Annotated in this window: 53 protein-coding genes, 1 pseudogene and 1 riboswitch (1 of these 55 only partly in view); of the genes and pseudogenes, 31 read left to right on the top strand and 23 right to left on the bottom strand. The window is 69.7% G+C overall.

Features of this window, described 5'->3' with window-relative positions; translation table 11 throughout:
• A protein-coding gene (ptsP, locus tag BQ8420_RS07165; RefSeq protein WP_087097028.1) for a phosphoenolpyruvate--protein phosphotransferase crosses the window boundary here: on the top strand, positions 1-1,468 show its 3' portion. It extends 263 nt beyond the left edge of the window; only the last 1,468 of its 1,731 coding nucleotides appear in the window; its start codon lies beyond the left edge, outside the window; it ends in the stop codon at positions 1,466-1,468.
• Between the two features lie 129 nt (positions 1,469-1,597).
• Here ptsP and BQ8420_RS07160 read toward each other — a convergent pair whose 3' ends face one another.
• On the bottom strand, positions 1,598-2,236 hold the full coding sequence (locus BQ8420_RS07160) for a TetR/AcrR family transcriptional regulator (protein WP_087097027.1): 639 nt from the start codon (positions 2,234-2,236) through the stop codon (positions 1,598-1,600).
• 159 nt (positions 2,237-2,395) lie between these two features.
• On the opposite strand from BQ8420_RS07160, the gene BQ8420_RS07155 reads away from it, so the two are divergent.
• Complete coding sequence (locus BQ8420_RS07155; protein WP_087097026.1) at positions 2,396-3,970, top strand: MFS transporter; 1,575 nt, start codon at positions 2,396-2,398, stop codon at positions 3,968-3,970.
• A 79-nt stretch (positions 3,971-4,049) separates the two neighbouring features.
• On the opposite strand, the gene argJ is transcribed toward BQ8420_RS07155, so the two are convergent.
• Positions 4,050-5,210: a bifunctional glutamate N-acetyltransferase/amino-acid acetyltransferase ArgJ gene (gene argJ / locus BQ8420_RS07150; RefSeq protein WP_087097025.1), complete on the bottom strand. Its 1,161-nt coding sequence runs from the start codon at positions 5,208-5,210 to the stop codon at positions 4,050-4,052.
• Between the two features lie 175 nt (positions 5,211-5,385).
• Here argJ and BQ8420_RS07145 point away from each other — a divergent pair, with 175 nt between their 5' ends.
• The gene (locus tag BQ8420_RS07145; protein WP_087097082.1) at positions 5,386-6,420 is read left to right on the top strand and encodes a serine hydrolase; all 1,035 of its coding nucleotides are present in this window, start codon (positions 5,386-5,388) and stop codon (positions 6,418-6,420) included.
• Here the strand turns inward: BQ8420_RS07145 and otsB are convergent.
• Positions 6,389-7,234, bottom strand: a complete 846-nt coding sequence (gene otsB, locus BQ8420_RS07140) for a trehalose-phosphatase (RefSeq protein WP_087097024.1) — start codon at positions 7,232-7,234, stop codon at positions 6,389-6,391. The genes BQ8420_RS07145 and otsB overlap by 32 nt on opposite strands.
• A gap of 171 nt (positions 7,235-7,405) precedes the next feature.
• Positions 7,406-7,690 (bottom strand): DUF3263 domain-containing protein, encoded by a 285-nt coding sequence (locus tag BQ8420_RS07135; protein WP_087097023.1) that lies wholly within the window; start codon positions 7,688-7,690, stop codon positions 7,406-7,408.
• A gap of 230 nt (positions 7,691-7,920) precedes the next feature.
• On the opposite strand from BQ8420_RS07135, the gene BQ8420_RS07130 reads away from it, so the two are divergent.
• The 3 genes from BQ8420_RS07130 to BQ8420_RS07120 all read left to right on the top strand — a co-directional run bounded on the left by BQ8420_RS07130 (position 7,921) and on the right by BQ8420_RS07120 (position 11,011).
• Positions 7,921-9,087, top strand: coding sequence for a S8 family serine peptidase (locus BQ8420_RS07130; protein ID WP_087097022.1), 1,167 nt, complete (start codon positions 7,921-7,923; stop codon positions 9,085-9,087).
• Between the two features lie 313 nt (positions 9,088-9,400).
• Positions 9,401-10,177, top strand: a complete 777-nt coding sequence (locus tag BQ8420_RS07125; protein WP_087097021.1) for a class I SAM-dependent methyltransferase — start codon at positions 9,401-9,403, stop codon at positions 10,175-10,177.
• Positions 10,178-10,414: 237 nt separating this feature from the next.
• On the top strand, positions 10,415-11,011 hold the full coding sequence (locus BQ8420_RS07120; protein WP_087097020.1) for a GrpB family protein: 597 nt from the start codon (positions 10,415-10,417) through the stop codon (positions 11,009-11,011).
• 12 nt (positions 11,012-11,023) lie between these two features.
• Here BQ8420_RS07120 and BQ8420_RS07115 read toward each other — a convergent pair whose 3' ends face one another.
• Complete coding sequence (locus BQ8420_RS07115) at positions 11,024-12,460, bottom strand: trehalose-6-phosphate synthase (protein WP_087097019.1); 1,437 nt, start codon at positions 12,458-12,460, stop codon at positions 11,024-11,026.
• Positions 12,461-12,780: 320 nt separating this feature from the next.
• A riboswitch (SAM riboswitch) is annotated at positions 12,781-12,919 on the top strand.
• Between the two features lie 13 nt (positions 12,920-12,932).
• Here BQ8420_RS07115 and thrC point away from each other — a divergent pair.
• The 6 genes from thrC (at position 12,933) to groL (ending at position 19,124) form a co-directional block, all read left to right on the top strand.
• Positions 12,933-14,192, top strand: a complete 1,260-nt coding sequence (thrC, locus tag BQ8420_RS07110; RefSeq protein WP_087097018.1) for a threonine synthase — start codon at positions 12,933-12,935, stop codon at positions 14,190-14,192.
• Positions 14,193-14,260: 68 nt separating this feature from the next.
• The gene (locus BQ8420_RS07105) at positions 14,261-14,539 is read left to right on the top strand and encodes a ubiquitin-like small modifier protein 1 (protein ID WP_087097017.1); all 279 of its coding nucleotides are present in this window, start codon (positions 14,261-14,263) and stop codon (positions 14,537-14,539) included.
• A 104-nt stretch (positions 14,540-14,643) separates the two neighbouring features.
• On the top strand, positions 14,644-15,240 hold the full coding sequence (locus tag BQ8420_RS07100; protein WP_087097016.1) for a PadR family transcriptional regulator: 597 nt from the start codon (positions 14,644-14,646) through the stop codon (positions 15,238-15,240).
• Between the two features lie 117 nt (positions 15,241-15,357).
• A complete protein-coding gene (locus BQ8420_RS07095) occupies positions 15,358-16,326 on the top strand; it encodes an ATP-binding cassette domain-containing protein (RefSeq protein ID WP_087097015.1) in 969 nt (322 codons plus the stop codon).
• The gene (locus BQ8420_RS07090) at positions 16,326-17,123 is read left to right on the top strand and encodes an ABC transporter permease (protein WP_087097014.1); all 798 of its coding nucleotides are present in this window, start codon (positions 16,326-16,328) and stop codon (positions 17,121-17,123) included. The genes BQ8420_RS07095 and BQ8420_RS07090 overlap by 1 nt, the downstream gene beginning before the upstream one ends.
• A gap of 369 nt (positions 17,124-17,492) precedes the next feature.
• Positions 17,493-19,124, top strand: a complete 1,632-nt coding sequence (groL, locus tag BQ8420_RS07085) for a chaperonin GroEL (RefSeq protein ID WP_087097013.1) — start codon at positions 17,493-17,495, stop codon at positions 19,122-19,124.
• Between the two features lie 95 nt (positions 19,125-19,219).
• On the opposite strand, the gene BQ8420_RS07080 is transcribed toward groL, so the two are convergent.
• Together BQ8420_RS07080 and BQ8420_RS07075 are read right to left on the bottom strand one after the other, a co-directional pair.
• Positions 19,220-19,687: an NUDIX hydrolase gene (locus tag BQ8420_RS07080; protein WP_087097012.1), complete on the bottom strand. Its 468-nt coding sequence runs from the start codon at positions 19,685-19,687 to the stop codon at positions 19,220-19,222.
• Positions 19,688-19,788: 101 nt separating this feature from the next.
• On the bottom strand, positions 19,789-20,541 hold the full coding sequence (locus tag BQ8420_RS07075) for a cyclopropane-fatty-acyl-phospholipid synthase family protein (protein ID WP_087097011.1): 753 nt from the start codon (positions 20,539-20,541) through the stop codon (positions 19,789-19,791).
• A 173-nt stretch (positions 20,542-20,714) separates the two neighbouring features.
• On the opposite strand from BQ8420_RS07075, the pseudogene BQ8420_RS07070 reads away from it, so the two are divergent.
• A pseudogene (locus BQ8420_RS07070) lies at positions 20,715-20,927 on the top strand (Uma2 family endonuclease); the annotation flags it as partial.
• A 10-nt stretch (positions 20,928-20,937) separates the two neighbouring features.
• Here BQ8420_RS07070 and BQ8420_RS07065 read toward each other — a convergent pair.
• Both BQ8420_RS07065 and BQ8420_RS07060 read right to left on the bottom strand, forming a co-directional pair.
• A complete protein-coding gene (locus BQ8420_RS07065) occupies positions 20,938-22,767 on the bottom strand; it encodes an ABC transporter ATP-binding protein (protein ID WP_087097010.1) in 1,830 nt (609 codons plus the stop codon).
• Entirely contained in the window at positions 22,764-24,497 is a 1,734-nt protein-coding gene (locus BQ8420_RS07060) for an ABC transporter ATP-binding protein (RefSeq protein ID WP_087097009.1), read from the bottom strand. The genes BQ8420_RS07065 and BQ8420_RS07060 overlap by 4 nt, the downstream gene beginning before the upstream one ends.
• A gap of 167 nt (positions 24,498-24,664) precedes the next feature.
• Here BQ8420_RS07060 and BQ8420_RS07055 point away from each other — a divergent pair, with 167 nt between their 5' ends.
• Entirely contained in the window at positions 24,665-25,540 is an 876-nt protein-coding gene (locus BQ8420_RS07055) for a CPBP family intramembrane glutamic endopeptidase (protein ID WP_087097008.1), read from the top strand.
• Here the strand turns inward: BQ8420_RS07055 and BQ8420_RS07050 are convergent.
• Complete coding sequence (locus BQ8420_RS07050) at positions 25,533-25,961, bottom strand: NUDIX domain-containing protein (protein WP_200815840.1); 429 nt, start codon at positions 25,959-25,961, stop codon at positions 25,533-25,535. The genes BQ8420_RS07055 and BQ8420_RS07050 overlap by 8 nt on opposite strands.
• 133 nt (positions 25,962-26,094) lie before the next feature.
• On the opposite strand from BQ8420_RS07050, the gene BQ8420_RS07045 reads away from it, so the two are divergent.
• Complete coding sequence (locus tag BQ8420_RS07045) at positions 26,095-27,192, top strand: zeta toxin family protein (protein WP_087097007.1); 1,098 nt, start codon at positions 26,095-26,097, stop codon at positions 27,190-27,192.
• Between the two features lie 11 nt (positions 27,193-27,203).
• Positions 27,204-27,791 carry an LURP-one-related/scramblase family protein gene (locus tag BQ8420_RS07040; protein ID WP_087097006.1) on the top strand — a complete coding sequence of 196 codons (588 nt, stop codon included), beginning with the start codon at positions 27,204-27,206 and terminating at the stop codon, positions 27,789-27,791.
• A 36-nt stretch (positions 27,792-27,827) separates the two neighbouring features.
• On the opposite strand, the gene BQ8420_RS07035 is transcribed toward BQ8420_RS07040, so the two are convergent.
• Entirely contained in the window at positions 27,828-28,802 is a 975-nt protein-coding gene (locus BQ8420_RS07035) for a R2-like ligand-binding oxidase (RefSeq protein WP_087097005.1), read from the bottom strand.
• A gap of 217 nt (positions 28,803-29,019) precedes the next feature.
• Here BQ8420_RS07035 and BQ8420_RS07030 point away from each other — a divergent pair, with 217 nt between their 5' ends.
• Positions 29,020-29,256, top strand: coding sequence for a hypothetical protein (locus BQ8420_RS07030; protein WP_087097004.1), 237 nt, complete (start codon positions 29,020-29,022; stop codon positions 29,254-29,256).
• A 40-nt stretch (positions 29,257-29,296) separates the two neighbouring features.
• On the opposite strand, the gene BQ8420_RS07025 is transcribed toward BQ8420_RS07030, so the two are convergent.
• The 5 genes from BQ8420_RS07025 to BQ8420_RS07005 all read right to left on the bottom strand — a co-directional run bounded on the left by BQ8420_RS07025 (position 29,297) and on the right by BQ8420_RS07005 (position 35,098).
• The gene (locus tag BQ8420_RS07025; protein WP_087097003.1) at positions 29,297-30,943 is read right to left on the bottom strand and encodes a DNA repair helicase XPB; all 1,647 of its coding nucleotides are present in this window, start codon (positions 30,941-30,943) and stop codon (positions 29,297-29,299) included.
• A 73-nt stretch (positions 30,944-31,016) separates the two neighbouring features.
• Complete coding sequence (locus BQ8420_RS07020; RefSeq protein ID WP_235005974.1) at positions 31,017-31,484, bottom strand: hypothetical protein; 468 nt, start codon at positions 31,482-31,484, stop codon at positions 31,017-31,019.
• Between the two features lie 50 nt (positions 31,485-31,534).
• Positions 31,535-32,026, bottom strand: a complete 492-nt coding sequence (locus tag BQ8420_RS33200; RefSeq protein ID WP_369825478.1) for a hypothetical protein — start codon at positions 32,024-32,026, stop codon at positions 31,535-31,537.
• 117 nt (positions 32,027-32,143) lie between these two features.
• The gene (locus BQ8420_RS07010) at positions 32,144-32,575 is read right to left on the bottom strand and encodes a hypothetical protein (RefSeq protein WP_087097002.1); all 432 of its coding nucleotides are present in this window, start codon (positions 32,573-32,575) and stop codon (positions 32,144-32,146) included.
• Positions 32,576-32,656: 81 nt separating this feature from the next.
• Positions 32,657-35,098: a helicase-associated domain-containing protein gene (locus BQ8420_RS07005; protein ID WP_087097001.1), complete on the bottom strand. Its 2,442-nt coding sequence runs from the start codon at positions 35,096-35,098 to the stop codon at positions 32,657-32,659.
• A gap of 165 nt (positions 35,099-35,263) precedes the next feature.
• Here BQ8420_RS07005 and BQ8420_RS07000 point away from each other — a divergent pair, with 165 nt between their 5' ends.
• The 4 genes from BQ8420_RS07000 (at position 35,264) to BQ8420_RS06985 (ending at position 41,412) form a co-directional block, all read left to right on the top strand.
• Complete coding sequence (locus BQ8420_RS07000; RefSeq protein WP_087097000.1) at positions 35,264-36,022, top strand: HAAS signaling domain-containing protein; 759 nt, start codon at positions 35,264-35,266, stop codon at positions 36,020-36,022.
• A 520-nt stretch (positions 36,023-36,542) separates the two neighbouring features.
• On the top strand, positions 36,543-36,926 hold the full coding sequence (locus BQ8420_RS06995) for a cold-shock protein (protein WP_087096999.1): 384 nt from the start codon (positions 36,543-36,545) through the stop codon (positions 36,924-36,926).
• A 320-nt stretch (positions 36,927-37,246) separates the two neighbouring features.
• On the top strand, positions 37,247-38,002 hold the full coding sequence (locus BQ8420_RS06990; RefSeq protein ID WP_087096998.1) for a DUF3027 domain-containing protein: 756 nt from the start codon (positions 37,247-37,249) through the stop codon (positions 38,000-38,002).
• Positions 38,003-38,271: 269 nt separating this feature from the next.
• Positions 38,272-41,412, top strand: coding sequence for a sacsin N-terminal ATP-binding-like domain-containing protein (locus BQ8420_RS06985; protein WP_087096997.1), 3,141 nt, complete (start codon positions 38,272-38,274; stop codon positions 41,410-41,412).
• Between the two features lie 49 nt (positions 41,413-41,461).
• On the opposite strand, the gene BQ8420_RS06980 is transcribed toward BQ8420_RS06985, so the two are convergent.
• Positions 41,462-42,325 carry an MOSC domain-containing protein gene (locus BQ8420_RS06980; protein ID WP_200815839.1) on the bottom strand — a complete coding sequence of 288 codons (864 nt, stop codon included), beginning with the start codon at positions 42,323-42,325 and terminating at the stop codon, positions 41,462-41,464.
• Positions 42,326-42,417: 92 nt separating this feature from the next.
• On the opposite strand from BQ8420_RS06980, the gene BQ8420_RS06975 reads away from it, so the two are divergent.
• Together BQ8420_RS06975 and BQ8420_RS06970 are read left to right on the top strand one after the other, a co-directional pair.
• Complete coding sequence (locus BQ8420_RS06975) at positions 42,418-42,894, top strand: hypothetical protein (protein WP_087096996.1); 477 nt, start codon at positions 42,418-42,420, stop codon at positions 42,892-42,894.
• A gap of 81 nt (positions 42,895-42,975) precedes the next feature.
• A complete protein-coding gene (locus tag BQ8420_RS06970) occupies positions 42,976-44,508 on the top strand; it encodes an MFS transporter (RefSeq protein WP_200815838.1) in 1,533 nt (510 codons plus the stop codon).
• 15 nt (positions 44,509-44,523) lie between these two features.
• On the opposite strand, the gene BQ8420_RS06965 is transcribed toward BQ8420_RS06970, so the two are convergent.
• Complete coding sequence (locus tag BQ8420_RS06965; protein ID WP_087096995.1) at positions 44,524-46,020, bottom strand: class I SAM-dependent methyltransferase; 1,497 nt, start codon at positions 46,018-46,020, stop codon at positions 44,524-44,526.
• A 41-nt stretch (positions 46,021-46,061) separates the two neighbouring features.
• Positions 46,062-46,337: a DUF2530 domain-containing protein gene (locus tag BQ8420_RS06960; RefSeq protein ID WP_087096994.1), complete on the bottom strand. Its 276-nt coding sequence runs from the start codon at positions 46,335-46,337 to the stop codon at positions 46,062-46,064.
• Between the two features lie 218 nt (positions 46,338-46,555).
• Here BQ8420_RS06960 and BQ8420_RS06955 point away from each other — a divergent pair, with 218 nt between their 5' ends.
• Positions 46,556-48,013, top strand: a complete 1,458-nt coding sequence (locus tag BQ8420_RS06955; protein ID WP_087096993.1) for an NCS2 family permease — start codon at positions 46,556-46,558, stop codon at positions 48,011-48,013.
• Positions 48,014-48,205: 192 nt separating this feature from the next.
• Entirely contained in the window at positions 48,206-49,606 is a 1,401-nt protein-coding gene (locus tag BQ8420_RS06950) for an MFS transporter (protein ID WP_235005982.1), read from the top strand.
• Here the strand turns inward: BQ8420_RS06950 and BQ8420_RS06945 are convergent.
• Positions 49,596-50,327, bottom strand: coding sequence for a sulfite exporter TauE/SafE family protein (locus BQ8420_RS06945; protein WP_087096992.1), 732 nt, complete (start codon positions 50,325-50,327; stop codon positions 49,596-49,598). The genes BQ8420_RS06950 and BQ8420_RS06945 overlap by 11 nt on opposite strands.
• A 77-nt stretch (positions 50,328-50,404) precedes the next feature.
• On the opposite strand from BQ8420_RS06945, the gene thpR reads away from it, so the two are divergent.
• The 3 genes from thpR to BQ8420_RS06930 all read left to right on the top strand — a co-directional run bounded on the left by thpR (position 50,405) and on the right by BQ8420_RS06930 (position 52,761).
• Complete coding sequence (gene thpR, locus BQ8420_RS06940) at positions 50,405-50,986, top strand: RNA 2',3'-cyclic phosphodiesterase (RefSeq protein ID WP_087096991.1); 582 nt, start codon at positions 50,405-50,407, stop codon at positions 50,984-50,986.
• A 164-nt stretch (positions 50,987-51,150) separates the two neighbouring features.
• Complete coding sequence (locus BQ8420_RS06935) at positions 51,151-52,368, top strand: MFS transporter (RefSeq protein WP_087096990.1); 1,218 nt, start codon at positions 51,151-51,153, stop codon at positions 52,366-52,368.
• Between the two features lie 39 nt (positions 52,369-52,407).
• A complete protein-coding gene (locus BQ8420_RS06930) occupies positions 52,408-52,761 on the top strand; it encodes a MerR family transcriptional regulator (RefSeq protein ID WP_087096989.1) in 354 nt (117 codons plus the stop codon).
• 47 nt (positions 52,762-52,808) lie between these two features.
• Here the strand turns inward: BQ8420_RS06930 and BQ8420_RS06925 are convergent, their stop codons facing one another.
• Positions 52,809-53,534, bottom strand: coding sequence for a 3-keto-5-aminohexanoate cleavage protein (locus tag BQ8420_RS06925; RefSeq protein WP_087096988.1), 726 nt, complete (start codon positions 53,532-53,534; stop codon positions 52,809-52,811).
• Between the two features lie 91 nt (positions 53,535-53,625).
• Here BQ8420_RS06925 and BQ8420_RS06920 point away from each other — a divergent pair, with 91 nt between their 5' ends.
• Entirely contained in the window at positions 53,626-54,699 is a 1,074-nt protein-coding gene (locus BQ8420_RS06920) for a hypothetical protein (RefSeq protein ID WP_087096987.1), read from the top strand.
• Between the two features lie 7 nt (positions 54,700-54,706).
• On the opposite strand, the gene BQ8420_RS06915 is transcribed toward BQ8420_RS06920, so the two are convergent.
• Positions 54,707-55,303 (bottom strand): ABATE domain-containing protein, encoded by a 597-nt coding sequence (locus BQ8420_RS06915; RefSeq protein WP_235005973.1) that lies wholly within the window; start codon positions 55,301-55,303, stop codon positions 54,707-54,709.
• A gap of 64 nt (positions 55,304-55,367) precedes the next feature.
• Here BQ8420_RS06915 and BQ8420_RS06910 point away from each other — a divergent pair, with 64 nt between their 5' ends.
• Entirely contained in the window at positions 55,368-55,817 is a 450-nt protein-coding gene (locus BQ8420_RS06910; protein WP_087096985.1) for a VOC family protein, read from the top strand.
• A 134-nt stretch (positions 55,818-55,951) separates the two neighbouring features.
• Entirely contained in the window at positions 55,952-56,401 is a 450-nt protein-coding gene (locus tag BQ8420_RS06905) for a helix-turn-helix domain-containing protein (RefSeq protein ID WP_087096984.1), read from the top strand.
• A gap of 197 nt (positions 56,402-56,598) precedes the next feature.
• Here the strand turns inward: BQ8420_RS06905 and BQ8420_RS06895 are convergent.
• Positions 56,599-56,784, bottom strand: a 186-nt coding sequence (locus BQ8420_RS06895; protein ID WP_087096983.1) for a hypothetical protein, incomplete at its 5' end; no start/stop codon positions are given.

Raw genomic sequence — 56,784 nt, 5'->3', positions numbered from 1 at the left:
CCTGGCGTTGATGGCCCGTGACCCCGACCTGCGTCGGCAGGTCGGCGAACTCGCCCGGGAAGGTCGGCCGGCGGCCTGGGCGGTCCACACCGCCTGTGGCCACTACCAGGAACTCCTCCTGGCCGCAGGTGGATACCTGGCCGAGCGCGCCGCGGATCTGGCCGACATCCGGGACAGGGCGGTGGCGGTGCTGCTCGGGCTCCCGATGCCGGGACTGCCCGACCCGGGGCATCCGTTCGTGCTGGTCGCCCGGGACCTGGCCCCGGCCGACACGGTGCGGCTCGACCCGGCGCGGGTGAAGGCCATCGTCACCCGTCTCGGTGGTCCCACCAGCCACACCGTGATCCTGGCCCGCTCCCTCGGTCTGCCCGCGGTGGTGGGTTGCTCGGGCGCGGATCACCTGCGGGAAGGGGCGACGGTGGCGGTGGACGGCGACGCGGGCACCGTCGAGGTGGATCCGGTCCCCGAGGTCGTCGAGCGTATCCAGGGGCGGGTCGAACGGCGCCGGACCCTGTTGGCGGAATCCGGTGGGCCCGGTCGTACCGCCGACGGGGTACCGGTCGCGCTGCTGCTCAACGCCGGTGAGGGTGACCCGGAGGAGGCGGGCGCGCACGACAGCGAGGGGATCGGGTTGTTGCGCACCGAGTTCCTCTTCCTCGACCGGGCGGAGCCACCCACGGTCGCCGAGCAGACCGAGGCCTACACCCGGTTGTTCCGGGCGTTCGCCGGTCGGGTGGTGACGGTGCGGACCCTGGACGCGGGTTCGGACAAACCCCTGGAGTTCGCGCCCACCGGCGAGGAGGCCAACCCGGCCCTGGGCGTACGGGGTTTCCGCACCTGGAAGCTCCACCCACGGTTGCTCACCGACCAGCTCACAGCGATCTCCGCGGCCGTGCACGCGGCCGACACCGATGGCGCCTCCGCCCGGGTCCGGGTGATGGCGCCGATGGTGTCCACCCCGGCGGAGGCGGGCGAGTTCGCCGCGCTGGCGAGGTCGGCGGGGGTCAACGAGGTCGGTGTGATGGTGGAGGTGCCCTCCGCCGCGCTGTTGGCCGATCGGGTGCTGCGCAGAGTCGACTTCGTGTCGATCGGTACCAACGACCTGGCGCAGTACACCCTGGGGGCCGACCGGACACTGGACAGCCTGCCGGAGTTGTTGGACCCATGGCAGCCATCGCTGCTGCATCTGCTGGCCAAGGTGGGGCGGGCGGGGGAGGCGCTCGGCCAACCCGTGGGGGTGTGCGGTGAGGCCGCCGCCGACCCGCTGCTCGCCGTGGTGCTGGTGGGGCTCGGGGCGACCAGCTTGTCCATGGCGCCACCGGCACTGCCCGCGGTGCGCTACGTCCTGGCCCGGCACACGCATGCCGAGTGCCGACGCCTCGCCGAGCTCGCCTTGGCCGCGGAGGACCCGGAGCAGGCCAGGAAGGTGGTGCGCGAGGCGGCGCACCCGGAGGCCCTTCGGCTCTGACCGGGACGGGGCCCGCCCCCGACGACCATCACCGGAACGCTCCGGGGAACCCACCGTCCGGGTCTTCCCCGGAGCGTCGCTTTCAGGGTGCCGGCCCCCGTGGGTGGGTCTGCGGTGGTGACGGGCGCGTCAGGCGTCGGGGGTGCCCCAACCGTCGCCGACGGCTTGGGGGACCAGATCCAACTGCTCCAGGATGTGGACGAGCAGGAGGCCGAGGTCCTCGCACCCGGAGGCGCACCAGATCTGGTGGCCGTTGCTCAGGGCCGCGAAGAACACCGAGGCGACCAGCGACGGGCGGTGGTCGGTGGTCGGGTCCACCCCCGCGCGTTCCGCCAGGGCATCCGCGAGGCGTGCCTGGCGCCGATGGTAGTAGCGCATGTTCGTGTCGATCAGTTCCGGGCTGCGGGCGATGAGATTGACCGCGCTGCCCTGGAGGTGCAGGTCCTCGCGCTCCAGATACTCCCAGTGGTCGCGCATCGCGTTGCGCAGGGCGCGGAACGGCGCCTCGTCGGCGGGGCGTTCGCGCAGGGAGTCGAACAGACTCTGGTCCACGCCCTCCGCGGCCTCCAGGACCACGTCCTCCTTGGAGGCGAAGTACCGGAAGAACGTGCGCTGGGATACGTCGACGGCGGCGGCGATCTCCTCCGTGGTGGTCCCCTCGAACCCGCGCTCGTGGAACAGGCGGATCGCCGCGTCGATGAGGTCCCTGCGCATGCGCGCCTTCTTGCGCTCACGTAGACCGGTCGGTTCGGAGCTCGTCACGGTCATGGACGGCCTCCTTCCCCTGCGGCCTCGGATCTCGCACCTACTGCGAGGATACATGCGGGCCAGTATGACGTCAGTCACTGACTTCTTGCATGAATTGCGAAGTGTCAGCGGCTGACATAATCTCTCTCGGTAGCCAACGGGGAACCATCGGGGGAAGTCATGACCGCACAGACCGCCGCACCACCGACACGGGCCGTCGAACGCCTTACTCGAAGCCCGTGGGCGACGCTGGTCGCCATCGCCTTCGGTGTGATGATGGTGGCCCTGGACGGGACCATCGTGGCCGTCGCGAACCCGGCGATCGGGGCGAGCCTGGGGGCCTCCCTCGCCGAGTTGCAGTGGGTCACCCACGGCTACCTGCTGGGCCTCGCCGTCTTCCTCATCACCGCGGGCAAACTCGGCGACCGCTTCGGTCACCGGAACACCTACCTGGTGGGCGTGGTCGGCTTCGTCATCGCCTCGGTGGCCATCGCCCTGTCCTCCGGCGTCATCATGCTGGTCGCCTTCCGGATCGTCCAAGGGATCTTCGGAGCGCTCCTGCTGCCCTCCGCCATGGGCCTGATGCGCGCGAGCTTCCCGCCCAGCAAGCTCGGCCGGGCCTTCGGGGTGTTCGGCAGCCTGATCGGCGCGGCGACCGCCGGGGGACCCATCCTGGGCGGCATCCTCGTCGACGCGCTCAGCTGGGAAGCGGTCTTCTACATCAACGTCCCGGTGGGCGCGATCGCCCTGGGTCTGGGCCTGTGGCTGCTGGCCGCGAACCGGCCCACCGACCCGGGAAGCCGCATGGACCTGCCCGGCATCGTCCTCATCAGCGTCGCCGTCTTCGCCCTGGTGTGGGCGCTGGTGGAGGCGCCGAGCATCGGCTGGGGCCATCCCGTCACCCTGGGCTCCCTGGGTGGGGCGCTCCTGTTCGCTCTCGCCTTCGTGCTCTGGGAGCGCAAGCCCGAGCAGCCGCTCATCCCGCTCGCGCTGTTCGCCAACCCGTCCCTGGCCATCGGTGTGGTGCTGATGGTGTTCATGGCCGTGAGCCTGATGGGGTCGCTGTTCTTCATCACCTTCTACCTACAGGGTGTGCGGGGGATGAGCCCCGCCCAGACCGGAATGCAGCTCATCTCGATGACCGCGACCATGGCCATCGTCTCGCCGATCGCGGGACGGATCCTCGACCGGGTCGGCGCACGGTTGCCCACCACCATCGGCCTGCTGTCGGCGGGGGCGGGCATGTTCCTGCTCTCCCGTCTGACGGTGGACACCTCGGTGGTGTACCTGTCGGTGGGGTTCGTCCTGCTGGGTGTGGGTCTGAGCCTGGTGATGACCGGGTCCACCGCCGCGATCATCGGGAACGCGCCGGTGCGTTTCGCCGGTGTCGCCTCCGCCGTGCAGCAGGCGGCGATGCAGCTCGGTGGTTCGCTGGGCACGGCGGTCCTGGGCGCGGTCATGTCCGCGACCATCGTCACGAAGCTGCCGGACCACTACACCGCGTTCGGTCAGGACGCGCCCTCCGGTGGTGAACTGAACGGCATGCAGAGCGTCATCGCCCAGGGCGGCGCCGTCCTGCCCGAAGGGGCCGACCCCGACACCGTCTCCGCGATCACCACGGCGAGCAACCTGGCCTTCCTGGACGGCCTGCACCTGGCCTTCCTCATCGCGGCGGGGCTGCTGTTGGCGGGCGCGATCCTGTCGCTGTTCATGCGCGGGGGGAAGATGACCGACGGGCCCGTCGTGCACATCTGATCGAGGTGCGGCCCTCACCACACGTGGCCCCGGAGGACTTCGTTCCTCCGGGGCCACGACGTCGTCCGTGAGGTGCGACTCAGGTCGTGTAGTCGGCGTTGATCCGGATGTAGCCCTCGGTCAGGTCACAGCCGTAGACGGTGAAGTCCCCGTCGGCGATGCCCAGGTCGACACCGATCAGCACCTCCCGGCCCTTCATGTGCCGAGCGGCGCGCTCCAGGGTCTCCTCGGTGGCCTCGCTGGGGAAGGTCTCCACGTCACCGAAGACGATGCGCACGTTCTCCGGCAGCACGTCGGTCTCGTCCGAGCACTTGCCCACCGCCATCGCGACCCGGCCCCAGTTGGGGTCGGCCCCGTGCACGGCGGTCTTGACCAGCGGAGAATTCACCACGGCCTTGCCGACGCGCTTGGCCTGCGCGTCGTCGCGAGCTCCCGTGACCCGCACCTCGATGAGCTTGCCCGCGCCCTCGCCGTCGGAGGCGATCATCCGGACCAGCTTCAGCGCCACCCCGTACAGCGCCTCCTCGAACTCGGCGACGTCCACCGGGCCGGCCAGGCCGTTGGCGAGGATCGCCGCGGAGTCACTGGTGGAGGTGTCGGTGTCGATGCTCAACGCGTTGAAGGTGCGGTCCACGACCCGGCGGAACACCTCGTCCAGAACAGGCTGCTCCAGGTCGGCGTCGGTGAAGAACCAGGCCAGCATGGTCGCCATGTTCGGCTCGATCATGCCCACACCCTTGGCCATGCCGGTGAGGGTCGCCTCGCCCACCTTCACACTGACGATCTTGGGGTGGGTGTCGGTGGTCATCATCGCCGACGCGGCGCGGTCCAGGTCGGCCGGCGGGAACTCGGCGGGCAGGTCGTCCAGGTACGCGCGGATCCGCTCCATCGGATAGGGGCGACCGATGACCCCGGTGGAGGCGAGCAGGAGGTCCTCGGGGTCGATGCCGGCGGCCCGGGCCACCCGTTCGCGCACCTCGCGTGCGTCCCTGGTCCCGATCTGCCCGGTGGCCACGTTGGCGTTGCGGGCCAGCACGGTGACTCCTCGGGCCCGACCGTCGGCGGCCGCGTCCCGACTCAGGCGCACGCTGGGCCCGGCGAACGTGGACCTGGTGAACACGGCGGACACCGCCGCCGGGGTCTGGGAGACGACGGCGAAGAAGTCGTCGTCGGGGTCCTTGATCCCCATGTTTCCGGCCACGCCGACGAAACCGGCGGGAACGGGGGTGTGGTCGCTCATCGTCCTCCTCGGAAAACTCCTGACGGCAAGCCTACTGCGCCACGCCCGACCACCTCGATTACGGCCTCCACCTGCGGGGGTTTCGTACTGTGCGGTGACGACACGGGTGTGACAAGCCGGATCGAACGGGGTATCCGCCGAGAGTGGGGGAAGACCGCTCGGGGGGAGGCGTGTGGTGCACGATGGTGACTGGCTCACGGAGACGGGGGCGCGGATCCGTGGGGTCCTGAAGGTGATGGTGGACGCCGATTGGCTTCCTGGTGGGGCCGCGGTGATCGGAACCGGCGGTATGTGGGAGTTCGTCGCGGTCGGTCGGGTCGACGCGGAGCACGACACCGCTCCGGATGTTTCCTACGACGTCGCGAGCCTGACGAAGGTGATGGCGACCTGGCCGCTGGTGGGTAGAGCGGTCGCCGAGGGGGTGTTGGACCTCAACGCTCCGATGTCCGAATACTTCGAGGGGGAGGACCTTCCCGGGGCCTGGGTGACGGCACGGCAGATCCTCACGCATACCAGTCGACTCAACCAGGTGACCTGGTTGGAGCGGTACGTGGGCACCGACCAGGATCTGGCCGAGGCCATCCTGGCGGACCCGCTGGAGGAACCCGGATACCTCTACATCGACCGCGGATTCATCCTGCTGGGGCTGCTGCTGGAGCGTCTGTACGGCAAGGGACTGGACCGGTTGGCCGCCGACTTCTGGGCCGAACTGGGGATGCGCTCCACCACGTTCGGGCCGCTGCCGCGTTCACCCGCCGTGGCTCCCACCGAACGTCGTCTCGTCGGCACCGCGCCCAACTGGGGTGTGGTGCACGACGAGGCGGCGGCGCTGATGGGCGGTGTGGCCGGGCACGCCGGAGCGTTCACCACCGCCATCGACCTGGGTGCCTTCGCTCGGGAGATGCTGCGTCTGCACGAGGTCGGGGCGGAGGGGGCGATCCCCGGTTCGTACGTGCGAGAGAGCTGGACCGCGCAGGTGGACGCCGGAGGGCGCCTCTCCCGCGGTCTGGGTTGGCTCGTCACCCCGGAAGGGGTGGTCTACCACAATGGGTTCACCGGGACGAGTCTGTTCATGCACCCCGAGAGCGGACGGTACGTGGGTGTCCTCACCAACGCCGTTCACTACGGGCGGGACCGCACCGGTCTGGTGGACCTGCGCAGCGCCGCCCGGTCGGCGCTCACTCCACAGGCCCACGAATCCTCGCCGTGAGTCCCTGGAGGAACGTGGCGAGTCCGGCCGGGCCGGGAACGGTCAGGTCGGCGGCCTCGGCCACCGCCGTGACCTCGTCGGAGGACGAACACACGGTGAGCCCGGGTGTTCCGCGTTCGCGCAGGGCGGTGACGGCCGCGAAGGCCGGCAGGTCGCCGAGGTCGTCACCGGCGTAGAGGATCGAGCGCGCGGCCTTCTCCTCCACCAGGGAGGTGAGGGCCGCACCCTTGTCCACGCCCCGGGGGCGGAGTTCGATCACCATCCTTCCGGGTTCCAACCGCAGGTCGGCGCGTTCGGCCAGGTCGGCCAGTGGGCCGGACAGCAGTTCCAACGCCCGGTCGGGGTCGTCGGCGCGGCGGGTGTGCACGGCCAGCGAACGGCCCTTGTCCTCGATCCAGGTGCCCGCGGGCGCCCCGGAGGCGTCGACCAGAGCGGGGAGTTCGGCGCGGACCAAGGCCACTCCCGGCGGTGGGTCCGCGGCGATGACGCTGCCGTCCACCCAGCGTTCGGCCCCGTAGTGCCCCAGGACGACGATGCCGGGTATCCGATCCAGCCCGCCCAGGTCCACCGCGGTGGCGGCGGGTCGACCGGTGATCACCGCGACGGTTCCGACCAACGAGGACAGGGTGGCCAGCGCCTCCACGACCCCGGGTTGGGGGGCGGAGGCGCGGGGGTCGGCGACGATGGGGGCGAGGGTGCCGTCGAAGTCGAAGGCGGTCAGCGCCGTGGAAGGTGCACCGACCAGCGCCCTCATGGCGGCGCGTCCGGCTTCGGTGCCGGGTTCGAGCGGGCTGCCGGGCTCGGCTGGGGACATGCGAAGACCTCGTCGTAGTCGTCAATGGGCCGCGCGGCGCGGGCCCTGGCGTGGACGTGTGGTCTTCGCCGGGGGAGTGCGCGGAAATCGGGGTCGTGCGGACGCGGGGATCGTCCCTGTCGCACGTGCCGGACCGGTACGGATGAATCGGTGGAGCCGGAACCGGTGGGACTAGATCTGGATGCCGAGGCGGCGGGCGTTGCGTTGTCGTCGGCGGTCGGCGCGTAGACGGCGCAGACGTTTGACGGTCATGGGGTCGAAGGCGAGCGCCTCGGGGCGCTCGACCAGACCGTTGAGCAGTTGGTAGTACCGGGTCGCGGAGAACCCGAACTCGTCGCGGATCGCCTGTTCCTTGGAGCCCTCGAACTTCCACCACTGGCGTTCGAAGGCGAGGATGCGCTGTTCGCGTTCGGCGAGGGCCGACTGACCGTCTTTTGACGGACCGATATACGGCATGGGACACCCCCTGGACGGGTAATTGGTTTGTCCGGATCGGCGTGACTCATGCTAGCGACTCGACATGCCGGATGAGGAGCGGAGAACCCAGGAGTGTCACCCGGGCTACAGTTGCCTTCCCTACCCCTCTGGTCACTTGTCCAAGCTTGGATCCTGTGCTCGTGACAGAATCGCGTGGGTCCGGGGAGGGCCCGGCGGAACGCCGACCGCAACGTTCGAGGGAGCCTGACGTGCTCGGGGGCAACAGCCGTAGCAGGACATATTCGCGCCATCTGCTGAGCGCCACGGCCGGGACCTGTGCGTCCTTGGTCGTATTGGGGTTGACGGCGGCACCCGCCGCCTCCGCGGAGATCCCCGACTTCCGCCCTGATCAGTGGGCCCTGGCGTCCATCGGGGCGCAGGACGTCTGGGACAGCACGCAGGGCCAGGGCATCACCGTGGCGTTGCCAGGGGTGTCCGTGGACGAGGAACACCCCGACCTGCGCGACAACGTGGAGATCGTCACCGAGTTCGGCGACAACGGGGCCGACGACGAGCAGGGCACCGCGGCGGCAGGCCTGGTGGCGGGGCACGGGCACGGCATGGACGCCGATGGTGGCGTGCTGGGGGTCGCCCCGGAGGCGAACGTGCTGGTGCTGCCCACCGAGGACGACCTGGCCGGCGCGGTCCGCCACGCCACGGACGAGGACGCTCAGGTCATCCTGTTGCCCGAGGAGATCGGCGACGACGGGGACCTGGCGGAGGCCACGGCGGCGGCCGCGAGCGGTGGCGCCCTGGTGGTGGGACCCGCCGGGGGGAACGAGGACCCGAACGTCCTCGCGGTGGCCGGTGTGGACGAGGACGGCGCGCTCATCCCCGAGTCGCCCGATGCCGCCGAGATCGACCTCGTCGCCCCCGGCGCCGATTTGCGGACCGCCGGGCAGGATCTGCGCCAGGCCGACGTGACCGGGGCGCCCTACGCGGCCGCCGTCGTCGCCGGATCGGCCGCCCTGCTGTCCGCCGAGTACCCGCAGTTGGGCCCCGACCAGGTGCGCGAGGCCCTGGTGGAGGGCTCCCGAGAAGGGCCCGGCGGGTTGCCCTCGCTGCACGTGGGCGACGCGGTGGCGCAGGCTTCCGGCACGGCCGAGGACATCTCCCTCATCGACGAGGACCTGGTGCAGGAGCAGGACTCGGGCGTCCCGGTGTGGGTGTGGTTCGCCCTGGTCGGTGTGGTGATCGTGCTCGTCGTGCTGCTGTTGGTGCTGTGGGTGCGCCGCAGCAGCGCCGACCCGTACGGGGTGAAGGCCGAACGCGAGGCCGAGGACGCGGAGTTGGCGGCGGCTCGGGCCGAGCAGGCCAGGGCCGAAGAACGTCCTTCCCGGCGCAAGAAGGGCGGCCGTCGCCGCAAGACCAGGTAGCGGCCCAGGTAGCGGCGAGACGAAGACATGTGCCGCCCGGAGCGGGTGGACGAGGTCGCAGTGGGGGCGTTCCCGGGTGGGAGTGCCCCCACTTGCGTGTTCGGGCCGGCGCGGGGCGGTACGAGGACTGGGCAGCGGGGGGCGGGCAGCACGAGGTGGGCGGGGACGCGAGTCCCCCCGAATACGACGCTACGGCCTCGCGTGGGTACCGGAACAGGGGCGATTCCGTGCCTGTGGAAAACCTCTGGGGGCGGGGAGAGGAACCGGTTAGAGTGGCGCCGCCCCCCGACCCCTCCACGACGGGAGAAACCGCATGGCGCGTAAAGCGGACGGAAGCGCGGGTGACGCCGACTACGGCGTGATCGCTCGGACCTACACCGATCACCGTCGGCCCGACCCCCGGATCGCCTCCTTCGTGCACGCGGCACTGGGCGACGCGCGCACGGTGCTCAACGTCGGTGCCGGTGCCGGTTCCTACGAACCAGGCGACCGGGAGGTCACCCCGGTGGAACCCTCGTCCAGCATGCGGGCCCGTAGGCCCGCCACCCTCCCCGAGGCGGTGAACGCGACCGCCGAGTCCCTGCCCTTCGCCGACGGCTCCTTCGACGCCGCCATGACCACGTTCAGCGTCCATCAATGGTCGGAGCTCGCGGCAGGGCTCACCGAGGTACGGCGGGTCACCAACGGCCCGGTCGCGGTGCTCACCTGCGACCCGGACCTGGTGCGCCGGTTCTGGCTCCACGACTACGCCCCGGAGGTCCTGGACACCGAGGCGCGACGCTACCCGACCGTGTCCGACCTGACCGAGGGCCTGGGCGGGCGCACCACGGTCACACCGGTGTCGATCCCCCTCGACTGTTCGGACGGTTTCAACGAGGCCTACTACGGGAGGCCGGAAAGACTCCTGGACCCCACGGCCCGGCAGGCCTGTTCGGCGTGGAGTTTCGTCTCGGAGGAGGTCCACGAACGCTTCCACGCGGACCTGTCCCGTGCCCTGAAGGACGGAACGTGGGACCGAGATCACGGCCACCTGCGTTCGACCCCGGAACTGGAGGGCTCCCTCATCCTGGTCGTCTCCGTCCCGGAGTGAGTCGGATGGTCGCCCGGGGGCCGTTCGTCGTTGTTCCCACGGACCTTCGGGCGACCGTCCGAGTACCTTCGGCGGGTGTGCCGAAGTTTGGTTCCCGGTACCGGGGAAGAAACGGCGGAAAGCGTCATCGCCGAACGTCACCGCAGGTCGACACATGGTCACGGTCGGAATGCGCGTGCATATGTAAGCCACGCGAAGGCACTTGACGCGGACGGCGCGGACGACAAGGCTTTGTGGATGTCCTCCCTGGAATCCCCGTCCCTGCCCTCGCGTGGCGCCGCCCGGACCGATGCGCACAACCACAACCTGGTCAACGGCCGGGTCAACATCGCCTCCTACGATCCCAAGTGGCCCTATCTGTTCCAACGGGAGGCCGACCGCATCCGTCAGGTCCTCGGAGAGCGTGTGCTGGCGATCGAACACATCGGGTCCACGGCCGTGCCCGGCCTGGACGCCAATCCCTGCATCGACATTCGGTTGGCGGTGGCCGACCCCACCGACGAGCCCGCCTACCTTCCGGAACTGGAGGAGAACGGGTACAGCGTCCTCGACCGCTTCGAAGGCGAGTACGACCACCGGATCCTCAAGGGATCACGCGTCAACGTGAGCTTGTACGTCGGCGGGGAGGGGTGCGCGGAGCTCGAACGCATGAGCCTGTTCCGCGACTACCTGACCGCCGACACCGGCGCGCGCGAACGGTATGCCTCCGTCAAGCGAGAACTGGGCGAACGCTCGTGGGAACGCCTCCAGGACTACACCGCGGCCAAGTCGGAGATCGTCGCCGAGCTCATGGCCGAGGCCGCGACCTGGAAGGCGAGCCAGAGCCCGAACTGACCCCGGCCTCCCTCAACCCAGGGAACGGAGCTGCTCGCGGAACCAACGCCGAGGCGGCAGCGCCACCGCCGCCTCCGCGAGGCGTTCCCGACGCTTGCGCCGCTCCTCCTCCGGCATCGTCAACGCCTCGTGCAGCGCCTCCGCGGTCTCCACCGTGTCGTAGGGGTTGACCAACAGCGAGTCCTCGCCCAACTCGTCGGCCGCGCCCGCCTCGCGGGACAGCACCAGGACGGAGTCGCGCTCGGACAGCACCGGTCCCTCCTTGGCCACCAGGTTCATTCCGTCCCGGATCGGGTTGACCAGCAGCACGTCCGCGATCTGGAACGACGCCAGCGACCGCGGGTAGTCGTCGTTGACCTCCAGCACCACCGGCGTCCACTCGGGGGTGGCGAACTCCTCGTTGATCTCCTTGGCCGTCCGCAGCACCGAATCGGTGTACGCCCGGTACTCGGGCACGTCGCCCCGACTCGGGTAGGCGAACGCCAGGTGAGTGACCCGTCCTCGCCACTCCGGGTGCGCCCTCAGGAGTTCCCGATAGGCCTCCAGGCCGCGCACGATGTTCTTGGACAGTTCGGTGCGGTCCACCCGCACGATCAGTCTGGTGTCGCCGACCAGGTCGGTCAGCATCCGCCTGCGCTCGGCCACGGCGGGCTCCGAAGCGCTCTCCCGCAGCCCGTCGGCGTCCGCGCCCAGGGCGTGCACGCCCACCTCGACCACACGTCCGCCGTATTCGACCGTGCGCCGCTCCAGGTCGACGTCGGCGCGCAGGATCTCGGCGCAACAGCGCAGGAAGGCATCGGCCCAGCGGGGGCTGTGGAAACCGAGCCGATCGGCGCCGAGCATGCCCTCCAACAGCTCCCGCCCCACCTGGGTCGGCAGCATCCGGAAGTACTCCGGGGGAGCCCACGGGGTGTGCGAGAAGTGCGCGATCCGCAGGTCGGGGCGGCGCGTGCGCAGGATGCGCGGCACCAGAGCCAGGTGGTAGTCCTGCACGGCCACCCGGGCGTTGTCCGCGGCACCGCTCACCAACGCCTCGGCGAACGCGTTGTTGTAGGCGGAGTAGTCCTCCCACCGCTTGCGGAAGTCCGAACCGAAGGAGGGCTTGTTCGGGGTGTCGTACATCATGTGCTGCACGAACCACAGGATCGAGTTGGCCACCTCGGTGTAGGCACCGGTCAGTGTCTCCTCCGGAATGTCCAACATGTGGACGCGCATGCCGTCGAGGTCGTGCGTTCGGTCCAGACGGGCCTCCGGGGCCTCGGACGCGGCGCGGCGATCGGCGTCGGACAGGCCCGCGCACACCCACAGGGCGTCGATCTCGGTCGCCACCGAACTCATCCCCGACACCAGTCCGCCACCGCCCCTGCGGTACTCCAGGGCGCCGTCGACCGTCGTGGAGAAGGAGACCGGTCCTCTGTTGGAGGCGATGAGGATCTGTGCCTTGTCCACGTGTGGGGTCCTTTCGAGCGCGCGAACGGGTGCCGCGGTGGGAATGCAGGGAAGTCGTCGGTGCGCCCCCGGCGAGACGGAGGCGCATCCTAGGTCTCGCCGGAGCACCCCTGCCCCAAACCCACCCCTGGTCAAGGGGGAGGAGCATCACGCTCCCGGAACGCGGAGCGCGCACGGCGTCGCGCCGTTCGGTGGCGTCTCATCGGGTCTCAAATTACGAGACGCCTTGTGTAATCCGGATCACCAGGCATGGAAAACCGGTCACCACGTCCGTTACAGTGACGGTGCGTTCCCCAAGCGGACACGCGACAACTTCATATTGCTCATCCAGAGGGGTGGAGGGACCGGCCCTGCGAAGCCCCGGCAACCATCTCGACATGTGGACGCACCATCGCGTACCCGTCGAGGCAGGTGCCAACTCCGGCCTGGGGTCAAGGTGGCCACCAGGAAAGATGAGGGGAGACGCCTCGCCATGGCGATTGCCGCCGCTGAACCCACCGCCGTCCGCGCCTTCGGTCCCGGAACCGCCCTCTCCTGTCGGGAGTGCGGCGAGCGTTACGAACTATCGCCGAGCTTCGCCTGCCAGTTCTGTTTCGGCCCCCTGGAGATCGCCTACGACTTCGGGAACGTCACCCGCGAGGAGATCGAGAGCGGCCCCAAGAACATCTGGCGCTACCGCTCCCTCCTGCCGGTCCCCGACAACGTGGCCGAGCTGCCCAACATGAACCCCGGCCTGACCCCGCTGGTCAGGGCGGACCGCCTCGCCGCCGAACTCGGCCTGAAGTCCCTGCACGTCAAGGACGACTCCGCCAACCCCACGCACTCCTTCAAGGACCGCGTGGTCGCGATCGCCGTCGAGGCCGCCCGCACCTTCGGGTTCACCACCCTGTCCTGCTCCTCCACCGGTAACCTCGCCGGTGCGGTCGGTGCCGCGGCCGCGCGTGCCGGCTTCGAGTCGTGCGTGTTCATCCCGGCCGGGCTGGAGGAGGGCAAGGTCGTCATGGCGGCCGTGTACGGCGGCAAGGTCATCGCCATCGACGGCAACTACGACGACGTCAACCGCTTCTGCTCCGAGCTCATCGGGGACGAGGCCGGCGAGAGCTGGGGCTTCACCAACGTCAACCTTCGGCCCTACTACGCCGAGGGTTCCAAGACGCTGGCCTACGAGATCGCCGAGCAGCTCGGCTGGCGTCTGCCCGAGCAGATCGTCATCCCGATCGCCTCCGGTTCGCAGCTCACCAAGATCGACAAGGGCTTCCAAGAGCTCATCGAGGTCGGCCTGGTCGAGGACCGCCCCTACAAGGTGTTCGGCGCGCAGGCCACGGGCTGCTCCCCGGTCGCCAAGGCGTGGGAAGAGGGCCACGACGTCATCCAGCCGGTCAAGCCGGACACCATCGCCAAGTCCCTGGCCATCGGTAACCCGGCCGACGGTCCGTACGTCCTGGACATCGCTCAGCGCACCGGCGGCTCGGTCGAGCACGTCGGGGACGACGAGATCGTCGACGCCATCAAGCTACTGGCCCGCACCGAGGGCGTCTTCGCGGAGACCGCGGGCGGCGTGACCACCGGTGTCCTGCGCAAGCTGGTCCGCGAGGGCAGGCTCGACACCGAGGCCGAGACCGTGATCGTCAACACCGGTGACGGGCTCAAGACCCTCAACGCCGTCGACTCCGGCGTCACGGCCACCATCAAGCCCTCCCTCGACGCCTTCAAGGCCGAGGGCCTGGTCTGAGCGTCCGCCCCAGGCCTTCCGGCCGCCGCTCGCCACGATCCGCCACAGCACCCACCAGGAGTTCCAGCATGAGCGCCAGCGTCCGCGTCCCCACCATCCTGCGCACCTACACCGACGACGCCTCCGAGGTCACCGCCGAGGGCGCCACCCTCGCCGAGATCCTCGACGACCTGGAGGCCAACCACCCGGGTATCCGGGCCCGCATCCTCGATGACAACGGCAAGGTGCGCCGTTTCGTGAACGTCTACGTCGGTGACGAGGACGTGCGTTTCGAGAAGGGTCTGCAGACCGAGGTCAAGGCCGGTCAGCAGGTGTCGATCATCCCCGCCGTCGCCGGCGGCTGCTGACCGTACGCATCGGGAGGGGGCGGGCGCTCGGTGCGTCCGCCCCCTCTTCGTCTTCCAGGGGCCTCGTAACCTGGGATGAGGTTTCTTCCGGGACGAGGGTGGCGATGTCGGCGACACGGTTGTTGGTGCTGGGTGTGGTGCGCATCCACGGGTGGACACACGGCTACCGCGTGGGCCGTGACCTCATGGACTGGGGCGCGAAAGAGTGGGCCAATGTGAAGTGGGGCTCGATCTACCACGCCCTGCGCAAACTCGCCGAGCAGGGAAAGCTCCGCGAGTTCGTGGCTCCGGGCGACGAGGTCACCGACCGCACCTCCTACGAGCTCACCGACGACGGTGAGGTCGAGTTCCACCGCCTGCTGCGCGGGGCGTTGGGCCACACCGGCGACGACCAGGCCCTGCTGTACGCCGGGGTCACCCTGATGCCCTGCCTGCCCAGGGCGGAGGTGATCGAGTCCCTGCGAGAGCGGTTGATCGCACTGGAGAAGAGCAACGCCGAGACGGAGGCGGCGATCCACTCCTCCGTGGAGGAGTGGGGCAAGCCCGCCCACGTGCGTGAGCTCTTCCGCCTGTGGCACGTCACGATCGAGGCGGGGGCCGAGTGGACCCGGCGGCTCCTCGCGGAGTTGGAGGCGGGGAAGTACGTGATGGCCGACGACTCGCCCGAGGCCTTCGGGACCCCGCCCACCGCGCCCTCCTGACCGACGACCCCAGGGGACTCCGGTCCGGGCCGATCGTGTCCCGGTATTAAAACTTGAATATGTCCCTTCGGTGATGCATTCTGATCCTGGCATTCAAGTTTTAATAGAGGGGATCGCATGATCCGAACACGCGAGCTGACCCGGGACTTCCGGGTCGGCAAGGACACCGTCGAAGCCGTGCGCGGAGTCGACGTGGAGGTCGCCGAAGGGGAGCTCGTCGCGCTCCTGGGGCCCAACGGGGCGGGTAAGAGCACCACCCTGCGCATGCTCACCACCCTGCTCGAACCCACCTCGGGCACCGCGATGGTCGCCGGACACGACGTGCGCGCCGAACCCGCCGAGGTACGACGGCGGATCGGCTTCGTCGGCCAGGGACACAGCGCGTCCGGTGACCAACGCGCCCGCGACGAGCTCTACTACCAGGGGCGGCTCTACGGACTCGATCGCCGCACCTCCCGATCCCGCACCGACGAGCTCCTGGAGATGCTCGACCTCGCCGCGGCCGCCGACCGTGAGACGACCACCCTCTCCGGCGGTCAACAGCGCAGGCTCGACATCGCCATGGGGCTCATCCACCGGCCCGGCCTGCTGTTCCTCGACGAGCCGTCCACCGGCCTGGACCCACAGAGCCGCGCCGACCTGTGGGAACACGTCGCCCGGCTCCGGTCGGAGTACGGGACCACCGTCGTCCTCACCACCCATTACCTGGAGGAGGCCGACAACGCCGCGGAGCGGGTCCTGGTCATCGACCACGGCCGCCTGATCGCCGACGGCACCCCCGACGAGCTCAAGGGCCGCGTCTTCGGGGACCTCGTCCGGTTCACCATCGACGAGGCGCATCTGGCGGAGAAGGCCGCGGAAGTGGCCGCGGAGCTGAGCGACGGCACACCGACCGAGGTCACCGAGGTGGAGGGGGTCGGCGCCGAGGTGGCCCTGCGGGTCGACCGCGGCGACGCCTTCCTGCCGGGGCTGTTGCGCGCACTCGACGAGTCCGGTGTCCACCCGGGCAGTGTCCAGGTGCAGCGGCCCACCCTGGACGATGTCTTCCTGACCCTGACCGGCCGCAGCCTGCGCGAGGAGGGGTGATGAGCGAGACCACCACCGACACGGCGACCCCGCGACACGTCGTTTTCGGGTCGGTACGCGACACCGGAGTCGTGTTCGCCCGGCAGCTCCGCCCGATGCTGTACCGGCCGTACCTGGTTGCCTTCGGGATGCTGCAACCCCTGCTCTACCTGGTGCTGTTCGCACCCCTGCTGGGTGGTCTGGCCGGGGCCGAGGGCGAGAACCCCTGGCAGTGGTTCGTCCCCGGACTGCTGGTGATGCTGGCGCTCTTCTCCGCCGGGTTCGCCGGGTTCGGGCTGCTGCCGGAGATGGCCTCGGGGGCGCACGAACGCCTCCTGGCCACGCCGGCCGGCCGGGTGCCCCTGCTGTTGGGCCGAGTCCTGCGGGACATGGTGATCGTGGTGGCGCAGATCCTGCTGATCCTCGTGGTGGTGGTGCCGTTGGGCTTCCACACCACACCGATCGGCGCCCTGGCGGGGGTCGCCCTACTGGCGGTTCTCGGGATCGGGCTGTCCACGCTGTCCTACCTGGCCGCGCTGGTCGCCAGGCAGACCTATGTGTTCGCGCCGATCATCCAGACCGTGATGATGCCGCTGCTCCTGCTGTCCGGGGTGCTGCTGCCGATGGAGCTGGCGCCCGGGTGGCTGTACACACTGTCCCGGTTCAACCCGATCGCACACGTGGTGGACGCCGCCCGGGTGCTGTTCGGCGGTGGTCCCTGGGACACGACGGTCCTGGTCGGTTGGGCCGTGGCGCTCGGGATGACCGTCCTGGCCCTGGCGGTGGGATCGCGTGCCATGCGAGGGCTGAGCACCTGAGCCGAATCGATCGGTGACGGCGGGTGCTCGCCCGGCCCTTCCCGGGTAGGGAGAGCAACGGAGCCGCCACCGAGCTCAGGTGTCACCATCTGTTCGCCCAACGCTCAAATGCCCAGGTTCGGGCATGTCTCCCCAGGTAAGGGCGTTGTTCGGGCTGTGGAAATCGTGACCACATCGTTTGCACTCTCCATGGTCGAGTGCTAAAAATATGAGTGGTTAGCACTCAGTATGGTCGAGTGCTAATCGGATCGGGGCTGCGAGATCGTGGGCCTCCGGCAGCAGGGTTGCCGGATCGACCACGGTCGTCCGTCGCGGGCGCACGCCTCGTTTCATCGCGTATCAGCCCGGTCACGGGAGGACAAGAACTCAATGGCAGCCAAACTGATCGCGTTCGACGAGGAGGCCCGTCGCGGCCTCGAGCGTGGTATGAACCAGCTCGCGGACGCGGTGAAGGTCACCCTCGGCCCGAAGGGCCGCAACGTCGTCTTGGAGAAGAAGTGGGGCGCCCCCACGATCACCAACGACGGTGTCTCCATCGCCAAGGAGATCGAGCTCGAAGACCCCTGGGAGAAGATCGGGGCCGAGCTGGTCAAGGAGGTCGCCAAGAAGACGGACGACGTCGCCGGTGACGGTACGACCACCGCTACCGTCTTGGCCCAGGCCCTCGTACGCGAGGGTCTGCGCAACGTCGCCGCCGGCGCCAACCCGGTCGGCCTCAAGCGCGGCATCGAGATCGCCGTGGCTCGCATCAACGAGGAGCTCGGCAACCTCTCCAAGGACATCGAGACCAAGGAGCAGATCGCCTCCACCGCCTCGATCTCCGCGGGCGACGACCAGATCGGCGAGAGCATCGCCGAGGCCATGGACAAGGTCGGCAAGGAAGGCGTCATCACCGTCGAGGAGGGGCAGACCTTCGGGCTCGAGCTTGAGCTCGCCGAGGGCATGCGCTTCGACAAGGGCTACATCTCGCCCTACTTCGCCACCGACCTTGAGCGCATGGAGACGGTCCTTGAGGACCCCTACATCCTCATCGTCAACTCCAAGATCTCCAACAACAACGAGTTCCTGCCCGTTGTCGAGAAGGTCCTGCAGGCCGGTCGTCCGCTGATGGTCATCGCCGAGGACGTCGCCGACGGCGCTCTGCAGACCCTGGTGGTCAACAAGATCCGCGGCACCTTCAAGTCCGTCGCCGTCAAGGCTCCGGGCTTCGGTGACCGCCGCAAGGCTCAGCTCGGCGACATCGCCGTCCTGACCGGCGGCCAGGTCGTCACCGAGGAGGTCGGCCTCAAGCTGGAGAGCACCGAGCTCGACATGCTGGGTCGCGCCCGCAAGGTCGTCGTCACCAAGGACGAGACCACCATCGTCGACGGTGCCGGTGACGCCACCGCCATCGCCGGTCGCGTGAACGAGATCCGCAACGAGATCGAGCGCACCGACTCCGACTACGACCGCGAGAAGCTCCAGGAGCGTCTCGCCCGTCTGGCCGGCGGCGTGGCCGTCATCAAGGCCGGTGCCGCCACCGAGGTGGAGCTCAAGGAGCGCAAGCACCGCATCGAGGACGCCGTTCGTAACGCCAAGGCGGCCGTCGAAGAGGGCATCCTGCCCGGTGGTGGCGTCGCGCTGCTGCAGGCCAGTGTCCCCGCCTTCGAGAAGCTGGAGCTGGAGGGCGACGAGGCCATCGGTGCCGACATCGTTCGCCGCGCCATCGCCGAGCCGCTCAAGCAGATCGCGATCAACGCCGGCCTTGAGGGCGGCGTCGTGGCCGAGAAGGTCAAGAACCTGAAGCCCGGCTTCGGTCTGAACGCCGCTTCCGGTGAGTACACCGACCTGTTCAAGGACGGCGTCATCGACCCGACCAAGGTCACCCGTTCCGCTCTGCAGAACGCGTCGTCCATCGCTGGTCTGTTCCTGACCACCGAGGCCGTCATCGCCGAGAAGCCGGAGAAGGCCGCCGCTCCCGCCGGCGACCCGACCGGTGGCATGGGCGGCATGGACTTCTAAGAAGTCCAGGAGCCCGGGGTCGGGATACGCGACCTCGCCCGCGACGACCGGGCGGCCCTTCACGGGGCCGCCCGGTTTCGCCGTTTCCGGGGACGTCAGGCGGGGGAGTCGCGCTGTTCCAGCCACTCCCGGACCGCGGCCTTCACGTGCGGGGTGAGGTCACTGTCCCGGTACTTCTCCGCCGGGATCCACCGGAAGTCCGTGTGCTCCTGCGACAACCGCACCGGCGCGCCGTCATGTGGTCGAGCGAACGTGAACTGGCGTTTAAGCTCTCCGTGCCGGGATTCGTAGTCGAACCAGGTCACGAAGGACTCCAACCGAAGGGGAAAACCCTCCGGAAACCCGATTTCCTCGCTTAGTTCCCGGGCCAACCCTTCGAGGAGGGTCTCGCCCGGTTCCACCCCGCCCGAGGGCAGGCTCTCCGCCCCGGGAAAAGACGTCTCGTCGTCGCGCCGGCGCAGCAGGAGGATCTCCTGCCCGGCGTCCCGGTGAACGATCGCGCCCGCCGAGAACCCCTCGATCCCCGCCTGGTGAGCGTCGTGGACGAGTGCCCGCGTGTCCATCTGCTTCCTCCCCGGGAACCGGTCGGCTCCCTTGGAAACGAGCATGCGTGCGCGGGGACGCGTGCGCAACCGGCGCCCGGGGAACCTGTGGACGACTGCTCTCAGACCCGCAGGAGGGTCAGGTAGGCGAAGCCGAGCACGTCCCGGCCGTACAGGCGGAGTCGTCGGTGGGCGTCGGTAAGCCGGACGACCTCGTCGAAGTCGGGAGAGTCGGGGTTGTCCCGGATCCAGTCCTCCAGACCCCACGCGTTGCCGTTCTCGAAGGTGTCCCACTCGTCGACCGTGGCCTCCGACAGGGAGTACAGGCGGAAACCGTGGGAGAGCGCGAAATCGACCAGGTCGGGCATCGGCCGGTACTGGTCACGGGGGATCACCGCCATGGCCGTGATCTCCTCCGCGGTCGGCGGACGTTTCCAGAAGCACTCACCGAACAGCACCCGACCGCCCGGACGGGTCAGGTCGGCCAGGGCGGTGAGCGCGTTTTCGGTGTGCACGACGGGGTCGCCGCCCCACACATGGGTGGCACCCACGTTGAACACCACATCGGAGGCCTCGCCCTTCCACGCGCCGGCGTCCCCGACCTCCAGTTCCACCTGGTCGGCCAGCCCCCTGGCCTCGGCGCCGGCCCGACCATGCCGGATGTTCTCCTCCCCGAGGTCGATACCGAAGCCGGTGGCCTCGGGCTCGGTGGCCAGCGTGCGAAGAAGGAGTTCGGCCCAGCCACAGCCCAGGTCCACGACGTGGTGCCCTTTCAAGGGGCCGAGCGAGTGGATCAGGCGCGCGGCCCGCTCGTCGGAGAGCGGGCCGTTGAAGTCGAGGTCGCGGTGCATGGGAGGGATCGTCGGGAAGGTCATCCGAGCAGTGTCCTTCGCCCCGCCGGGCTCGTCCAATGTTTTTCCGTGCCCGTCGGGGTTATCGTGCGAAGTGTCGGGTGGACGGGTGCGCAAGGCGCTAGGTTCCTGTCCGGAGGTGCGAGGAAATGAGTCCGGCGATGACGGAGACCGTTCCGGCGACGGGGATGTCGCGATGGGACTACGCGCACGCTCCTGTTCCGCTCTACCTGCTGGTCGACGCCTGGGACGAGACCGGACCTTCCGTCACGTTGTACGAACAGCCTGGAAACGGTCGCTACAACCACGCCACCACCGTGGACTTCGGCGAGAAGATCCGGCTTCCGGAGCTCTTCGACCTGGAGATCGACACCTCCCGGTTCCCTCGTCCGGAGCAGTGGCCTTCGTGAGGTCGCCGCCCTAGGCGTCGCCGTGCCAGGCGTGCCACAGCCGGGCGTAGGAACCTCCTCGATCCAGCAGCTCCTCGTGGGTGCCGAGTTTGGCGACCCCTCCGTGTTCGACCACCGCGACACGGTCGGCGTCGTGGGCGGTGTACAGACGGTGGGCGATCGCGACCACGGTGCGGCCGGACAGGACACCGGCCAGGGAATGCTCCAGGTGGCGGGCCGATCGGGGGTCGATCAGGGACGTGGCCTCGTCCAACACCACTACCTGAGGGTCGGCCAGCACGACTCGGGCCAGGGCGAGTTGTTGCACGTGGGCCGGGTCGAGGGCGACCTGACCCGAACCCACCCTCGTGTCCAGTCCGTCCGGCAGGGAACGCACCCAGGCGTCGGCGTCCACCGCAGCCAAGGCGTGCCACAGGCGGGTGCGCTCCGTGTCCTGCTCGTCGAGGGCCAACGCGAGGTTCTCGGCGATGGTGCCGCGGAAGACATGGCTCTCCTGGCTGAGCAGGATCACCCGCTCGCGGCGCTCCTCGGGGGAGAGGGCCGCCAGGTCCACACCGCCCACGCGCACGCTGCCGGAACCCGGTAGGTGCACCCCGGCCAGCAGCTTGCCGAGGGTGGACTTACCCGCACCGCTGGGTCCCACCATGGCCAGCCGCTCGCCCGGGCGCAGGTCCAGGTCCACCCCGTGCAGCACCTCGACGTCGGGCGTGTAGCCGAACCGGACGTCGCGGATCGCCACGGTTCCGGGGCGGTGGGGTTCGGGGTCGGGTTCGGTTCCGGGGAGGGTGTCCTCGGCGGCGAACCGAACGCCCAACAGTCGACGCAGCGCGGTGAAGCCCACCATCACGTTGTCGACCTGGTCGATCATGTGGTCCAGGGGTTTGGACATCTGCACGGTCAGGAAGACGGCCGTGGCGATCTGTCCCAGGGAAAGCTCGCCCTGGGTGAACAGCAACCCGGCCACCAGGAACGTCGCGGCCGTGACGATGAGGTAGGAGAACTCCAGCGGCGGATACCACACGCAGCGCAGCCACAGCGTGTACCGCTCGGCGGCGAAGGCGCGGCGTACGTCGGCGTCGGTGCGCAGGTCCTGCCACTCCTGGCGACCCAGGGCCTCCAGCGTGTGCGCGCCCTCCACGGTGTCGGACACACCCTGGGTCAGCCGCGAGTACGTGCCCATCTCGGCCAAGTAGCCGTCCGCCGCCCGGCGGGCGTACCAGCGGGTGGTCACCCAGATGAGCAGGGTGGACGGTACACACGCGAGGAGAAGGGCCGGGTGCAACACGACCAGGGCCGCCAGGATGACCAGCACGGTCGTCAGACCGGTGGCGATCACCGGCACCGATCGGCGCACCATGACGCTGAGCGAGTTGATGTCGCGCCCCGTGCGGGAGACCAGGTCGCCGGTGCCCGCGCGTTCCACCGTTCCGAGGGGCAGCCGCAGGACCGCCCGCACGAACTCCTCACGTAGCTCGGCCAGTAGCCCCTCACCGAAGCGGATCGACTGCGACACGGCCCCGAGCAACAGGGCGGCGTTGACCAGGAGGGACGCCACGATCAGCAGGGCCATGACGTCCACGCGCGCCGGGGCGGCGCCCTCGCGAACGGCGTCCACGATCATCCCGAGCATCCACGGGGCGACCAGCGCCGAAGCGGTGGCCAGCGCGTACAGCACCACCACCGCCAGCAGGAGCGGACCGTGCTCGCGGAAGGCGCGACGCAGGCGCCCCCACACGGCGGACGTGGGCGCCACCGGCAGCGCCGTCGGATCGATCGGTGCGGTGGGCGGACCAGCGGGCGCCGGTCCGGTCGAGGTCGGGGGTCCATCGGCCCGGGTCATACCTTCTCTCCCGTCGTCTCTTCCGCCGTGCGCAGGACGGTCGCGGCGTAGGCGTCCACGTGGAGAAGGTCCCGGTGGGAACCCTCGGCCACCACACGGCCGTCCTCGACGAACTGGACGTGGTCGGTGTGGTCGAGCAACAGCGGGCTGGTGGTGACCACCCCGGTGGTGCGACCGAGGCGGGCCTCGGCGAGACGTTCGGCGATGGCCGCCTCGGAATGGGCGTCCACCGCGGAGGTGGGTTCGACCAGCAACAACACCTCGGGGTCCAGGAGTAGGGCGCGGGTGAGTCGGAGCCGTTGCTGCTGACCTCCGGAGTACTCGCGGCCGCGTTCGGTGAGTTCCGCGTCGAAGCCCTTCGGGGACTGGGTGAGTACGTCCTCCGCCGCGGCGACCCGGATCATCGCGGTCAGTTCCTCGTCGGAGCGGGCACCGCGGGGGTCGAGTTCGTCGCGCAGTCGCCCGGAGAACAGATGGGCGTCGTTGCCGGTGACCAGGACGCGATGGCGTACCTCCCGCAGCGGGAGGTCGCGCAGCCGGACGGTCCGGTCGCCGACCAGCGAGGCGCCCTCACCATCGTCGCGGTAGCGGCCCAGCCGTTCGACGAGGGCGATCGTGTCGGAGTGGTCGGCGCAGACCACCCCGGTGATGTGACCGTGGGCCAGTCGTACCCCGCTGGTGCTGTCGTGCAGATCGCACGGGCCGGTGGGGGACTCCGCGGGGTCCTCGGGATCGGGCAGATCGTGGTCCAGGCTCAGGACCCGAACCACCCGAGAGGCCGCCACCCGGGCGGTCACCAGGTCGGAGAAGAAATGCATGAAGAAGCGCACCGCCGTGGCCAAGGCACCGGTGTATCCGTAGAAGGCGACCAGTTGGCCCACGGTGATCTCGCCGACCAACGCCAGTCGCGCGCCGTACCAGACGATCCCCACCAACAGCAGCCCCGGATAGAGGGTGCGGACGGCCTCCAGGGCCGCGTCCATCCATCCGACGCGGACCCCGGCGGCGCGCACCTGCTGAGACTCGGCCCGGTAGCGTTCGCCCACCGAACGTTCGCCGCCCACTCCGCGCAGGACCCGTAGTCCGGCGACCAGATCGGTGGCCCTGGTGGTCAGGTCGGCCTGCCGATCCCGGTGCGTGCGCGTACGACGGTTGAGCGGTCGTAGCAGTGGGCTCATGCCGACGACGATCACCGGTACCGCGATCAGCGCGATCAGCCCGAAGGTGACGTGCGAGGTCAGCATAAGGAAGCCGACCACCAGCACCGAGACCACGGAGGAGACCATCAGGTTGGAGCGTTCGAAGAAGTCGCCGATGCGATCGATGTCGTCGGTGCCGACCGCCACCACCTCGCCCGTGGGAAGGCGCCGGGTGAGGGTCGGGCCGAGTCGGGAGGAGCGGCGGGTGACCAGCTGCACCGTGCGGTAGGCGGAGGCGTACCAGTTGAAGCAGGCGGCCCGTTCGAGCAGGGGGACGATGGACGCGGCCACCAGGGAGCACAGTGCGATGAGGGTGAACCAGTACAGCAGGGAACCGAGGTCACCGGCGGCCAGGTCCGAGTCCAGGGCGGCGCCGAGCAGGTAGGACACCAGGATCGTGCCCAGGACGTAGACCGAGGTGATCGCCGAGGACCACAGCAGGGAAGGCCACTCCCGTCGGGTCAGCCAGAACAGGTAGTGGTCGGCCGAACGGTGGTCGGGGGTGCCCGGAGGCTGAGGCAAGTGGCGCACGTTCAGGGACTCTAACCAGGGGAATCGAAGACGGCCACTGATTTTCTCGCGTCCAGGATGAGCGGCCCGCGCGGACCAGAGAATGCGTCACGTCCGGAGCGGACTCAGGGAGGTCTCCGGGTCATTCCGGATGTCGCCGACAGCGGTGGGAGGGGAAGGATGCTGACATGGACGAAACCAGCCCCCGGGAAGTCCGTGTCGACGACACCCCTCGCCCGAATCTCCCCCTGCGGATCCTCACCGTCATGGTGGGGGCCACGCTGATCTGGTACTCGCTGTCGGCGCTCAACGAACTGCTGCCCCTGGAACCCGGTGGCTCCGGCAACCTCACCCACTGGATGAACACCCTGTACGTGACCGTCCTGGCGCTGCCGATGGTCTGGGCGGCCCGCCGTTTCCTGGACCGGTGTCCGTGGAGCGGTCTGCGCCTGACGGGACCGGGCCGGGCCTGGCGTCCGTTGCTCGTCGGCGCGCTGGCGTGGTTGCTGCCCGCCTCGCTGGGGCTGGGGATCGCCCTGGCGCTGGGCGCTTCGATCACCCTGAGCGTCTCGATGGTCGAGCTCGTGGTCTCGTTGGCCGCGTTGACGCTTCTGGTGCTGCTCTACGAGGCCCTTCCGGAGGAACTGATCTTCCGGGGCTACGTGTTCCGCAACCTCAACACCGCGATGTCGGCCTGGGCCGTGGTGGTGGGGCAGGCGGTGTTGTTCACCCTGTGGGGCACGGGTCTGTGGGTGCTCGGCGGTGGCTGGGAGGTGCTGGCCGAACGTCTGCCACTGTTCCTGGGCATGGGACTGGTGCTCGGCTGTATCCGGGTGGTCTCCGGGAACGTCTGGGCCTGTGTGGGCTTCCACCTGGCCTTCCAGGTCGCGGCCCAGGCCCTGTTGAGCTGGGAACTCTTCGAGGTGGAGGGCCTGGACACGGTCATGGGGACCGTCTTCCTGCTTCCGTTCGTGCTCGGGGTGACCGTCGCGATGCTGCTGCTGCGCGATACCGGATCCTGGTCGGGGAGGGCGCCCGACCCCGTGGTGGAAACGGTCAGGTGACCAGGCCACGAGCGTGGAGCAGACCCACCAGGTCGCGGACGGCGGGCGCGCACCGTTCGCGTTCGTCGTGGCCGATCCACACCACCTCGGTGATCTCGTTGTCGGCGACGATCTCCCCGTCGTGCTCGGCGGTGTAACACACCAGTTCCACGCGGGTCCCCGGCGCCTGACCGTGAGCCTCCTGATCGATCACCGCCACGCGTGCGAACGTGCCGGGGCGCAACACCACGCTGACCTCCTCCAACGCCTCACGCGCCACGGCCTGCTCGTCCGTTTCACCCGGCTCGCGCTTGCCGCCGGGCAGGTACAGCCGGTCGCGGTCCTCCGGGCGTACGCACAGCAGACGTCCGTCGCGCACGTGGATCCAGGAGAGCGCCTCGATGACGGTGGGCGCTGCGGTGGTGGAGGAGATCGAAGACATGTGGCCACTTTAGGCCGGACCGGACCCGGGCCGATCGCCGACCGGAGGTGACGCGAAGCACTAACATCCGGATGGCGGCGGTAGCCCACCCGCACGTCCCACGGGGGCGTGGCACGGCAGAGATCGGACGCACATGACCTCCTCCAGCACCGGAACCGAACCCGGACTCGGCCCCGACCCCGCCGGTGAGACGCTCCGAAAGCCCGTCACCCCGCTGCTCGCGGAGAGCTCCAGCGGAGGTGTCCCACTCCAGACCACCGCGCGACGCGAGGCCCGCGAACGCGCCTACAACCTCTACAGCGCGGCCATCGGTGCCTGCCTGGCCCGCGGGGAGGACGACCCGGGGTTGGTCGAGCGTGCCGCCCTCCTCCTTGCCGAGGAGGCACGCCTGCCCTTCCTCACCCACGAGGAGGTCGATCGGGTCTGCGCCGCCCTGCCCGGTGTCGTCACCGGCCTGCGCGGTGCGCCCGCGCGCGGCCCCGCCGGTTCCACCCCCGATGATCTACGTGAACTGTCCGATGAGGCGCTGGACTCCCTGTTCGACCTGGCCCTGCGGGACCGGCTCACCGGAACCCCGCGCGAACGACCGCGGCTGCTGCTGTTCGGCGGCCAGCCGGGCACGGGCAAGTCCACCCTCCAACGCCTGCTCCTGCCGGACCTGCCACGGGGCACCGTCAGCTACGACGGGGACGACCTGCTGCGCCTGTCGCCCGACTACGAATGGGCCATGAGCGCCGACGACAAGGTCGCCTCCACATCCGTGTCCAAGCAGGTCGGCGCCCTGCACCAGCGGGCCATGGAGCACGTTCGACGCGGGCGCTACGACGTCGTGTGCAGCCATCCCCTGGGCCGCGCCGACTGGGCGGCGTCCTGGGTGCTGGGCTTCAAGGAAGCCGGTTACCGGGTCGAGGTCGCGTTCGTGGCCACCCATTCGTCCAACAGCCGTTTCGCCCTCGTGGACCGGCACGCCCGCGCCACTCGCGACCAGGGTTTCGGCCGATGGTTGCCGCAGATCCACCATGATCGCTTCTACCTCGGGGTGCCCAACAGCATCGAGTTCCTGGAGACCCACCACCTGGTCGACTCGATGTACGTGCTGTCCCGCGAGGGCGAGGTGTTGTACACCGATCACCAGGACGACGGCGCGCGGTACCGCGCGCCGTTCGGCCGGATCGCGTTGGAGGCCGAAAGGGACCGACGCGACCTCTGGCGCCTTGAGGACGACGTCTAGGATCCCTGCCCATGGATATTTTCAACGCCAACCCCCTCGTGGTGCGCCAACCCAAGCGCTTCATGGTCGACGTCTCCGATTACGAGGTGTACGACGCCTACGGTCGCCCCATCGCGCAGGTGCGCGAACAGAGCGCGGACGGCGGCATGCAGGTGCTCCGGGCCCTGTCCCGGAACACCGGTGGGTTCGAACGGCGTGTGCACGTCAACGACATGTACGGGCACACCCGGCTCGTCATCCAGAAGCACTGGTCCTGGATGACCGCCTCCACCAGCGTGAACCTGCCGAACGGGCATCCCGTGGGCACCATCGAACAGGACCTGAAGTTCTTCGGCTCCAAGTTCACCCTGATGGACCCCTGGAAACGGGTGGTCGGCAGCATCGAGGGCGACTTCATCGGTATGGACTTCCGGCTCAAGGACCACGCCGAACACGAGATCGCCCGCGTGGACCGTCGCATGCCCGATCTGGGGGAGCTGTTCACCGCGGCCGACAGCTACGCGCTGCACCAGCGCTACCCGTCGCTGCCCCAGCCCCTGGGCACGCTGGTGGTGGCCTCCGCCATCGCCATCGACCTGGTGCTGAAGGAAGGAAAGTGACCCGAGGCCTCGCCCGCCCCGCGAGGCTCCGGTCGTTCATCTCTCCAGTGCGGCCATCGCGGCGCGGTCCTCCTCGCCGAACCGCTCCTCCAGGGCCTCCGGGGAGGCGTCCAGGTCGATCCGGGCCACCGGCACCCCTCGGGCCGACTCGATGGCGCCCAGCCGGCGCGTCGCCCGGTCAGCGGCGTAGTCGAGCAACTTGCCGGGAGGCAGTTCGTATCGCTGCGTCTCGGGGTCGGCGGAGGGGGCCTCACCTTGTTCGACGGTGCCCAGCACGTGGGGGAGCAGTTCGTCGAGACGTTCGCTCACCACGTCCCAGTTGCGGTCGTCGGCGGCCACGTGGCGTCGGCAGGTGAAGGTGCCCCACGCCATGTGGCGACGCTCGTCGTCCCCGATCCTGCGGATGATCTGCCGCATCCCCGGGAAGATCCCGCGCACGGTGCACAGGTGGTTCCAGGCGTAGTAGCCGGTCAGCGCGAGTGAACCCTCGATGATGTGGTTGTAGGTGACCGAGGCGCGTACCTGGTTGCGTGGGCTCGGGTCGTCCAGGAGCGCTTCCAGGGACTTCGGGAGTTCCTCGTAGAACAGCGCCCGGTAGCCGGGGTTCCTGTCGACGAAACCGTGCAGGTCCTCGCGAACCCCGAGCGCGTCTAACCACAGGCGGAACGCCTGGACGTGCTTGGCCTCCTCGAACGCGAACTGGGTCAGGTACATCTCGTCGCCCAGGCGTCCCTCGGCGGCCATGGCGCGCAGGAACGGCTGGATGTCCTCGGTGACGGCCTCCTCCCCGGCGACGAAGAGCGAGCACAACCGCAGGATGCGTGTCCTGGCCTCGTCGTCGAGCTTCTTCCAGTCCTCGGCGTCCTGATCCAGGTCGATGTCGGCCGGGTTCCAGAACTTCGCGTTGCCCTTGACGAACAGTTTGAGGGGGAGCGAGTCCCAGTTCAGGCCGCCGCCGCGCAGGGAGTGGAAGCCTTCGCGGTGGGGTCTGTCGGGGGCTGTCGTGGCCATGTGGGGTACCTCCGTGGGGGGTGGGGTCGCCCTCATGATTGGACATGGAAGGCGCCCGTGTAAACCCCTGGAAGTGTTCCAGGTCACCGGAAGGTCGGGTTCCGTCCGGATCGCCTGGCGGGAACGGGATCCGGTCGTAGCCGGCGGCGATCCGACACCGCCGAAACGGTACGGTCGAGGGAATACGCCCGCATGAACGATCCGATCGGGGGACGACGTGTTCTGTGGTGATCCCGGCAGTGCGGGCTACTCCGCGTGCGCCGCCCAGTCCCAACTCTTCGCGTTGGCCTCGGTGATCCCCGCGCTACTCGGCCTGGCCCTGATGGTGGCCGCCTTCACGGCGCCCTCCGTTCGCGGGGACCGACTACTGCGCACCCGGACCCTCAGCTACTCCCTCGTGGCCTGGGGGATCGCCGCCGGTACCTACGTGATGGGCGGCCTGCCCTCCCTGTAGCCTCGCGCCTGCGGTTCGCCTCGGCCCGCCACCACCGGGGTCAGATCTCCTCGCCGGCGAGCAGGTCACCGGCGTCGGCGATCCGGTAGGCGTACCCCTGTTCGGCCAGGAACCGCTGCCGATGGGCGGCGTAGTCCTGGTCCAAGGTGTCGCGGGCGACCACCGCGTAGAACCGTGCGGTCCGACCGTCCGACTTCGGGCGCAGCACCCGGCCCAGTCGCTGGGCCTCCTCCTGCCGGGAACCGAAGGAACCCGACACCTGCACCGCCACGCCCGCCTCGGGCAGGTCGATCGAGAAGTTCGCGACCTTGGACACCACCAGGGTGCGCAGCTCCCCGGAGCGGAACGCGTCGTACAGCCGCTCACGTTCCTTGTTGCGGGTCTCGCCCTTGATCACCGGGGCGCCCAAGCGCTCGCCGAGTTCGTCCAACTGGTCGATGTAGGAGCCGATCACCAGCACCTGCTCCTCGGGATGCCGTTCCACGATCTCGCGCACGACCGACGTCTTGGATTCCGTGGAGGCACAGAACCGGTACCGGTCCTCCGGCTCGGCGGTCGCGTACGCGAAACGCTCGGACTCGGTCAGGTCCACCCGGACCTCCACGCAGTCCGCCGGGGCGATCCACCCCTGGTTCTCCATGTCCTTCCACGGGGCGTCGTAGCGCTTGGGGCCGATCAGGGAGAACACGTCCCCCTCGCGGCCGTCCTCTCGGACCAGGGTCGCGGTCAGTCCCAGGCGCCGACGGGCCTGGAGGTCGGCGGTCATCCGAAAGATCGGCGCCGGCAGCAGGTGCACCTCGTCGTAGACGACCAGGCCCCAGTCCCGGGCGTCGAAGAGCTCCAGGTGCGTGTACACGCCCTTCTTGCGCGCCGCCATCACCTGGTAGGTGGCGATGGTGACCGGCCGGATCTCCTTCTTGGTGCCCGAGTACTCGCCGATCTCGTCTTCGGTGAGGGAGGTGCGGCGCAGGAGCTCGGTCTTCCACTGGTGCGCCGAGACCGTGTTCGTCACCAGGATGAGCGTGGTCTTCCCGGTCATCGCCATGGCCGCCGCGCCCACGATCGTCTTGCCGGCGCCGCACGGCAGCACCACCACGCCGGATCCGCCGGCGTGGAAACTCTCGGCGGCCTCCCGCTGGTAGCCGCGCAGCTCCCAATCGCCGTCGGCCAGGTCGATCTGGTGCGCCTCACCGTCGACGTACCCGGCCAGGTCCTCGGCGGGCCACCCGATCTTCATCAGCCCCTGCTTGAGGTTGCCGCGCTCGCTGGGGTGCACCGAGACGGAGTCCTCGCTCAGACGCTCGCCCAGCATGCCCTTGAGTTTCTTGGCCCGGACGACCTCCTCCAGGACCGCGCGGTCGGAGGATTCCAGCACCAGGCCGCGCCTGGGGTCCCCGACCAGCTTCAGCCGCCCGTACCGGCCCATCGTCTCCGCGATGTCCACGAGCAGCGAGTGCGGCACCGGGAACTTGGAGAAGCGGATGAGGGCGTCCACGACCTGCTCGGCGTCGTGCCCGGCGGCCCGCGCGTTCCACAGGGCCAGTGGGGTGATCCGGTAGGTGTGCACGTGCTCGGGAGCACGTTCCAGTTCCGCGAACGGGGCGATGGTCCGGCGGCACTCGCCGGCCTGTTCGTGGTCGATTTCGAGGAGGAGGGTCTTGTCGGATTGGACGATCAAACAGGACACGCAGGGACCTTCCGAAGCGCTCTGAGAGGGGGTGGCCCCAGGTGCAACACCGAACGCCGCCCGAACATGCCCGTCAGGGGTCGATGATGAGCATGGTGACGATGAACCCGAAGAACAGCACCAGGAGACCGATGACCACCCCGTTGGCGATCCAGGCGTAACGGGTGAACCGCGAGACCTTCTCCTGGTCGAGAGACTCGCTGACCGCGATGATCGAGAAGATGAGCCCGATCACCGAGAGGAACCCGTAACAGCTCATCACCAAGAGGATCGACGTGACCAGGGCGCCGATCGCGCCGCCCTTCGACAGCGGCGCCGGGTACATCGGGTACATCGGGTAGGCCGGGTACGCCTGCGGCGGAGGTGGGGGCGGATAGGCGGGCTGCTGCGCCATGTAGGGGTCCTGATAGGGGGCCTGGTACGGGCCGGGCGGGGGAGGTCCGTACCCCGGTCCGTAACCCGGGCCGCCGTACGGTCCGGGTGCGGAGTAACCACCCGTGTGTTCGCCCTCCGGCGGACCCGGGTACCTGTCGTCGTGCATGTCCTGCCTTAGGAGTTCGGGCTCGCATCGGGAGCCGGGGGATGAGGCGGTCAGAATCCGAGGAGCAGGGCCAAGGCCGCGAAGACGATCACGGGGACCGCGAAGACCACGGACAGCGCCACATAAGCGAAGTTACAGGCCCAGGTGTAGCGGATGTACTTCTCCACCTGGACCGCGTCGGGGATCTTCCGCAGGGCCATGATCCCGAGGACGACGCCGGGGGCATTGGCGACGAGTACGAAGAACCACAACCCGAGTGAGAGGCCGAGGGCCGGGACGATCAGGGTGAGTCCTGCGACGACCAGTGCGGCGACGGCTCCGCCGACCCTGGCCGGAGGGCCGGAAGGGGGTGGGGTCGCCGGGGCGAAGCGCTGCCCCGAGGCGGCCTGGAAACCGGTACCGGGGGGCGTCGTCGCCGTGGGTGCGGTCCTCATGGGTGCGGCGCCCACCGGACGCGCGGAACGTCGGGGCGTGGCCGCGACGTCGGCCGTGCCCTGTCCTCGTTCCCAGAAGGCCCGGGGATCGCTCCGGTCACCGTGCAAGGCCTACCGTGCCTCCCTTGTCGAAAGACGGAAATGTCGGGTCCGGTCCCCTGTTCGCATACCCGCCCCGTTCCTGTCGGACGCGGTAGGGAGCCTCCCGGTTCTGCCAACCGACGGTCAGTACTGCGTCACGTCGACGATCCCCTGGATCCAATCGCCCGCCTGGGTGAACATGACGAACGTCAACACGGCCATCACGAAGAACATCACCACCGCCGCGCCCAGGCAGTACCAGGAGTACCGGGTCAGGACCTCGGCCTGGTCCGCGCGACCCCGGTCGCGGGCGTGCGCCGCCCGGACCGCGAAGGTGATCCCCGCGATACCGAAGATCCAGTTCGCGCAGCACAACGCCGTGACCAGGTGCAGGATCAGCGCCATGGTGGAGCTGTTGGCGCCTCCGCCCGCGGCGGGAGAGGAGGACGTGGTGGAGGCGGAGCGGTCCTCGTCGCGCTCCCTTTCGGGCGCACGGTCCCGTCCCTCGGGCTCGCGGTCCTCCCTCCCCCGGTCACGGGGGGAGGAGGCTCCGGGGGGCAGCGAAGCGTTGCTCATTCGGGGTGTCTCTCGCCGTTGGTGGTCGACCAACGCCACTCTAGTCCGTGTCGTCGAGAGCCGTAGCGGGACCAGGGCGGCTCAGGAGTCGGCGGAGAGTTCGGCCACACCCGTCACCCGGTGGAGCGCGAACCGGTGGACGGCGTCCCGAGTGGTGTCGTGGGCGGTGAGGAACCCCCCGTCCACACGGGTGGGCACCACGATCCGGCTGACCTGGCGGCCGTCGGTGTCGGTGTAGCCGATCCACACCCGGCGCTCGTCGGCGAGGACCCGTTCGAGTACCTCCACGAGCGCGTTCACGCGCGCCGCCGCGCTGCTGTTCTCCGGCAACTCCACCGGAACCCGCGCGATGGTGGCGGCCTCGTCCCCGGCGCGCAGTGCCCGAACGGCGGCACGAGCGAGTTCCGGGTCGCCGGTGTGCTCGACGGAGGGGCCCGCGTCCGGTTCGGCGCGGCGTATCTCCGGACGGCTCAACCGCATGGTTCCGTCACCGCTCTCGGCCACCGGGTGGTAGCCGAGCCGACTCAACCGCTCCATCAGGGCGGCGCGGGTGAGCCCGCTGACCACGACGGTGGGCGCCAACAGCACCAGCTCCAGGTCGGTGGCCCGGCGGTCACCGACCAGTTCGGTGAGCAGCGCGGGCTCGTCGCAGCGCAGGTAGCTGGAGGCGGCACCGGCTCGCAGCCGGCCGTGCCGACGACCCATGTCCAGGATCAGGTAACGCAGCGCCTGGGGCAGGGGAGTACGTGAGTGGCGTTCCAACATCGCGGTGAGGTCGGCGACCCCGCGCCCGGCGTCCAGGGCCCGGCGCACGGAGGACTCGGTGAAACGGTAGACCGTGGCACCGCCGGTGGACTCCACATCGGCGGTCAGGGCGAGTTCGCGCGCCAGTTCGGTCACCAACGGTCCCGGGGCCACCGCGGTCATGTCGCCCTGCACCAGCACGTAGTCCAAGGGCTGGGGCAACTCGGTGGAGAGGAGGGCGTCGGAGGCGTCCTCGTCGCCGGAGAGCCAAGGGCGGGCGTGGGCGGCGAGCGCGCCCATTCCGGTCAGTCCCAGGGCGGCGGCCTCGGCCACCGTCGCCTCGACCAGTTCGGTGTACAGGGGCGACTGGCGGCGGGGATGGCGCCAGGCCAGACGGGACATCAGGGATTCGGTCTCCGGGGCCGTCCCCGGTTCGGCCGTCGCGAGTTCGGTCAGGACGTCACGGCGCGCCTGTGGCGCGGCCGGGCGCACCAGACCCGGGCCGAGCACGTTGTGCACGCGCCCACCGGAGTCCTGCGACCCGGCCAGGGAGGGCACCCGGTCCGAGTCCGCCCAGGCACGCACCAGACGCGACCACCGACGTTCCGGAGGGCTCTCCCGCCACAGGTCGTACTCGCGGGTGGGCAGCCACTCGCCGGACAACCGGTCGTCGGGGGCGAGCAACCCGGCGGCGCGGGCCGTTTCCAGCAACAGGGCGGTGGTCGTGTCGTCGGTGTCCATGCTCTGCGCGGCGCGACGCAGGTCGCGCACGCCCAGCCCCCCGTTGCGCAGCACCGCGGCGGGTTCCTGGGACCAGCGTTCCATGAGCTCCTCGACGGCGCGCAACACCACGAAGGCCTGCCCCGCGGCGGCGCGGGACACCGTGTCGGGTTCGACGGAACGCCCCTCGAACGCGGGCGGGGTGGTGCCGACGTCCTGGAACAGCGACCCCGAACGCAGGAACAGGCCGATCTCGCGCGGCAGCGTCAGCGTGTCGTCGCCGGTGGGCAGGAGCAACCCGCGGGCGATGAGGGAATCCACCGGTGAGGAGGCCGTGGCGAGGGAGACCTCACGTCGGGCGTCCGTGACGGTGCCGTTGGGCGGTCCCCAGGTGAGACTGTCCAGCAGCCGATGGGCGGGGGCGTCGACCTGGGCGACGAGGGCACGGATCCGGTCGGGGTCGGACAAGGCGGTGGCGACCGACTCCACCGGCGACTCGGCGGTGGAGTGCGGCACCAGGTCGTCGGCCAGACGTTTGACCGTCCCGTGCGGCAGGGCCGCCAGCGGGACCCGCGCGGGCGGACCGAGCCGGGCGGGATGTGGCAGCAGTTCGCGCAGGACCTGCACCGGGCGCAGACGCCCCTGGTCGGGCCAGACCAGGGCCTGGGCCATCAGAGTGCCCAGGGCGGCGTCGAGCGGGTCCGTCCCGGGCCGGGTGGACGGGGTGAGACCGAGCCCGTGCGCGAGGTCGGCGGGAAGCGCCCCCACGGGTTCCGACAGACGGTCGTCGCCCAAGGCGACCACGGACTCCAACACCTGGAGCGTGAACCGGTCCAGCCGTTCCAGGGCGCGCAGCGTCGCGTTGCGCGATGTCGCACGGTGGGCCAGCGCCCCGATGTCCGCGGGGACCGGACGGGCCAGGTCCGGGCGGGCACGTAGGAGGGCGGTGAGTTCCTCGTCCGAGCGGGACCGGAGCCATGAGGTGAACGTGGGGCGCCGGCCCGACGAGGGGCCGTCGGTGCTGTCGCCTGAGGACTCGGGCCGTGCGTAGTGCGTCATCGGGTTCAACGCTAAGCGATCTTGCTCCTCGGATCGCACGGCCTCCACACCAGAAGCCTCCGACGCGATGATCACACGCTCTCTGACCGATTCGGGTGGGAATTCGCCGGCCGAAATTGGCAGGGAGGGGTTAAAAGGCAGGTCATTGTGGGCCAATATGGGGCTATGAACCAGCGCTCGGAACAATTGGTACTCGACTATCTCTCCGAGGTCGGACTCGCGCTGTACGGTCGTGTCTCGGCGAAGGAACGGACCGCTTACCTGCGTGGTCTGCGCGCGCGTATCGACGAACGTCGAGAATCGGCTGAAGACGACGACGTCGACACCGTGCGGCGGATCCTCCGTGGCTTCGGGGCACCCGAACACCTCGTGCAGGAGGAGCTGACCGGCGAGACCTTCGACCTGGAGGACGACGAGAGGATCCCGGACAAGCCCCGCCACGCGGACCGACCACCACCGCCCTGGCGTGGTGGTCCCAGCCAGGGCTTCCTGTCCCTGTTGGAGGGGCCCGGCCAGACCGACATGCGCATGGACGGCCGGACCACGCGCCCACCAGGGATGATGCGTAACAGCCTCCTCGTGCTTCGCCACCACGCCCCCGAGGCGGTCGGCCTGGCCCTGTTCGTTCTCGCCGGTGTGTGGTGGAACGTGGCCTTCGTCTGGGTGCTCGGAGCCGTGCTCATCCTGCTCAGCCAGGTATGGGAGGCCCGCGACAAATGGGTCGGGGTGGGGCTTCCGCTCCTGGCCTGTGTGGTCGGGGTGGCCCTGTGGAACGGTGACGCGAAGTTCATCGACCTCTACATCCAGGAGGCCCTGCCCGCGACCGGTGCTCCGGCACTCGGGATCGCCTCCCTCGTGTGCGTGCTCTATCTCTTCCCCAAGGTCGCCCGCTCCGCACGGGCCGCCGACCGGGTCGGGGCCTGACCCGGTCCGGAACCGAGCGATCGATCGAGCCGGGAGCATTCGCCCCGGACTCGGACCCGCTGGTCATCGCTTGGTAAATCCTGAGGAATAACCTTTTCCGGTCGGCCCGTTACCGCGTACCCGCGGCGGGCACTTCGGGTAGTCATGTCGGTACACCGCCGCTTTCGCTTCACGGCGGTCGCGTCAGGTGGTCCGGCCTCCAGACCGGGCACCGTCTCGTCGACGGCGTCCTCGGCTCCGCCGAGTCCCGTCCCACACTCCGCACCCAGCGGTGACGAGGGCGACGTCGACACCCACGAGGCCCGGGTGAGCCGTATCCGGGCCTCGTTCTCATGTCCGGGCCCCCGCCCCCGGCGGCCCCATATCGGTCCCGCGCAATTCCCTCTCGCTTTGGGAAGCACCCGGGTACTAGCCTTGGCCACACCTATGGAAACCAGGGGTCGCCGGGGTGGGAAAAGGTGGACGGCACCGCTTTCCACGCCCTCGCGTCGCCCGCCAGTGAAAGCATGAGGTCTCTACCGTGCCCACCGGCAAGGTCAAGTGGTACGACGGCGACAAGGGTTTCGGCTTTCTCACTCGGGACGACGGCGGTGAGGTCTTCGTCCATTCCACGTCCCTGCCCCCCGGAACCACCTCCCTACGGCCCGGTCAACGAGTCGAGTTCGGTGTGGCCGAGGGGCGCAAGGGCGCCCAGGCGCTACAGGTGAAACTGCTCGATACCCAGCACTCGGTGGCCAAGGCGCGGCGCAAGAAACCCGACGAGATGGTGGTCATCATCGAGGACCTCATCAACCTCTTGGAGAACGTCTCCGACAACTACCGTCGGGGTCGTCATCCGGACAAACGCGAGGCCGGCAAGGTCTCCCAGGTACTGCGTGTGGTGGCGGACGACCTGGAGGCCTGATCGGTGAGGGGCCGTGGCGAGGAGACGCCGGCCGACTCCTCGCTTCGCCCCTCACCTCTTCGACACTCCGGAACCGTCGGATGTGACGAATCCGGAGGCAATCGTTACGAGAGACGCCGGGGAAGGGGCGAAGTGCGGCCGGTGTCGGCCGGTCGGCCCGACCTTCCTGGCAGTCCGCGTGACAAGAGACGACCAAGAGGTAGCAATCGGACGAACCTTGACCCGCGTTGTGGTCAAATCGGTGCCCGGGATCAGTGAGAATGGGGAACGTGAGCCCTTCTCGACGTTCTCCTGTACCGGACAAGGCATGTATCGACGCGGTGGATCTGGCCCGCTCGGTGGCAGCGGAGGTCGGGCGACCCGAATGGGTGGGTGAGCACCTCACCGCCCAGGTCGAGGACACACGCCTGGTCACCCACTATTTCGAGTGCCTGGACCCCTCTTACCCGGGATGGACCTACGCGGTCACCGTGGTGCGCGCTTCGCGTGCCAGGGATGTCACGGTCAACGAGGTGGTCCAGCTCCCCGGAGAGGGTGCGCTCGTCACACCCGCGTGGGTTCCCTGGAAGGAACGAGTGCGCCCCGGCGACCTCGGCGCGGGAGACCTCCTCCCCACCGAGGAAGGCGACGAACGACTCGTCCCCGGTTACGCGCAGGTGCCCGACAGCGAACTCGACGCCGAGGGCATGGACAAGCAGATGGTGTGGGAGCTCGGACTGGGCCGTCGCCAGGTACTCTCCGAAATCGGCCGTGAACAGGCCGCGGAGCGCTGGTACAACGGCGACGCCGGACCGCGCAGCCCCGTCGCGACGGCCGCACCGGACCGTTGCGGCACCTGCGGTTTCATGACCCCGCTGGCCGGCGAGCTGCGTCAGATGTTCGGGGCGTGCACCAATGAGTTCGCCCCCGACGACGGCAAGGTCGTCTCGCTCGACCATGGCTGTGGCGCCCACTCCGAGGTCCGTCGACCCGGCCCGAAGAACGAGCCGGTCGCACCGGTCGTCGACGAGATGGGGTACGACCACATCGTCTTCGACGACACCACGGAACTGGAACTGGTCTCCTCAGAGTCCTGAGAGTCCCACCACGGGCCGATCCACCCGAAGAACACGACACGAGGGCCCCGCCACACTCCGCGGCGGGGCCCTCGCACGTCCACGTTCGGTCCGCTCCTGAGCACTTCCCGAACCCCGGACTCCACGCGCCGCGCCACTTCGAGGACCGGGGGACGCGGGGATCGGGTTGGGCTAGGGTCGAGCTATCCCATTCGCTCACCTCGCCCGGATTGTGCGCGCCCACGCGCCGAGCCGATCGCATCGTGCGCCCCGCGCAAGAGGAGACCACCATGGCCGAGCCGGTGACCGCGTCGGTAACCGATCCTTACGACACCGCCGAGCTGCGCAGACGTGTGTTGTCGGCGTGGGCGGACGCGCCCGCCCGGTTCCGGGAGGACGCCAACGCCGAAGAGGACTTCGCGCTGGGCGGCTACCGTGACCGGGTCGTGGTGGAACTGGCGCAGAACGCCGCCGACGCCGCCCGCCGAGCCGGGGTGCCCGGGCGTCTCCGCCTGGCACTGGACGGCGACCGTCTCACCGCGGCCAACACCGGTGCTCACCTGACCGCGGACGGTGTGGAGTCCCTCGCCACCCTGCGCGCCTCCACCAAACGCGGTGACGAGGGTTCCGTGGGCCGGTTCGGGGTCGGGTTCTCCGCGGTGGCGGCGCTCAGCGACAACGTCATCGTGGACTCCGGGTCCGGGGCCGTGCACTTCTCCGCCGAACGCGCCCGGGCCGTGGTCACCGACCTGCTGGACGCCGACGGCACCCACGCCGACCTCGCCGACGAGGTGGGGCGCCGCTCCGGGCACGTACCGATGCTGAGGCTGCCCTTTCCCGCCGACCTGCTGCCGGAACGTCCCGAGGGGGACTTCGACACGGTCGTCACCCTGGTGCTCCGGGACGACCGAGCCCGCCAACGGGTGCGGGAACTGCTGGACCGGACCGGTGAAGCGCTGCTGCTCGCCTTGGACGGCCTGTCCGAGGTGTGCGTGGTGGTGGACGGCACCGAACGCCTGCTCACGCGTTCCGACGGTGACGAAGCCGCCGGGACCGACCTCGTCACCACCCACCACAACGGCGACGGCACCCGGGTCACCCACTGGCGGACCCTGTCCCGCTCCGGTGAGTTCGACCCGCGGTTGCTCTCGGACCGGCCCACCGAGGATCGCGAACGCACCGCGTGGTCGCTGACCTGGGCCGTGCCGGTCGACAAGGAAGGCCGGGTCGGGGCGCTGCCCGCCGACGTCGAGAGCGTCGTGCACGCGCCCACACCCACCGACACCGAACTCGACCTCTCCGCGGTGCTCATCGGAACGTTCCCGCTGGGTTCGGACCGACGTTCGGTACAGCCCGGCGCCACCACCGACCTGCTGCTCATGGAGGCGGCCACCGCCTACTGCGCGTTGCTGCGCGGCTTCGACCCACGCGATGCCCTCGACCTGGTGCCCGCCACCAGGGTGGGCGGCGGCGCCATCGACGCGGTCTTCCGAGCCCGTGTCGCCGAACCGCTCCTGGACACCTCGTTCCTGGTCACCGCCGCCGGGCGCCCCGTCACACCGCGCGACGCCGTCCTCCTGGACACCGGCGGCTCCGGCGGGGCCCCCGACCTCGTCGACCTGCTCGCGGAGTCGGTTCCCCCGCTGCTGCCCGGCGCGTGGAGCCCACGCCACCCGGCGCTCGTCTCGCTCCGGGTGCACCGCCTGGGTCTGGCCGACCTCGCCGACCTGCTCGGCGACGCCCAGCGGGCGCCCTCCTGGTGGGCCTCGCTGTACAAGGCCCTGGCCACCGCGGGAGCCGCCGGCGCGGATCTCGACGAACTCGGCTCCCTGCCGGTGCCCTTGGCCGATGACCGGCTCGTCCGCGGCCCTCGCTCCCTGCTGCTGCCGACCGACGACTGGGCCCGGGTGGTCGACGCCGAGGGTAACCGGATCGATCCCGCCGTCCTGGCGACCCTGGGCGTGCGCGTGGTCCACCCCGACGCCGCCCACCCGCTTCTGCTGCGCCTGGGCGCGGTCGAGGCGGAGGCCGCCACGGTCCTGGCCGACCCCAACACCGAGGGCGCCGTTCGTACGTCCTTGGACGCCGAGGATCCCGAACCGATCGCCGAGGCCGTCCTGGACCTGGTCGCCGCAGCGGGCACCACCGTCGAGGACCTGCCCTGGCTGTCGGAGCTGGCGTTGCGCGACGACGAGGACGGATACTCGATCGCCGCCGAACTCCTGGTCCCCGGTGCCCCGTTGGCCGACCTGTTGGTCCACGACGCCCCGTTCGGCACCGTGCACGAAGACCTCGTGCGCAGGCACGGATCCGACGCCCTGCGCGCCGTGGGCGCCCTGTGGACGCTCACCGTGGTGCGCGCCGAGGAGGTCGCCCTGGGGGAGGACCCGGGCTCGATCTTCGACGGGGCCGCGGGCGAGGACGGCCCCGAAGGGCTGGAGGACTGGTCGGACGAGCTCCTGGATCGTCTCGGTGACCCGGAGCTGCCACCGGTCGTCCCCGAGCTGGTGTGCGTGGCCGACCTCGACTACATCGCCGACGGCGCCTGGCCACAGGCGTTGACGATGCTCTCCTCCGGTCCGCTGCGCGCGGCCGTCACCGAACCGGCGCGGCTGTTGATGTCGGACGGTCGGGTCGTGGACGTGCCCTCCTACACCGCTTGGTGGCTGCGCACCCGCGCCCTGTTGAACGATCGCGCCCCGGTGGAGCTGCGCACCGCCGACGCCGAACCCGCGCTCCTGGGCCTCTACGACGAGGTGCCCGCCGACGTCGACCCCGAGCTCGCCCGGGCCCTGGGTGTGCGTAGGACCCTCGCGGACCTGCTCGCCGACCCCGACGGCCCCGACGACCTGCTGACCCGGCTGGCCGACCCGGCCCGTCATGTCGACCGTGCCTCGCTGCGGCGACTGTGGACCGACCTGGCGGATCTGGACGCGGACCTGGTCACCCCGCCCACTCTGGTGCGGGCGGTCCAGGGCGGGTCGATCGTGGTCGCCGACGCCGAGGACGCCGTGGTGGTGGACTCACCGGACCTCCTGCCACTGCTGGAGGGGCGTGCACTGGTGTTGGCCGCCGCCGACGTGGCCGAACGGTTGGCCGACGTGCTCGATCTGGATCTGGCCTCGGAGGTCGTCACCGGGAAGGTGAGTTCGTCGGGGCAGATCCGCGCGGTGCCGGACGAGGCGGCGTTGTTCCTCGCCGGGTCGGGGGAACCGGACCGTACCTACCTGCACCACCGGACACTCACCGTGGACGGGGTGGAGGTGGACTGGTACACGGGCGACGGAGCGGTGCACGCCTCCGGTACCGAGGGGCTGGCCCGGGCGCTGTGCCTGCGGGCCGGGCAGTGGTCGCGCCGCCACCTGGTGGCGGCGGTGCTGCGCGACCCGTCGGCCGCGGCCCACCTGCTCGCCGAGTCCGACCTGGAGTAGCCCCTCCCCTTGATCCGTGACGCTTGCCGGTGGCAAGAAGCGTCACGGATCAGGGGAGAGCGGCTGTCAGGCCCTGCTCGGGCTCGGCCCACTCGGTGACCTCCAAGGGGTCGCCGACGGACACGGTTCCGGGGACGGTCACGGCGAACTTCGAGCAGAAGGCCACGCCGCCGTCGTCCGCGCGGCGGTACCCGGCCAGGGCGCGCAGTGGTTCGGGACCGCGTTTTCGACCGGTCTCCTGGTCGACGGTGGTGACCGCGCACCGAATGCACACCTTCGCGTAACCGAGCTCGGCTGTGCCCAGACGGACCCTGCGCACCCGGTCTTCGGTGTGCGCCTCCGGCCAGCCGGACACGACGACGTTGGGCCGGAACCGTGCCATCGGCACGGGCTCGCCACCGGTGGCGAGGATGTGTTCGTTGAGCAGGTCCAGTGAGGACAGCGAACCCACCACGGCGGCGTGGCCGTCGGCGAAGCCCGCGGTGCCGGTGGTCAGACCCGTGGTCTCGCGCCGGTGGTCCTCGGGCACTCGCACCAGACGGCTGGACGAACCGAACACCCCGGTCAGCCACGCGGCGGCCTCGTCACCCTGGTCCACGCCCTGGAAGGGGTTCCCGTGCACGGTGACGTCCAGGCGCGGGCCGTCCGAGGCGGTCTTGAGTTCGAGGGGTTCGGTGCCACCGGTGCGCAGAGTCAGACGGGAGGCGTCGGCGTCGATCTCCGGGACGATGCGCGCCATCCGGGGATCCTTGCGCTGGCTGCGGAAGGTGCCGGAGTCGTCGACCACCATGAACGTGCGGTCGTGGGCGAGCCCGGCGGAGGTGACCTCGGAGTCGGAGAGGGGAACACCCGCGCATCCCTTCACGGGGTAGGTGACGAGCGCGCTCACATGGGCGATGGGTTCAGGGGCCATGCCATCAAGCTAGCGGAACCACTGGTGGAACCACCCGGGGAAGCCGAGCGTCTTCTCAGGTGCCCCACTCTTTCCGAAAGACGGGATCCCCCATGCGCGCCACCCCGGTCATCGCTCTCCTCGCCCTGCTGCTCACCGTCGGGTGCGCGGCGTCGACGGACGAACCCGCGCCCGCCCCGGACGAAGCCGATGCGGAGGGTGCGGCCCGGGACGCCGATACCGAGGGAGCGGGCGACGACGCCGATCAAGAGGACACCGAGGTGCACACGTACCCGACCGGCGGGCAGATCACCGTCGAGCTCACCATGTACGCCTCCGAGGATCGCGGCCGCCACACCCCCTTCTTCTCCGGGTTCCGGCCCACCGTGGCGTTCGATCACCCCGACCTGTCCGTGACCTGCGCGGTCCAGCTCCCCGACGAGCTCGAACAGTTCGCCCCGGGCGAGACCCACCTGGTGGCTCTGGAGTGCGAGGAGGAGGTCACCGTGCACGTGGACGAACCGGGCTTCCTCCTGGTCGAGGGCGGCAAGGAGAACGGCGAGGGCGTCGTCGTCTTCACCGACGCCTGACCGACCCGAGCGTCAGGGCCGCCCCGACGGTGCGTTCGGTCGGTTCGCGCGGCAGGATGGGGTGCGGTGAAAGGGGCGTTCGTGAGCGACGTGACGAGTGGGACCGATGCGCCGGTCCTGAGTCCGGCCCGAAGGTGGCTGGTCCTGGCGGCGGTCTCCGCCGGGCTGCTGCTGATCTCGGTGGACATGACGGTGCTGTACACGGCTCTGCCGACCCTCAGCGCCGACCTCGGCGCGAACGCCTCCCAGCGTCTGTGGATCATCAACGCCTACCCCCTGGTCATGGCGGGTCTGCTGTTGGGCGCCGGAACCCTCGGCGACCGGGTCGGACACAAACGCATGTACCTGATCGGGCTGGTCCTGTTCGGTACCGCGTCCCTGGTCGCCGCCTACGCCACGACCCCGGAACTGTTGGTCGCCGGGCGGGCCTTCCTGGCCGTGGGCGCCGCCGCGATGATGCCCGCCACCCTGTCGTTGATCCGGATCACCTTCACCGACGAACACGAGCGGGGCATCGCGATCGGCGTGTGGGGGACCATGGCCATGGTCGGCGCCGCCATCGGACCGATCGTGGGCGGACTGCTGCTGGAGTACTTCTGGTGGGGTTCGGTCTTCCTGGTGAACGTGCCGATCGTGCTCGTGGCCCTGGTGTTGGCCGCGCTGGTCGCACCGGGCGGGTCGGGCGGCTCCGACCGCCCCTGGGACCTGCTCGGTTCGGCCCAGGTGATGGCCGGTCTGGCGGGCGCGGTGTACGCGATCAAAGAGGTCACCGGACCCGAACCCCGGGCCGTGGCGGTACTCGTGGCACTGCTGGTCTCGGCGGTGGGGTGGTGGACCTTCGTGCGTCGCCAGCGCGGACGTCCCTACCCGCTGATCGACTTCGCGCTGCTGCGCGACCCCCGCATCCTCATCGGGGTACTGGCCGCGGCCATGGCGATGTTCGCCGTCGCCGGCGTACAGCTGGTCCTGACCCAGCGCCTGCAACTGGTGCTGGACCTGACACCGTTCCGCGCGGGGTTGGTGGTGGCCGCCATGGCCCTGGGCGCACTGCCGGTGGGCATCACCGCGGGTGCGCTGCTGTCCCGTTTGGGCACCCGGCCGGTGATCGGCACCGGTCTGTTGGTGACCGCGGCGGGCACGGCGTTGGTTCTGCTCACCCCGAACGCCCCGCTCGCCTGGACGGTCGCCGGGCTGCTGGTGGCCGGTGCCGGCACCGGGGCCGCGATGACCGCCGCCTCGGCGGCGATCGTGGGATACGCGCCCGAACACCGGGCGGGGATGGCCTCCTCGGTGGAGGAGGTGTCCTATGAGCTCGGCAGCCTGACCGGCGTGGCGATCCTGGGAAGCCTGCTCTCCGCCGTCTACACCCGAACCGTCACCCTGCCCGAGGGAGCCCCCGCCGACGCGGCCGGTGGCCTGGACGAGGCCCGCACGGTCGCAGCGGGGTTGGACGTCGACGCCGCGGCCGCGCTGATGGAGGAGGCCGTCCACGCCTTCGACAACGGCTATCGAGCGACCCTGCTCATCGCCGTCGTCGTACTGACGGCGAGCGGTCTGTTCGCTCTGTCGTACAAGCGCGGGAGCGCCCCGGAGGCGACCCGGGCACAAGGTTGAGTCGCCCCCGTCGGATCAGCGGGTGACGCGGAAGAACCCCTCGGAGATGAGGGTGCGCAGCGCGTCCGGTGTGCGTTCGCGGATCGTCTCCTGGTCCTCGCCCATGAGCTCGGCGATCGCGTCCAGCAGCGGACCGACCGGCATGGTGCCGTCGCAGACGCTGGCCAGGGCCGCCTCCACGGTGTCGATCCGGACCACTCGGTGCAGGCCCTCGCGCTGACGGAGCAGGATCTTCTCCGGGTCGGGTGCGCCGGGCACGCCCACCCGTTCCTCGACCACACCGGGGGCGAGCGCCACGTGCGCGGACAACAGGGCGGCGTCGGTGAGCCGGTGCGCGGTCATCGCTCCATCCACCACGTCCGGCAGGTAACGCCCCACCGGTTGCTCGACGTCGTGCCGTAGTTCCTCGACCCGAACCGTGGCGTCCTGCGCGACGTCGTTGCGCAGACTGATCCAGCCGAAACCGATGCCCTTGATGCCCTCGCGCTCGAAGTAGTCCAGCCAGGCGTCGTAGCGGCGGGTGTACTCGGGGGTGCCGTGCTCACAGGAGTCGCGCAGCCACAGCTCCACGTACTCGGCGGGGTCCTGGACGTCGCGTTGGACCACCCAGCCCGAACAGCCGGTGCCGGTGATCCACCCGCCGACCCGGTCCTCCCAGTCGTCGCTGTCGGTGTGCGTCCAGTTGGCCAGGAACTGGGCCCATCCACCCTCGGTGAGGTGGGCGGGCGCCTGCCGGACCAGTTCGGCGCAGACGGTGTCGCCCGGCAGGTCGGACTCGCGGTAGGTGTACCGGGCCGCCTCCGGGGTGATGACGAACGGCGGGTTGGACACGATGAGGTCGAAGCGTTCGCCCTTGACCGGTTCGAACAACGAACCCTGGGCCAGTCGGGCGTCGTGGACACTGGACAGGGCCAGGCTGATCCCCGCCAGGTGGACGGCGCGTGGGTTGAGGTCGGTGGCCACCACCTCACGGGCCCTGGAAGCCAGGTGCAGGGCCTGGACACCACACCCGGTGCCCAGGTCCAGGGCGCGCTCGAAGGGTCCGTCGACCATCAGACGGGACAGGTTGGCGGAGGCTCCACCCGTGCCGACGACGTGGTCGTGGCGAGGGACGTCACCGCTGCCCGGGTGCACCTTGGGGTCGGAGACCACGAACCCGGGCCGGCCGTCCTCCAGCTCCCAAGGACCGAGGTGCACGAGTGCGCGCACCACCGGGCCCTCGGGTCCGTCGTCGACGCGCACCAGGCCGGCTTCGGCGAGTTCGTCCACGGGAAGGATGCCACGGGCGGCGCGGAGCGGGACGGCCCCGCGTAGCCACCACAGACGCAGCAGCAGTCCGAGGCGTTCCTCTCCGCCGGTGGCGCGCAGGGCGGGCACCAGCTGTTCGCGGGCCAGGGCCTTTGCGGCGGCGTCGCCGAGCCGGTCGCGGACACCGGACACCGTGTAGTCGGCGTCGATGAGGATGCCGCGAAGGCGGTCGGCGAGACCGCGCGGGAATTCTGTCTCAGACACCTGCCCATTATCGGGCAGGTTCACGGTGCGGCCGGCACAGGTCAGGGGGTTTCGGATCGACCCTCGACTCGCTCGGCGGCGTGTTCGACCGTCTCCCCGCGTTTGCGGAGGAGATAGGGGATGTAGAGGAACCCGAAGACGCCGAGGGCGATTCCGGTCACACAGACACCGATCCACCAGCGTTCGGAGTCGGGAAGGGCGTCGCCCATGGCGAGCAACACGATGAGGGCGACCACCCACGCGGCGGTGCCGAGGGCGGCCGGCACTCGGTAGTCGGTCTCGTGGACTTCCGGATCTGGTCGGCGAGGTTTGCGCACGGGTTCAGGTTATCCGGTGCCGCCAGGGCGAGGGAGAACCGATGTGTCTCAGCAGGTCATAGCGGAGATGTGACTCACATCAAAAGATCCGATCATCCGATCGCATGGTGATTCGTACGAGCTTGAAGTGAACTTTGGGGATGCTGTTGTACGAAGATGCAACTAATCTGGCGCAGAATCCTTGATGTCCCGTAACACGAGCAGGTCAGGCTGATGACGTGAACGCACCGAATCCATCCCCCACCGAACACACCAGAAGGCCCAAGGGCCCCATCGACCGCTACTTCAAGATCACGGAGCGGGGCTCGACCCTCGGAACCGAGATCCGTGGCGGCATGGCGACCTTCTTCGCCATGGCCTACATCGTGGTCCTCAACCCCCTGATCCTCGGCACGGCCGAGGACGTCAACGGGGACACCCTGGGGCTTCCGGGTGTCGCCGCCATGACCGCGCTGGTGGCCGCCCTCTCCTGTGTCCTCATGGGCGTGGTCAGCCGCTACCCGTTCGCCATCGCCGCGGGCATGGGCCTCAACGCGGTCGTCGCCTACGGGATCGCGCCCCTGATGTCCTGGGCGGACGTCTTCCTGTTGATCATCATCGAGGGCGTCGTGCTCTTGATCCTGGTGCTCACCGGGTTCCGTACCGCCGTGTTCGCCGCCATTCCGTCCGGTCTCAAGGTCGCGATCGCCGTTGGTGTGGGTCTCTTCCTCGCCTTGATCGGCCTGGTGAACGCCGGCTTCATCCAGGCCGGTGACGGCACCCTGGTCCAGTTGGGCAACGGCGGTCTCAACGGCTGGCCCATCCTGATCTTCGTGATCGGCCTCCTGGTCAGCATCGCCCTCTACGTGCGCAATGTCCGAGGTGCCCTCCTCCTGGGCATCGTGGTCGCCACCGTTCTCTCCATCGTGGTGGAGAGCCTGCTCGGTGACGGTGGTGAGGGTCTGGGCTGGGCGCTCACCGTTCCCAGCCTTCCCACCAGCGTCGACGACCTCGTGGCGATGCCCGACGTCTCCCTCCTCGGTCTCTTCACCGAGGGCGGGTTCAACATCGCCGAGCGGTGGTCCGATGTCGGTGTCGCCACTGTCGTCATGCTGATCTTCACGCTGCTGTTGGCGGACTTCTTCGACACCATGGGCACCATGGTGGGCGTCGCGCACCAGGGCGGCCTGGCCGACGAGGACGGCAACATCGAGGGCACCCGTGAGGTCCTGATCGCCGACTCCGTGGGCACCATCCTCGGTGGTCTGGGTTCGGCCTCGGTCGCGACCCTGTACGCCGAGTCCGCCGCGGGTGTCGGTGAGGGCGCTCGTACCGGTATCGCGCCGATCGTCACCGGCGCGATGTTCATGATCGCGACGCTCTTCACCCCCTTGGTGAGCCTCGTGCCCTTCGAGGCCGCCACACCGGTGCTGGTGATCGTGGGCTTCATGATGCTCACCCAGGTCACCAGCATCGACTTCAAGGACCCGGCGCTCGGCATCGGTTCCTTCCTGGCGATCATCATGATGCCGTTCACGTACTCGATCGCGAACGGTATCGGTTTCGGTCTGCTCGGCTACGCCTTCGTCATGCTGGTCATGGGGCGTGCGCGTCGCGTGCACCCGCTGCTCTGGCTCATCTCGGTGGTCTTCCTGATCCACTTCGCCGAACCGGCCATCTACGCCCTGATCGGCTGATCCCTTTCGCGGATCGAACCGCGTTCTCCGTCACTCATGGGGTCGTCCCACGGGTGACGGGGAATGGAAGCAGTGGTGAACGGCGTTGGCTCAGGTGATGAGTCAACGCCGTTTACTTCATGGTTCCCGTGCCTCCACCACGATGCTGGTTTCAGCCTTTCTCCACGGGTGCGCCCGACAGGGGAGGGGATGATGCGACGTATCGCGATGTTCCGCTCGCTGGGCGTGCGCAACTACCGGATCTACGCCCTCGGCCAGCTCGTGTCCAACCCCGGCACCTGGATGCAGCGCATCGCCCAGGACTGGCTGGTGCTCCAGCTCAGTGGCGGCAGCGGCATCGCGCTGGGCATGACCACCGCCCTGCAGTTCCTGCCCATGCTCTTCTTCGGGCTCTGGGGCGGTGCCATGGTCGACCGTTTCGACAAGCGCCGCCTGCTGATCTTGACTCAGTCCGCCATGGGCGTGCTCGCGGTGGGCCTCGGTGTCCTGGCCATCCTCGGCGCCGCCGAGGTCTGGCACGTGTACCTCTTCGCCTTCGGGCTGGGCATGATCACCGTGCTCGACAACCCCGGGCGACAGACGTTCGTGCCGGAGATGGTCAGCCGTGAACTCCTGCCGAACGCGATCGCGCTCAACAGCGCCAGCTTCCAGCTCGGTCGGGTCACCGGGCCCGCCATCGCCGGCCTGCTGATCGGTCTGATCGGCAGTGGCCCCGTCTTCATGATCAACGGCGTCTCGTTCGGGTTCACGATCGTGGCGTTGCTGATGATCCGCACCGCCGAACTCAACCCCACCGAACGCATGCCGCGCGGCAAGGGACAGATTCGCGAGGGACTGCGCTACATCGGTGGCAGACGCGACCTCGTCCTGCTGTTGATCCTGGCCGCCTCGGTGCAGTTCTTCGGCGCCAACAGCCAGAACCAGATCGCGCTCATGGTCAACAACGTGTTCGAGACCGGGGCCGAGGCGTTCGGTGTGGCCGCCGCCGCGCTCGCGGTGGGGGCCTTGGCCGGTGCGCTGTTGGCGGCCCGACGCGAAGTCCCCAAGCTGCGGTTGGTGCTCATCGGGTCGATGGGGTTCGGCGTCGCCCAGTTGGTCGCCGGGTTCATGCCGGGCTACGTGGCGTTCGTCGTGGTCCTGGTGCCCATGGGCGCGCTCTTCATGACCTACGTGACCACCCTCAACGCCACCTTCCAGCTCAGCGTCGACCCCCGGATGCGCGGCCGCGCGATGAGCATGTTCCTGTTGGTGTTCATGGGGGTGGCCCCGATCGGCGCCCCGGTGGTGGGTCTGCTCGCCGACGCCTTCGGCCCGCAGTACAGCTTCATCGTGGGCGGTGCGGTGACGATCGTGGCGGTCGGGGTGATCTCCGCCCTGCTGATGAGGACCAAGGGCGTGCGCGTGCACGACCTGCTGCCGCGACGCTTCCGCGGGCCGGAGGCCGCCACGGTGGAACGTGGGGAAACCGGCGGGACGGAGCCGATGGACGCCGTCGAACCGAACGCCACCGCGGCCCCCGGTGCACAGGGGGCGCCGGAGGCGGAGCGGATCCCGGAGCCGGTATCCGGCGATTCACCCGAAGTCAGGCGGTGACCACACGCGTGAGCATCGACACCGAACTCACCACGAGCAGCACCAGGATGGTGCGTCGGAAGAGTTCGGCGTTCAACCTCCGGAACAGCCGTTCTCCGGCGAACGTGCCCACCAACAGGGCCGGGACGCCCACGGCCACCAGGGTCCCCACCTCCGGGGTCAGCTGACCACCGAAGCCGAACCCCACCAGCGTCGCCACGCTCGTCGCCGAGAACACCACGGCGAGCGTGGCGCGCTGCTCCCGTGGTTCCAGGTCGGCCAGGCGCGAGCCCTGCATACCGGCGACCAGGATCGGCCCGTCGATCGCGGTCGCGGCGAACGAGGCGCCCGAGAGCGCGCTCATCCCACCCGCCGCGCTCATACCACCGGGCACGCGCACCCGTAGCCCCACCAACAGGGTTCCGGCGACCACCGTGACCGCGATCAGCGACAACAGGGTCGATTCCGACAGGACGTTGAGCGCCCACAGACCGAACGGCACGCCGGCCAGAGAGCACACCAACAACACCAGGGCGCCGCGTCGGTCCACGTGGGCCCGATCGCCCACCGCGACCCACAGGTTCAACGGCACGGCCAGCGTCGCCGCGATCACCACCGCGGTCACCGGGTCCAGGAGCAGGGCCAGCGGGGGGACCGAGACCAACGAGAAGCCGAACCCGGCGGCGATCCGGACCAGCGCGGCCAGGGTGAGGGTGACGAACACGCCGACGAGGACGGACACGGGTACGTCTCCAAGGGAGGATGGGAGGGGACCAGGTGACCCTAATCGTTCCGCGCACCGGAGGAGGCCGATCCGCTGTGAGACTGTTCGTCGCGCTATGGCCCCCGCCGGAGGTCATCGACGCGCTGGAGGAGACCGTTCGGCGTACGCGTCGGCACTCGCCGGAGCTTCGCTGGACCCGCAGCGAGGAATGGCACCTCACCCTGCTCTTCCTCGGAGAGGTCGTCGACGAACGGGTCCCCCGGCTCGCCGACGCGTTGGGGGAGTGCCTCCACGGACGTCCCGCACCCGACCTGACGCTCGACGGTTGGGGCACCTTTCCTCGCAACAGCGGATCCGCCTCCGTGTTCTGGGCCGGGGTGGGCGGCCCACTGGACGGGCTGGTCCACGACCTGACCACGGCCGCGCGAACCAACGACGTGCCCGTCGCGTCACGTCCCTTCGTGCCGCACCTCACCCTCGCGCGGGCCCGCCCACCGCGCTCCCCGGCCGGGTTTCCGCACACGCTGGGCGAACCGCCCCGGGTCGGCTGGCGGGCCGATCGGGTCGACCTGGTGGAGAGTCGACCCGGAAGGGCGGACCGCTACCGGACCGTCCGGACCTGGCGACTACCCTGGGAAGGCGAATCCCAACGAGCACCGGAGTGCGGCACGTCATGAGCATGCTCACCAACAACCGCAAGCAGCGCTGGCTGTTGCCCGTGGTGCTCGGTTCGATCATGGCCATCGTGATCCTGGGCGCCCTTCTCGGCTGACCGGACCCGAGGCTCCTCCCCGGGCGCGACTTGACCCTGACACCTGTGTCAGGGTTCTAGCGTTCCGCCATGTCCTCACGCACACTGGGCCCGGGCCGGCTGCTCTGCCTGACCCTGGCCGCCTTCGCCGTCGGTACCGACGACCTGCTCATCGCCGGCCTGCTGCCCGTCATCGCCCAAGACCTCGATGTGGGCATGGCCGCCGCCGGACAGCTGGTCACCCTCTTCTCGATCACCTATGCCGTGGCGGCCCCGCCGTTGGCGGTGGCCACGGCCCGGCTGCCCCGACGCACCCTGCTGCTCGGCGCGCTCTCCCTGTTCGCACTGGTCAACCTGGTCACCGCGCTGGCTCCCGGATACGTCACGCTGATGGCGTTGCGGGTCTGCGCCGCGCTGGTGGCGGCCCTCATCACCCCGGTCGCCTTCGCCATGGCCGCGGGGCTGTCCGCACCCGAACGCACCGGTCGCGCGGTCGGAATGGTGGCCGCGGGCCTCACCGTGTCGCTGTTCCTGGGTGTACCGGCCGGCACCGTGCTCGGGGCCGCCTTCGGTTGGCGTGCGGCCTTCGTCGCCGTGGCCGTCTTCACCGGCCTGGTCCTGCTCGCCTCGGCCGCGTTGCTCCCCTCGCTGCCCGGATCCTCGCAGGCGGGCCCGCGTGAGCAGCTCAGGGCGCTGTCCCGTCCCGCGATCCTGTTCTGCGTCACCGGGACCGTCCTGGGTGCGAGCTGCGGGTTCATGACCTACACCTACATCGCTCCGATCACCGTGGACCTCACCGGTTCCTCGGGCGTGGTCCTGGCTCCCCTGATCGCCACGATCGGTGTGGCCGGCGCGCTCGGCACCCTGGTGTGCGGTCGGGCCACCGACCGGTGGGGCGCCGACCGGGTCCTCCTGGTCACCTTCGTCGGGATGGTCGCCACCAGCGTCGTCCTGGCGCTCCTCGCCCCGCTGACCGGGGGAGGACTCCCGGCGTGGGCCCTGGGCGGGGTCCTCGCGGTGTGGGGGTTCGCCGCCTGGGGGTTCGCCGCGCCCATGAGCGCCCGGCTGCTCGGCCTGGCCGGGGAGGCCGGCACCGAGGCCCTCGCCCTCAACACCGGCGGACTCTACGTGGGGACCGCGGTGGCGGGCATGGTCGGCGGTGCGGTGGTGGCCTCCTCCGGTGGCGCGGCGGTGCCCGTGGCCGCGGCCTGCGTCGGATTCGTGGCCCTGGTGGTGATGGCGCTGTCCGTCCGCCGATATCCCACCGCGGTCCCGGAGCCTCTGGCCCCTCAGGGGAGCGGAACCTAGGCTGGGACGGTGGTCACGACACCGGGGCACGGAGGAATCATGCGCATCGGAGAACTCGCCGAACGCAGTGGCGCCAGCGTGCGCTCCCTGCGCTACTACGAGAAACGTGGGCTCCTGGCCTCCGAACGGGCACAGAACGGGTATCGCGAATACGGGCCGGACGCGGTCGAACGGGTCCGCAACATCCGACTGCTCCTGGAGTCCGGGCTGACCTCCGAGGACATCCGAGAACTGCGGGCCTGCCTCGAACTGGACCTGGTCCGCGAACCCGACTGCGCCGAGGCCGTCGCCCTCTACGAGCAAAGACTCCAGGCGGTCCGCGAACGCATCGACACGCTCGCGGCGACCGAGGAACGCCTCGAACGCCGGCTCACCGAGAGCCGCGGGACGTAGGACCCGCGCCCGTTCAGGGACGGTCGAGGTGCAGGGACAGTCGGGGTTCAGGCGGTGGTGGCGGCCAGGCCGACGGCGTGCGCGATCAGTGCCGCGTTGTCGAAGGCCTCCGTCCCGTCCGGCAGGCGCATCGTGTCCTCCAACCCGATCCGAATATCGCACCCGGTGTCCAGGGCGACCTCCAACATCGGCCACGCCGTGGCGTCCGCTCCGTGCAGCAACCGCGGCGCCCCCACCTTCGCGCGGTCGAGCAGGGCGTTGATCGCGTCCGCGTTGCGCCGCGCGTCCTCCACCGCCACCTGGGTGGGCTCCACCAGTACCGTGGCGACCTCGATCCCCGTGGCCACCAGGATCCGGGCCGCCTCCACCGTCCACACCCCGGCCTCCACCTCGACCCGGCGATCGCCCAACAGGTGGACCAGGTCCACCGACCCCGCCTCGTGCAGGTTCACCGACACGGAGTCGGGTAAGGCCGGCGACGCCCATCTCTGGACCAGGTCGTAGCGTCTCCAAGGGTCGGACTCGGCGGAGAGGGACGTGGTCAGGGACACCGGGACGTCGGGTCCGTCGGCTCGCAACCGCTCCATCAGCGCCGAGACCACGGACGGATCCAGGGACTCGGCGCCACTCGGGTCGCGCGGATGGACATGGAGGCCGGTCGCGCCGGCCTCCACCACCGAGTGGGCGTCGGCGACGAGTTGATCGATGGACACGGGCAGGGAGGGGTGGGCGCCCGGGCGGCGATCACCGTTGAGACAGGCGACGATCCTCATGGGACTCTCCTTACGGCGCTCTGTAAGCCGAATGTGCCCGTTCACGCTCGGGTGCAAGCCACTTGTGCCCTCCCCTGGCAGGATGGCCGGTATGAGAACTCCTCTGGCCCTCGTCGCGGCTGCCTTGTTCGTCCTCGTTCCCGCGGCGCCCGCCGTGGCCGAACCGGAGATCCCCGAGGACGGGGACGGAGGGACGGACTACCCGCGAGGCGGGGAGGGGCCGGAGGGGTCGGAGATCGCCTTCGAGTTCGAGGACCCGCGGATCTCCGAGTCCAGCGGACTGGCCCCGTCACTGCGCCACGAGGGCGTGTGGTGGACGCACAACGACAGCGGTGACCACCCCAGCGAGGTGTACGCCGTGAACGAGGCCGGCGAGACCGTCGCCACGGTCACCCTGAACGTGGAACGCCGCGACTGGGAGGCGGTCAGCGTCGCCGAGGGGCCGGAGGGGGAGCCGGCGGTGTTCGTCGGCGACATCGGCGACAACTTCGGGGGAGGCTGGCCGAACGTCCGGGTGTACCACTTCGCCGAACCCGAGGTCCTGGGCGACATGGTCCTGGACCCCGCGGTGCTGACCTTCACCTACGAGGACGGCGGTCGCGACGCCGAGGGCATGATGATCGACCCGCGCGACGGGCGCCTGTACGTGGTCTCCAAGGAGTTCTCCGGCGGTGTGTACGCGGCCCCCGAGAACATGGGACCCGAGGGGGAGAACGTCCTGGAGCGGGTCGACTCCGCGCCCCTGTTCGCCACCGACGCCGCGTTCAGCGCCGACGGTACCCGTTACGCCATCCGCACCTACTGGGGTGTGACGGTCTACGACTCCGCGGACGGGGTCCCGGGTACTTCCGTGGGCTCCTTCGACCTGCCGGAGAGCGATCAGGGCGAGTCGATCGCCTTCACCCCGGAGGGGACCGCGCTCATGGCCGGCACCGAAGGGGAACACGCCCCGGTCTGGCGGGTGCCGCTGGAAGGGGACCAACGGCCCGAACACGCGGAGGTGGACGAACCGGCGGAGTCGTCCCCGGATACCCCGGAGGGGGCGACCGAGGACGCCGAGGAGGAACAGGGGGCGGCCATCGGATCGACCCCGCTCATCCTCGGGGGCGTCGCCGTCGCCGTGGTGCTGATCGGCGCCATCACCCTCCTGGTCCGCCGCACCTGACCCGGGTTCAAGGGGTCTCGGCCCGCCGTGCGCGCAGGGCATGGACCTTGGCCCGGTTTCCGCAGCGTTCCATGGAACACCAGCGGCGCTTGCCCGGCCGCGAGGTGTCCACGAACAGCAGTCGACAGTCGTGCGCGGAACACTCCCGGACGCGGTGGGCGTGATCACCGGTGAGCAGGTCGATGGCGTCGCGGGCGAACTCCGACAGGGCCTGTGCGGCGTCGCAGGGCAGAACCCAGGTGGTGTTCCCGTCACCGATCAACCGGGGCGCGAGCGGCGGATGCTCCGCGGCCGCGTTGATCGGTGCGACGTCCGCAGCGTCGGGCGGCTCCGGCAGGGCGCGCAGCACGTGGTGGAGGGTGTCGCGCAGCTTCCGGGCGTCGCGAAGCTCGGCCTCGGTGACCCGGACCCGGGCGGGGTCGAGGCGCAGGCCGCAGTCGGCCAGCCAGTGCGCCAGGTCGTCGGGTTCGCGCAGGACCTCCCACCGGGCGAAATCACCGGGGCCGCCGGTGACCAGCAGCTCCAGGCAGAGGCTCCCCGGGTCGAAGAAGTAGGCGGAACCATCGGGCGGTGTCATCGGCAAGCCGGTTGTGCTCTGTCTCACGTAACCAGTATAACTGGAATCAGAGGGCGGGGCAGGTCTCGTCCCCGATCGGAGGAGTTGGACGATGGCTCTCGACTACCAGATCGTCGTGGACTGTGCCGCGCCGCTCACGCTCTCCCGCTTCTGGGCGGAGGCGATGGGTTACGAACCGGAGGACAACAGCGCCCTCATCGAACACGTGCTCGCTCAGGGTCTGGCCGGGGAGGACGACTACACGGTCGTCGACGGGCGCAAGGCCTGGCGCACGATCGCGGTCATTCGCCATCCGGAGGACCCCGTGCACGAGTTCACCGGTGCCGGCCTGGGGCGGCGCATCCTGTTCCAGCAGGTGCCCGAACCCAAGACGGTGAAGAACCGGATGCACCTGGACCTACGGACGGCATCGGGGGAACGCGACGCCGAGGTCGCCCGTCTGGAGGGGCTGGGCGCCGTCTCCGTCGCCGTCGTCGAGGAACCCGGGGCCTCGCACGTGACCATGCGCGACCCCGAGGGCAACGAGTTCGACGTGCAGTAGTCCTCAGCCGAGCGGCCGAGGGCCCAAGAAGTGAAAGTGTGCGAATCACTTTCGTTTGCTTCGTTTGCTTCGTTTGTTGCGGATACTGCGAATAGATGTCGGGTGTCGATCCCTGGAACGACTGAGGAGGGATCATGGCCGTGTTGTCCTCGTGCCCTGACAACGAGCAGGTCGAAGCAGCCGAGAGCGCGCTGCCCCGTATTCGCCGTTACTTGGACGAGCACCACGAAGCATTGACCCCGGTCCCGGTGATCGTCGAGGAGAACCAGGAGGAGTTGCTGCTCCCACGAGCCGCGGTCGAGCTCCTGGTCGGTGTGCTCACGCACATGGCGGCCGGACGCGGGGTCTCGATCGTTCCCGAGCACGCCGAACTGACGACTCAGCAGGCGGCGGACATGCTCAACGTCTCTCGCCCCCACCTGATCGGCCTGCTTCAAGCCGAGGAGATCGAGTATCGGAAGGTCGGTACTCATCGACGGGTGAGGGCCGCGTCTCTCATGGAGTACATGCGCAGAGACGACCAGCGCCGCCGTGAGGCCGCCGACGAACTGTCCGCGATGAACCGGGAACCGGGCCTGGACTGAAAAGATCGTCTGGTCCTGCGCACAGCAGATCGCCGACTCTTGGCGTAGGCCTCTTGGCCCGATCTCGGACGTGTTCACCCGTCTACAGCGCAATGGCCTGCATCAGTCGGTCGCCGAGTTGCAGTCCGAGTGACCTGAACAGGGGCCGCACCGGGGACCGCGCTCCGGTGCGGCCTGTTCTGGTGGGTTCGGGTGGGTCAGCTCAGGAAGGTGATCAGGGGTTGGGCCATCGCGCCGGCCAGTGCGGCCAGGGCGTAGCCGGTCAGTAGGTGGCCGATCCGGCGGCGGGGTTTGCGGTGGCTCGCCGGGCGGCGCGGCCGGTCCGACCTGCGCGGGAGCGGCGGGGGCGGCACTTGTTCTCGGCGGGGGTGCGGGATCGGTAG

The organism is Nocardiopsis sp. JB363, from assembly GCF_900143625.1.
GTDB lineage: Bacteria > Actinomycetota > Actinomycetes > Streptosporangiales > Streptosporangiaceae > Nocardiopsis.
The sequence above is the reverse complement of the archived record's forward strand: the minus strand, read 5'-3'. Positions and strand labels throughout refer to the sequence as shown.

Coding starts and splice junctions, on each gene's coding strand:
- BQ8420_RS07160 (WP_087097027.1), bottom strand. CDS start 2,236: ATGACCGTGACGAGCTCCGAACCGACCGGTCTACGTGAGCGCAAGAAG.
- BQ8420_RS07155 (WP_087097026.1), top strand. CDS start 2,396: ATGACCGCACAGACCGCCGCACCACCGACACGGGCCGTCGAACGCCTT.
- argJ (WP_087097025.1), bottom strand. CDS start 5,210: ATGAGCGACCACACCCCCGTTCCCGCCGGTTTCGTCGGCGTGGCCGGA.
- otsB (WP_087097024.1), bottom strand. CDS start 7,234: ATGTCCCCAGCCGAGCCCGGCAGCCCGCTCGAACCCGGCACCGAAGCC.
- BQ8420_RS07135 (WP_087097023.1), bottom strand. CDS start 7,690: ATGCCGTATATCGGTCCGTCAAAAGACGGTCAGTCGGCCCTCGCCGAA.
- BQ8420_RS07125 (WP_087097021.1), top strand. CDS start 9,401: ATGGCGCGTAAAGCGGACGGAAGCGCGGGTGACGCCGACTACGGCGTG.
- BQ8420_RS07120 (WP_087097020.1), top strand. CDS start 10,415: ATGTCCTCCCTGGAATCCCCGTCCCTGCCCTCGCGTGGCGCCGCCCGG.
- thrC (WP_087097018.1), top strand. CDS start 12,933: ATGGCGATTGCCGCCGCTGAACCCACCGCCGTCCGCGCCTTCGGTCCC.
- BQ8420_RS07105 (WP_087097017.1), top strand. CDS start 14,261: ATGAGCGCCAGCGTCCGCGTCCCCACCATCCTGCGCACCTACACCGAC.
- BQ8420_RS07100 (WP_087097016.1), top strand. CDS start 14,644: ATGTCGGCGACACGGTTGTTGGTGCTGGGTGTGGTGCGCATCCACGGG.
- BQ8420_RS07095 (WP_087097015.1), top strand. CDS start 15,358: ATGATCCGAACACGCGAGCTGACCCGGGACTTCCGGGTCGGCAAGGAC.
- BQ8420_RS07090 (WP_087097014.1), top strand. CDS start 16,326: ATGAGCGAGACCACCACCGACACGGCGACCCCGCGACACGTCGTTTTC.
- groL (WP_087097013.1), top strand. CDS start 17,493: ATGGCAGCCAAACTGATCGCGTTCGACGAGGAGGCCCGTCGCGGCCTC.
- BQ8420_RS07080 (WP_087097012.1), bottom strand. CDS start 19,687: ATGGACACGCGGGCACTCGTCCACGACGCTCACCAGGCGGGGATCGAG.
- BQ8420_RS07075 (WP_087097011.1), bottom strand. CDS start 20,541: ATGACCTTCCCGACGATCCCTCCCATGCACCGCGACCTCGACTTCAAC.
- BQ8420_RS07065 (WP_087097010.1), bottom strand. CDS start 22,767: ATGACCCGGGCCGATGGACCCCCGACCTCGACCGGACCGGCGCCCGCT.
- BQ8420_RS07055 (WP_087097008.1), top strand. CDS start 24,665: ATGGACGAAACCAGCCCCCGGGAAGTCCGTGTCGACGACACCCCTCGC.
- BQ8420_RS07050 (WP_200815840.1), bottom strand. CDS start 25,961: ATGTCTTCGATCTCCTCCACCACCGCAGCGCCCACCGTCATCGAGGCG.
- BQ8420_RS07045 (WP_087097007.1), top strand. CDS start 26,095: ATGACCTCCTCCAGCACCGGAACCGAACCCGGACTCGGCCCCGACCCC.
- BQ8420_RS07040 (WP_087097006.1), top strand. CDS start 27,204: ATGGATATTTTCAACGCCAACCCCCTCGTGGTGCGCCAACCCAAGCGC.
- BQ8420_RS07035 (WP_087097005.1), bottom strand. CDS start 28,802: ATGGCCACGACAGCCCCCGACAGACCCCACCGCGAAGGCTTCCACTCC.
- BQ8420_RS07020 (WP_235005974.1), bottom strand. CDS start 31,484: ATGCACGACGACAGGTACCCGGGTCCGCCGGAGGGCGAACACACGGGT.
- BQ8420_RS07010 (WP_087097002.1), bottom strand. CDS start 32,575: ATGAGCAACGCTTCGCTGCCCCCCGGAGCCTCCTCCCCCCGTGACCGG.
- BQ8420_RS07005 (WP_087097001.1), bottom strand. CDS start 35,098: ATGACGCACTACGCACGGCCCGAGTCCTCAGGCGACAGCACCGACGGC.
- BQ8420_RS07000 (WP_087097000.1), top strand. CDS start 35,264: ATGAACCAGCGCTCGGAACAATTGGTACTCGACTATCTCTCCGAGGTC.
- BQ8420_RS06985 (WP_087096997.1), top strand. CDS start 38,272: ATGGCCGAGCCGGTGACCGCGTCGGTAACCGATCCTTACGACACCGCC.
- BQ8420_RS06980 (WP_200815839.1), bottom strand. CDS start 42,325: ATGGCCCCTGAACCCATCGCCCATGTGAGCGCGCTCGTCACCTACCCC.
- BQ8420_RS06975 (WP_087096996.1), top strand. CDS start 42,418: ATGCGCGCCACCCCGGTCATCGCTCTCCTCGCCCTGCTGCTCACCGTC.
- BQ8420_RS06950 (WP_235005982.1), top strand. CDS start 48,206: ATGCGACGTATCGCGATGTTCCGCTCGCTGGGCGTGCGCAACTACCGG.
- BQ8420_RS06935 (WP_087096990.1), top strand. CDS start 51,151: ATGTCCTCACGCACACTGGGCCCGGGCCGGCTGCTCTGCCTGACCCTG.
- BQ8420_RS06930 (WP_087096989.1), top strand. CDS start 52,408: ATGCGCATCGGAGAACTCGCCGAACGCAGTGGCGCCAGCGTGCGCTCC.
- BQ8420_RS06925 (WP_087096988.1), bottom strand. CDS start 53,534: ATGAGGATCGTCGCCTGTCTCAACGGTGATCGCCGCCCGGGCGCCCAC.
- BQ8420_RS06920 (WP_087096987.1), top strand. CDS start 53,626: ATGAGAACTCCTCTGGCCCTCGTCGCGGCTGCCTTGTTCGTCCTCGTT.
- BQ8420_RS06910 (WP_087096985.1), top strand. CDS start 55,368: ATGGCTCTCGACTACCAGATCGTCGTGGACTGTGCCGCGCCGCTCACG.
- BQ8420_RS06905 (WP_087096984.1), top strand. CDS start 55,952: ATGGCCGTGTTGTCCTCGTGCCCTGACAACGAGCAGGTCGAAGCAGCC.